This window comes from Sphingobium sp. 22B (assembly GCF_001580035.1).
GTDB lineage: Bacteria > Pseudomonadota > Alphaproteobacteria > Sphingomonadales > Sphingomonadaceae > Sphingobium > Sphingobium fuliginis.
This window is the reverse complement of sequence record NZ_LTAB01000011.1, coordinates 75,172-132,842: the sequence shown is the minus strand read 5'-3', so window position 1 is coordinate 132,842 and position 57,671 is coordinate 75,172. Positions and strand designations below refer to the sequence as shown.

Annotated in this window: 47 protein-coding genes and 1 pseudogene (2 of these 48 only partly in view); 23 read left to right on the top strand and 25 right to left on the bottom strand. The window is 66.1% G+C overall.

All coding sequences use genetic code 11. The annotated features are described in order from the left end of the window. On the top strand, positions 1-20 hold the final stretch of the coding sequence (locus A0J57_RS12170) for a multidrug efflux SMR transporter (RefSeq protein ID WP_025547692.1). The gene continues 391 nt to the left of window position 1, outside the view; only the last 20 of its 411 coding nucleotides appear in the window; its start codon lies beyond the left edge, outside the window; it ends in the stop codon at positions 18-20. A gap of 1 nt (position 21) precedes the next feature. Then, positions 22-1,317, top strand: a complete 1,296-nt coding sequence (locus A0J57_RS12165) for a hypothetical protein (RefSeq protein WP_061936006.1) — start codon at positions 22-24, stop codon at positions 1,315-1,317. A 1-nt stretch (position 1,318) separates the two neighbouring features. Here the strand turns inward: A0J57_RS12165 and A0J57_RS12160 are convergent, their stop codons facing one another. Genes A0J57_RS12160 through A0J57_RS12140 form a run of 5 tightly spaced genes read right to left on the bottom strand, consistent with a single transcriptional unit; the run spans position 1,319 to position 6,965 of the window. Further along, complete coding sequence (locus A0J57_RS12160; protein WP_061936003.1) at positions 1,319-2,362, bottom strand: acyltransferase family protein; 1,044 nt, start codon at positions 2,360-2,362, stop codon at positions 1,319-1,321. Positions 2,363-2,382: 20 nt separating this feature from the next. Beyond that, positions 2,383-3,462, bottom strand: coding sequence for an acyltransferase (locus A0J57_RS12155; RefSeq protein ID WP_061936000.1), 1,080 nt, complete (start codon positions 3,460-3,462; stop codon positions 2,383-2,385). Beyond that, the gene (locus A0J57_RS12150) at positions 3,459-4,715 is read right to left on the bottom strand and encodes a polysaccharide biosynthesis protein GumE (protein WP_235600860.1); all 1,257 of its coding nucleotides are present in this window, start codon (positions 4,713-4,715) and stop codon (positions 3,459-3,461) included. Before A0J57_RS12150 ends, A0J57_RS12155 begins: the two co-directional genes overlap by 4 nt. Continuing rightward, the gene (locus A0J57_RS12145; RefSeq protein WP_037481683.1) at positions 4,708-5,832 is read right to left on the bottom strand and encodes a polysaccharide biosynthesis protein GumK; all 1,125 of its coding nucleotides are present in this window, start codon (positions 5,830-5,832) and stop codon (positions 4,708-4,710) included. Before A0J57_RS12145 ends, A0J57_RS12150 begins: the two co-directional genes overlap by 8 nt. Next, positions 5,829-6,965: a glycosyltransferase gene (locus tag A0J57_RS12140; RefSeq protein WP_173664334.1), complete on the bottom strand. Its 1,137-nt coding sequence runs from the start codon at positions 6,963-6,965 to the stop codon at positions 5,829-5,831. Before A0J57_RS12140 ends, A0J57_RS12145 begins: the two co-directional genes overlap by 4 nt. A 133-nt stretch (positions 6,966-7,098) precedes the next feature. On the opposite strand from A0J57_RS12140, the gene A0J57_RS12135 reads away from it, so the two are divergent. Then, positions 7,099-8,067: a glycosyltransferase family 2 protein gene (locus A0J57_RS12135; RefSeq protein WP_235600859.1), complete on the top strand. Its 969-nt coding sequence runs from the start codon at positions 7,099-7,101 to the stop codon at positions 8,065-8,067. Between the two features lie 33 nt (positions 8,068-8,100). Here A0J57_RS12135 and A0J57_RS12130 read toward each other — a convergent pair whose 3' ends face one another. From A0J57_RS12130 to A0J57_RS12090, 9 genes are read right to left on the bottom strand one after another with little or no spacing between them, the layout of a single operon-like run. Next, on the bottom strand, positions 8,101-9,117 hold the full coding sequence (locus tag A0J57_RS12130; RefSeq protein ID WP_061935991.1) for a polysaccharide pyruvyl transferase family protein: 1,017 nt from the start codon (positions 9,115-9,117) through the stop codon (positions 8,101-8,103). After that, positions 9,114-10,151: a glycosyltransferase family A protein gene (locus A0J57_RS12125; protein WP_082718665.1), complete on the bottom strand. Its 1,038-nt coding sequence runs from the start codon at positions 10,149-10,151 to the stop codon at positions 9,114-9,116. The genes A0J57_RS12130 and A0J57_RS12125 overlap by 4 nt, the downstream gene beginning before the upstream one ends. Before the next feature lie 7 nt (positions 10,152-10,158). Then, complete coding sequence (locus A0J57_RS12120; RefSeq protein WP_061935985.1) at positions 10,159-12,045, bottom strand: WecB/TagA/CpsF family glycosyltransferase; 1,887 nt, start codon at positions 12,043-12,045, stop codon at positions 10,159-10,161. Positions 12,046-12,067: 22 nt separating this feature from the next. Then, positions 12,068-12,736 carry a tyrosine-protein kinase family protein gene (locus tag A0J57_RS12115; RefSeq protein ID WP_037481691.1) on the bottom strand — a complete coding sequence of 223 codons (669 nt, stop codon included), beginning with the start codon at positions 12,734-12,736 and terminating at the stop codon, positions 12,068-12,070. Beyond that, the gene (locus tag A0J57_RS12110) at positions 12,733-14,103 is read right to left on the bottom strand and encodes an exopolysaccharide biosynthesis protein (RefSeq protein WP_025547675.1); all 1,371 of its coding nucleotides are present in this window, start codon (positions 14,101-14,103) and stop codon (positions 12,733-12,735) included. The genes A0J57_RS12115 and A0J57_RS12110 overlap by 4 nt, the downstream gene beginning before the upstream one ends. A 30-nt stretch (positions 14,104-14,133) precedes the next feature. After that, positions 14,134-15,399, bottom strand: coding sequence for an ATP-binding protein (locus A0J57_RS12105; protein ID WP_061935982.1), 1,266 nt, complete (start codon positions 15,397-15,399; stop codon positions 14,134-14,136). A 22-nt stretch (positions 15,400-15,421) separates the two neighbouring features. Next, entirely contained in the window at positions 15,422-16,219 is a 798-nt protein-coding gene (locus A0J57_RS12100; protein ID WP_061935979.1) for an SLBB domain-containing protein, read from the bottom strand. Positions 16,220-16,229: 10 nt separating this feature from the next. Continuing rightward, the gene (locus tag A0J57_RS12095; RefSeq protein WP_235600858.1) at positions 16,230-17,411 is read right to left on the bottom strand and encodes an outer membrane beta-barrel protein; all 1,182 of its coding nucleotides are present in this window, start codon (positions 17,409-17,411) and stop codon (positions 16,230-16,232) included. Positions 17,412-17,428: 17 nt separating this feature from the next. Then, on the bottom strand, positions 17,429-18,454 hold the full coding sequence (locus A0J57_RS12090) for a glycoside hydrolase family 5 protein (RefSeq protein ID WP_064232615.1): 1,026 nt from the start codon (positions 18,452-18,454) through the stop codon (positions 17,429-17,431). Between the two features lie 68 nt (positions 18,455-18,522). Here A0J57_RS12090 and A0J57_RS12085 point away from each other — a divergent pair, with 68 nt between their 5' ends. Next, entirely contained in the window at positions 18,523-19,095 is a 573-nt protein-coding gene (locus A0J57_RS12085; RefSeq protein WP_061935973.1) for a hypothetical protein, read from the top strand. Positions 19,096-19,100: 5 nt separating this feature from the next. On the opposite strand, the gene A0J57_RS12080 is transcribed toward A0J57_RS12085, so the two are convergent. Genes A0J57_RS12080 through A0J57_RS12070 form a run of 3 tightly spaced genes read right to left on the bottom strand, consistent with a single transcriptional unit; the run spans position 19,101 to position 22,542 of the window. Further along, positions 19,101-20,096 carry an NAD(P)-dependent oxidoreductase gene (locus A0J57_RS12080; protein ID WP_025547668.1) on the bottom strand — a complete coding sequence of 332 codons (996 nt, stop codon included), beginning with the start codon at positions 20,094-20,096 and terminating at the stop codon, positions 19,101-19,103. Then, complete coding sequence (locus tag A0J57_RS12075; RefSeq protein ID WP_025547667.1) at positions 20,093-20,821, bottom strand: methyltransferase domain-containing protein; 729 nt, start codon at positions 20,819-20,821, stop codon at positions 20,093-20,095. Before A0J57_RS12075 ends, A0J57_RS12080 begins: the two co-directional genes overlap by 4 nt. Further along, entirely contained in the window at positions 20,818-22,542 is a 1,725-nt protein-coding gene (locus A0J57_RS12070) for a glycosyltransferase family 39 protein (protein ID WP_061935968.1), read from the bottom strand. Before A0J57_RS12070 ends, A0J57_RS12075 begins: the two co-directional genes overlap by 4 nt. Before the next feature lie 243 nt (positions 22,543-22,785). On the opposite strand from A0J57_RS12070, the gene A0J57_RS12065 reads away from it, so the two are divergent. From A0J57_RS12065 to A0J57_RS12005, 13 genes are all read left to right on the top strand, one after another. After that, positions 22,786-23,721, top strand: coding sequence for a glycosyltransferase family 2 protein (locus tag A0J57_RS12065; protein WP_061935965.1), 936 nt, complete (start codon positions 22,786-22,788; stop codon positions 23,719-23,721). A gap of 3 nt (positions 23,722-23,724) precedes the next feature. Beyond that, positions 23,725-24,702, top strand: a complete 978-nt coding sequence (locus A0J57_RS12060; RefSeq protein ID WP_025547663.1) for a glycosyltransferase — start codon at positions 23,725-23,727, stop codon at positions 24,700-24,702. After that, positions 24,695-25,858 carry an FAD-dependent oxidoreductase gene (locus tag A0J57_RS12055; RefSeq protein WP_061936197.1) on the top strand — a complete coding sequence of 388 codons (1,164 nt, stop codon included), beginning with the start codon at positions 24,695-24,697 and terminating at the stop codon, positions 25,856-25,858. Before A0J57_RS12060 ends, A0J57_RS12055 begins: the two co-directional genes overlap by 8 nt. Further along, positions 25,851-26,582: a hypothetical protein gene (locus A0J57_RS12050; RefSeq protein ID WP_061935962.1), complete on the top strand. Its 732-nt coding sequence runs from the start codon at positions 25,851-25,853 to the stop codon at positions 26,580-26,582. Before A0J57_RS12055 ends, A0J57_RS12050 begins: the two co-directional genes overlap by 8 nt. After that, complete coding sequence (locus A0J57_RS12045) at positions 26,579-27,769, top strand: glycosyltransferase family 4 protein (protein WP_061935959.1); 1,191 nt, start codon at positions 26,579-26,581, stop codon at positions 27,767-27,769. Before A0J57_RS12050 ends, A0J57_RS12045 begins: the two co-directional genes overlap by 4 nt. Then, positions 27,766-28,983, top strand: coding sequence for a polysaccharide biosynthesis protein (locus tag A0J57_RS12040; protein WP_061935956.1), 1,218 nt, complete (start codon positions 27,766-27,768; stop codon positions 28,981-28,983). Before A0J57_RS12045 ends, A0J57_RS12040 begins: the two co-directional genes overlap by 4 nt. 3 nt (positions 28,984-28,986) lie before the next feature. Next, positions 28,987-30,783, top strand: coding sequence for an HAD family hydrolase (locus tag A0J57_RS12035; protein ID WP_061935953.1), 1,797 nt, complete (start codon positions 28,987-28,989; stop codon positions 30,781-30,783). Continuing rightward, on the top strand, positions 30,783-31,013 hold the full coding sequence (locus A0J57_RS12030) for an acyl carrier protein (RefSeq protein ID WP_025547655.1): 231 nt from the start codon (positions 30,783-30,785) through the stop codon (positions 31,011-31,013). Before A0J57_RS12035 ends, A0J57_RS12030 begins: the two co-directional genes overlap by 1 nt. Positions 31,014-31,017: 4 nt before the next feature. After that, a complete protein-coding gene (locus A0J57_RS12025) occupies positions 31,018-31,548 on the top strand; it encodes a DapH/DapD/GlmU-related protein (protein WP_025547653.1) in 531 nt (176 codons plus the stop codon). Then, on the top strand, positions 31,545-32,102 hold the full coding sequence (locus A0J57_RS12020) for a DapH/DapD/GlmU-related protein (protein ID WP_025547651.1): 558 nt from the start codon (positions 31,545-31,547) through the stop codon (positions 32,100-32,102). Before A0J57_RS12025 ends, A0J57_RS12020 begins: the two co-directional genes overlap by 4 nt. Positions 32,103-32,112: 10 nt before the next feature. Next, complete coding sequence (locus A0J57_RS12015; protein ID WP_082718664.1) at positions 32,113-33,573, top strand: lipopolysaccharide biosynthesis protein; 1,461 nt, start codon at positions 32,113-32,115, stop codon at positions 33,571-33,573. Between the two features lie 309 nt (positions 33,574-33,882). Beyond that, positions 33,883-35,772 (top strand): PAS domain S-box protein, encoded by a 1,890-nt coding sequence (locus A0J57_RS12010; protein ID WP_235600857.1) that lies wholly within the window; start codon positions 33,883-33,885, stop codon positions 35,770-35,772. Then, a complete protein-coding gene (locus A0J57_RS12005) occupies positions 35,759-36,385 on the top strand; it encodes a response regulator transcription factor (protein WP_226869583.1) in 627 nt (208 codons plus the stop codon). Before A0J57_RS12010 ends, A0J57_RS12005 begins: the two co-directional genes overlap by 14 nt. Before the next feature lie 216 nt (positions 36,386-36,601). Here A0J57_RS12005 and A0J57_RS26375 read toward each other — a convergent pair whose 3' ends face one another. After that, positions 36,602-36,754 carry a hypothetical protein gene (locus tag A0J57_RS26375; protein WP_157846842.1) on the bottom strand — a complete coding sequence of 51 codons (153 nt, stop codon included), beginning with the start codon at positions 36,752-36,754 and terminating at the stop codon, positions 36,602-36,604. A 555-nt stretch (positions 36,755-37,309) separates the two neighbouring features. On the opposite strand from A0J57_RS26375, the gene A0J57_RS26900 reads away from it, so the two are divergent. Next, positions 37,310-38,701, top strand: coding sequence for a sugar transferase (locus tag A0J57_RS26900; RefSeq protein WP_044661119.1), 1,392 nt, complete (start codon positions 37,310-37,312; stop codon positions 38,699-38,701). Positions 38,702-38,840: 139 nt separating this feature from the next. Further along, positions 38,841-40,628: an FAD-dependent oxidoreductase gene (locus tag A0J57_RS11990; protein WP_235600856.1), complete on the top strand. Its 1,788-nt coding sequence runs from the start codon at positions 38,841-38,843 to the stop codon at positions 40,626-40,628. A gap of 52 nt (positions 40,629-40,680) precedes the next feature. Here A0J57_RS11990 and A0J57_RS11985 read toward each other — a convergent pair whose 3' ends face one another. The 6 genes and pseudogenes from A0J57_RS11985 to A0J57_RS11960 all read right to left on the bottom strand — a co-directional run bounded on the left by A0J57_RS11985 (position 40,681) and on the right by A0J57_RS11960 (position 51,711). Then, on the bottom strand, positions 40,681-41,652 hold the full coding sequence (locus A0J57_RS11985; RefSeq protein WP_061935947.1) for an alpha/beta hydrolase: 972 nt from the start codon (positions 41,650-41,652) through the stop codon (positions 40,681-40,683). Positions 41,653-41,677: 25 nt separating this feature from the next. Continuing rightward, a pseudogene (locus tag A0J57_RS11980) lies at positions 41,678-43,218 on the bottom strand (alpha-N-arabinofuranosidase). A gap of 40 nt (positions 43,219-43,258) precedes the next feature. Further along, on the bottom strand, positions 43,259-45,883 hold the full coding sequence (locus A0J57_RS11975; protein ID WP_061935941.1) for a glycoside hydrolase family 3 C-terminal domain-containing protein: 2,625 nt from the start codon (positions 45,881-45,883) through the stop codon (positions 43,259-43,261). A 100-nt stretch (positions 45,884-45,983) separates the two neighbouring features. Then, positions 45,984-47,114 (bottom strand): glycoside hydrolase family 43 protein, encoded by a 1,131-nt coding sequence (locus A0J57_RS11970; protein ID WP_025772339.1) that lies wholly within the window; start codon positions 47,112-47,114, stop codon positions 45,984-45,986. 80 nt (positions 47,115-47,194) lie between these two features. Then, positions 47,195-48,739, bottom strand: a complete 1,545-nt coding sequence (locus A0J57_RS11965) for a tryptophan halogenase family protein (protein ID WP_044661124.1) — start codon at positions 48,737-48,739, stop codon at positions 47,195-47,197. A gap of 83 nt (positions 48,740-48,822) precedes the next feature. Beyond that, positions 48,823-51,711 (bottom strand): TonB-dependent receptor, encoded by a 2,889-nt coding sequence (locus A0J57_RS11960; protein WP_061935938.1) that lies wholly within the window; start codon positions 51,709-51,711, stop codon positions 48,823-48,825. A gap of 234 nt (positions 51,712-51,945) precedes the next feature. Here A0J57_RS11960 and A0J57_RS11955 point away from each other — a divergent pair, with 234 nt between their 5' ends. The 4 genes from A0J57_RS11955 (at position 51,946) to A0J57_RS11940 (ending at position 56,910) form a co-directional block, all read left to right on the top strand. After that, complete coding sequence (locus A0J57_RS11955; protein WP_235600855.1) at positions 51,946-52,689, top strand: SapC family protein; 744 nt, start codon at positions 51,946-51,948, stop codon at positions 52,687-52,689. A gap of 2 nt (positions 52,690-52,691) precedes the next feature. Next, positions 52,692-53,711 (top strand): cupin-like domain-containing protein, encoded by a 1,020-nt coding sequence (locus A0J57_RS11950; protein WP_061935935.1) that lies wholly within the window; start codon positions 52,692-52,694, stop codon positions 53,709-53,711. A gap of 62 nt (positions 53,712-53,773) precedes the next feature. Further along, positions 53,774-54,835 (top strand): alpha/beta hydrolase family protein, encoded by a 1,062-nt coding sequence (locus tag A0J57_RS11945; RefSeq protein WP_025551694.1) that lies wholly within the window; start codon positions 53,774-53,776, stop codon positions 54,833-54,835. A gap of 113 nt (positions 54,836-54,948) precedes the next feature. Next, entirely contained in the window at positions 54,949-56,910 is a 1,962-nt protein-coding gene (locus tag A0J57_RS11940; RefSeq protein ID WP_061935932.1) for a sialate O-acetylesterase, read from the top strand. Between the two features lie 15 nt (positions 56,911-56,925). On the opposite strand, the gene A0J57_RS11935 is transcribed toward A0J57_RS11940, so the two are convergent. Further along, positions 56,926-57,671: the end of an NPCBM/NEW2 domain-containing protein gene (locus A0J57_RS11935; protein ID WP_061935929.1), read on the bottom strand. Its footprint extends 1,162 nt past the window's final position; only the last 746 of its 1,908 coding nucleotides appear in the window; its start codon lies beyond the right edge, outside the window; the stop codon is at positions 56,926-56,928.

Genomic DNA, 57,671 nt, shown 5'->3' with positions numbered 1-57,671 from the left:
TCGTGACGGGGCTGAGCTGAGATGGCCGCGACCGCCCTTGGCGCGCCCGCCCGCCGCATCTGGCCGATCGGCGTCGGCCGCGTCGACCTGGTGCTGGTCATCCTGCTCAGCATGACGGCCATGGCGATCTGCCTGTTCAACGGCAAGGCGCTGTCGCCGCAGGTCTATGACACGTTCAACATCTATTTCCAGGCCGATCCGCCCCGCGTCATCTCCAACATGACGGAGCGCTGGAGCCCGTACCAGAACCGCACCGTCGCCCATCCGCTCTTTTCCATAACCGCATTGTCATCGGTCAAGGCGCTGGCCTTGCTGGGCCTGCCGCCGATGCAGGCGATCGGCCTGCTGCTGATGCTCGCCGCCGCGGTCAGCGCGGGGGGCTTCCATGTGGCGATGCGGCTGATGGGCCTTGCCCCCGCGGCGGCCGCCGGCTTCACCCTCGCATTGATCGCCAGCGCCGGTTTCCTCCACTGGTATGCCTTTATCGAAACCTATGCATTCAGCGCGACCGGCATCGTGCTGATGCTGATCTTCACCTGTTCGATGCGGAGCCTGCCCCGCTCCGGCTGGATCGTCGCTTCGGCGGCAAGCGTCGCGATGCTGATCACCAATTGGGGCCTGGGGCTGGCGGCCGCTTTCTTCCGCCTGCCGTTCCGCCAGTTCCTGCTGGTCAGCGGGGGCGCCTTCCTGCTGGTGTCGGCGGTATCGGCGGTCCAGATGAAGCTGTTGCACCGCGCCGCCTTCTGGCTCGACCCGCGCATCATCGTCAAGGAAAAGACCTATGCCGGACCGAAGATGCACGCCGCCGGCATGGCATGGCACCCGTCCATCAGCGCGCGCAACGCCCTGCTGATGCCGGGCGTCGTGCCATCGCCGCAGCGGGCCGACATGCAGACGGAGATCGGCTCCTCGACGGTCGTGACCAACCAGTTCGCGCCGCTCGGCCAGTGGGGCGTCGCGGGCGGCATCGCCGCCGCCGCCTGGCTGGTCCTGCTGGCCGGGGGCGTTGCGGGAACGCTGGCCGACCGGCAGAGGCGGCCCATCGGCCTGGCGCTGGGCCTGTTCCTGGCTTCGAAGATCCTCTTCCACAGCGTCTATGGGGAAATCACCTTCCTCTACGCGGCGGACATCGCGGTGGCCGCGCTGGCTTTTGCGGCGCTGGGATGGTTCTCCCCCTATCGCAAGGCAGTCGTCGGCGCGCTGATCCTCTTCATCGCCGTCGGTTCCATCCATAATGAGCGGCAGTTTCTGACCGCGGCGAAGCTTTCCAACCAGATTGCCCTGGACAAGCAGCATGGCCGCGCATCCGGCATCTGAGTCAGATGCTGAACCGCTTCGGCAAGGACTGCCGCATGCCCTCGTCGCTATAGAGCCACATCCGGCCCAGACTTCCCACCCGGTCGTGAAGGACCAGCGATCCGAACAGGGAGAACAGCATCAGGAAGGGCGTGACCCATAGAAAGGCATGATCCCCCAGCGGCAGGACGGACAGCGGCATGGACAGCGCGGCGATGACCAGCCCATGGCCGAGATAGATGCTGAGCGTTCGCCGCCCGAAGAAGATCAGCGGCCCCTTCAGCCACGAAATCCGGCTGAGCAACAGGGCGAGGCCGACCGCCGCCATCAGACCCGCCATGGACAGGCCGATCTGCGCGCCGGGGTGGCGCGTCAGCATCGAAAGGGCCGCAAAGCCTGCCGTTCCTCCCACGATCAGCGTCGCGGCATGGCGCGGCGCCCGCTCCGCCAGCGCCCGGCCATACCATGCCCCGCCGATGAAGAAGGGCGCATAGAGCAGGCCGTTGCGCCACGGATAATGGGGCAGTTCCGCCACCGGCCCGGCCGACAGGGCGCAAAGCAGGAAGATCGCCGACAGATGGACGGGACTTCGGAAGCGGGCAATCGCCTTGGCAAGGACCAGATAGATCGCCATCAGCCACAGGAACCATTGTCCGCTGGGCGGGATGATCCACATATAGATGAGCTGCCATTTGGAAAGGCCCAGCGGCTTCAGTCCGTCGGTCGGGTCGAAATAGCGGAAGAACAGCCAGTAGATCACGGTCCACAGGCTGTAGAGCCAGACGAGATTGGCCACCCGGCCGGTCAGCAGCCGGCCCCAGGACCGGCTGAGCGCCCCGGCGGCGAACAGCCCCGCTATGGCGAAGAACAGCGGCATGCGGACCGGCTTCGCCAGCGCATCGAGCGTGGAAAAGACCGCCCAGCCATGGCCGATGGAAGCACCCGTCAGCGCGGCATGATGGAAGACGACCAGCAGGATCGACAGGCCCTTGGCCACGTCCAGCCAGTCTATACGTCCCTCATCCTCCTTCACCGACCCGTGCGCGACCCTGTTTTCCTTGCGCATCTGGCTTTATCCTTATCGTCTCACCTTCGAACCTCCGCCCGGCTGAGATCGGGCAATAGGATGACCTTGGGCTGCCGGTCGAACAGCCTTGCAAGCAGGCGGCGCAAACAATGGTTGGCCGGCCCTTCGACGAAGCGATGGGACAGCGCCGCGATGCCGACCGCCAGCAGCAGCGATGCCACGGCGCGCGGCGCCGGCGGCACCGGCAGATATCCCGCCAGATAGAAAGCGGGCATGTGCAGCAGATAGAGCGAGAAGCTCCACGCCCCCAGCCGCCGCATCGCGCCATTGCCCCACAGCCAGTCGTTCAGCCGATGGTCGATGGTCGCGCTGTGGATGACGCAGGCGCAGAGCAGGACCTTCGCCAGATCGCCATAATAGCCGATATGCTTGGGGTCGCCGCGTGTCGACGGGAAGAGGAAGGGTTCGGCCCATGCCGGCGAGAGCAGGATGGCGGCCAGGAAGGCCAGGGCGCTTCCCAGCACGAGCATGGCGAGCGGCGGGCGCGGCGGCGCCGCCTTCATCAGCAACGCCGTGCCGATCCCGGCGATGAAGATGTGCAGCTTTGCGAAGACGGAGAAGCCGGGCGTCCAACTGCTGATCGCATAGCTCAGGCAGATCGCGGTCGCCAGCGCCAGGAAGGCGACCGGCCTGTTCGGGCGGCTGCTGTGGAACGCCATCCAGACCAGCGGAAAGAGGAAATAGAACTGGAATTCCGGGCCGATGGACCAGAAGATCGGCTGCGCGCTGGTGAAGCTGAGCAACCGCAGGAGCTGCTGGCCGTCTATGCGATAGATGAAGGCCGGATCGGCATAGCTGAAGAGGAAGAAGGACAGCAGCGATACCGCCAGATAAAGCGGCAGGATTCGTCCCGCCCGCGCCGCGCCATAGCGCAGCAGCGCCGCGACGTCGGGCTTCTGCCCCAGATAGAGATGGCCCATCAGGAAACCGCTCAGCACGAAGAACAGCATCACGCCATAATCGCCCAGGCGGTGATTGACCCAGGGCGGCAGCCCGACATCGGGAAAATGCGACAGCATCACGATCAGCGCGGCAAAGCCGCGCAACCCGTCCAGCGCTGGAATATGCCGCCCGCTCATGCCGGGGGCGTGCTGTCCGCTGCCCTCCGCCCGCGTGCGAAGCAGAAGCCGTAGAGCGCCCACATTAACGCCGCCGTCTTGATCGAGAGCAGCGAATTGCTGATCGGCAGGCACAGGATGAGGAACAGCATGGTGCCATGTTTCGCCATGCGGTCGCCCGGCGCCCTGCCGAACCCGGTGAGCGACAGCGCCAGCCAGAGGCCGAGCGCGATGAGCACGGATTGGGACTGGATGAAATCGGCCCATCCCGCATCGTCCAGCCGCGCGAATTCGGGGCTGACCCCCAGCAATGCGGCGGCATCCATCGTCCCCAGCGCATGCAGGCCGATGCCCAGCCGCCCGGCGAAATTGTCGCCATTGGGCATCAGCAGGCCGAACGCGTCCCCCAGCCAAAGCAGGCCCAGCATGACAGGCAGGTAGATCGCGCTCCAGCGGTCGGGCAGATAGCGGCAGAGCGGCAGATAGAGGCAGAAGAGCAGGATGACCGTCATCGCGAGCCGTCCGTCGCAGATCACCAGCAGCGCGAAGGTGGACGCCACCATGAAGGCCCGGCCCCAGCGTGACAGTTCGCGCCAGCAGGCCGCCGTGAAGATGGTGACGACGACCGCCCAGTTGCCGAGCGACACCGGCTCCAGGAACAGCGACGACCCGCGATGGAAACCGAAGCCGTTGAGCAACAGCCGCCCGCCCGGCCGTTCCGAACTCAGGAACAGCGATCCGCCCGCCCAGAAGGCGTCGGCGTCATATCCGCGCGTGTTCACATAATAATCGACCACGTTGAAGAAGGCGCCATATTGGTCCGGCCGCGCCAGTTCCCACATGCCCACCAGCAGGATGCACGCCTGCATGACGAGGACCGACCGGCGGAACAGGTCGGCGCGCAACGCCGTGCCCAGCAGGATGAAGGCCGGGATCAGCAGCACGTCGCCCAATATCTTGGGATTGAACTGCGCCCGGATCGCGCTGGTCAGCAGCACGGCCATCACCAGCAGCGCGGCCAGCGTCCACCATCGCGCCGCCAGCGCGACCGGCTGGAACAGGCCCAGCAGCAATGCAGAGATGACGATGCCGCCCTGCATCACGGACACGATCGACCCGCTCATCGGCGCGACATGGCTGTTCACCCAGGCGAGGAACGGGTTGAACAGGACCGTCGCCGCCAGCAGCGCCATGGCCGCCACCGGCACGACCGCGTGCAGCATGTCCCCGGCGCCTTGCATCCGGACGTCTCTTTGCAGGACAAGCTCAGCCAAGGGCGACCTCCACCAGCCGGTCGGCCACATCGCCCCAATCCTGCGTCGGCGCTGGCCGCCGGCGCGTCTGGGCGGCCCTGGCGAAGGCCTGCACCATCCCATCGGCGTCGCCCGGCCGATAGCCGAAACGCAGCCCATGCTCGCCCACCGCGAAATCCGGGCAGATGGCGGGCAGGCCGATGGCGCCATATTGCATCAGCTTCAGGCTGGAATCCGCCAGATAGGCCGATGCTTCCGCCGGCAGATAGGCCGCGATCCCGACATCGGCATGCTGGATATAGGGCAGCGTCCGTTCGAAGGGCATCTCATCGTGCAGCACCACATTGGACGGGAAGGCGTGCCTGGGCGTTCCGATCATGTGGAAGGTGAAATGGGGAACCGCCTGCGCCAGCGTGCGGATCGCGCCCTCGTCGAACAGCATCGATCCGACCGCCACCGCATTATGCGGCCGGTCATAGGGGCTGACGGTCGGCCGGCGCAGGTTTCGCAGGTCGACGCCATGGGGAATGAAGATGCGCGGACAGTCGAAGCTGTCGAAATGCGGCAGCATGCTGCGGGCGACGACCACGACCATGTCGATGTCGCGCGCCTGCCTTTGCAGCGTCGTTTCGATGCATGGCGGCACGCCGGCGGTCGCCAGCAGGTCGGTCGCGCGATAGACGATCCGCGCATGCGGGGCGATGGCCCGCACCCGCCGGATCAGCGCGGGGGCGATGCCGGATTCGATGAGGATGAGGTCCGCCGTCGCCGCCGCCTCGTCCAGGGCGGGGCAGGCCATGCCCGCCCAGCGGTGGAACAGCCAGCCGGTCAGCGCATCGGGCACCGGCATCTTGACCGGATGCCAGCGGGTCCGCCACAGATAGGCGCGCAGGCCGTCTACCGTTTCCCAGCGGTTGGCGCGCGGGTCCAGCCCCGCCCGGCTGTCGCCGCGCAGCCGCGACAGCCAGCTGTAGCCGATGGACAGGAAGGCGACGTCATGACCCCGTTCGGCCAGTTTCTGGGCGATGAAATGCACGCTGGCGCGGCGCGCCGTGCGATAATCGTGGCGCGACAGGATGAGGATGCGGGCGTTGGTGACGCCATGGGGTGCGAGGGCGGCCGAAATGGGGATGTTCAATGGCGTCTCTCCCTGCGGCCGATGATTTCGTCGTAATAATCTTCCAGTTCCGCCATGTTGGACCGGATGTGGAAACTGTTGTTGACCCATTCCCGTCCTGCCCGGCCGAAGCTTTCGCACAGGTCCGCCGACAGCAGCAGCCGTTCCAGATGCGCGGCATAGCTGCCGGTGTCGCGCCGCTCCGCCAGCAGGCCGCTCTGCCCCGGCCGGATGGCTTCGCGCATCGGCCCGTCGTCGAAGGCGATCACAGCCATGCCCAGGGCCTGCGCCTCCATCAGCACGATGGGCAGCCCTTCGCTGTCGCCATTCGCGGCGCGGATGCTGGGCATGGCGAAGATCCTGTGCCGGGCCATGGCGGCGAACACCGCCTCTCGCGGCTGCGGGCCGGCAAATACCGGCTGTATGCCCAGTTTTCGTGCCTGATCCATCAGCGCCGGCTTCATCGGGCCGTCCCCGATGATGGTCAGCGGCTCCTCGCGCAGGCGGGGCGGCAGCTTCGCCCAGGCGTCGAGCAGGAAGTTGACGCCCTTCTTCTCGACCAGCCTGCCCACGAACAGCGCGCCCCGGCGCAGCGAGGGGGAATCCACCTGCGGCAATGCGGCGGGGTCGATGCCCAGGCGGATGACCCGCAGCTTGCCTTCGGGATAGCCGGCCTCCAGCAGGCACTGCCTGATCCAGTTCGACACGCAGATGATGCCGTCGACATAGCGCATCAGGACGGGCTTCAGCATCAGGTACCAGAGCCCCTCTGTCCGCCGCGCATGTTCGCGGGCGGTGACGGTCGCGTCATAGCCATGGGCCGTCACCACCAGCGGCATGCGCCGCCGCAGGGCGAGCGGCAGAATGCCCGCGCCGTCCTGAAGGAAATGCGCGTGGATCAGGCCGGCGGAGCGTGAGGACAGTTGTCCGTCCAGATGGTCGTAATGTCCGGTCAGCCGACTGCTGATCCTTTTCCACTTTCCGGCGCCGGGTTCATGAAGCAGATGCAGTTGCTGTCCGTCCCGATAATGGCCGCCGACAATGTCGTCGGCCATGACGAAGGGGCGGTATCGGCGCAGCGACCGGATATGGTCCGCAATGAAGGTCTCCGACAAGGGCAGGAAACCGCGTCTGTAAATGGCGACCATCGGCATGTTGTCTGTCCGCACTGGGAAGATCGGGTTCGGACCCTTGGGACATATCCTAGGGGTATTCCCTCAATTCGCTGCTGCTTGTGCGGCTGTTATATCCAAAGCCCACCCCTGTTTCGAGTAAGGCATAACACCTATGCAGCGGAACCTAACCCCTTGTGTCTCGGTGATAATTGCCGCCTATAATGCGCAGGATACGCTGGTTCGCGCGGTCAATTCGGCGCTGGCGCAGCAGGTGCCGGTCGAAGTGCTGATCATCGACGATGCGTCGAGCGACGACACGCTGCGGGTGGCGCGGGGCCTGACGCGCGTACACGACAATGTCCGCCTGATCGTCAGCGCGGAAAATGGCGGACCTTCGGTCGCGCGCAACAGGGGGCTGGCCGCGGCGCAGGGCGAGTGGATCGCGATACTCGACGCCGACGATGCGTTCCTGCCGGGGCGGCTGCAACGCATGACCGGGTTGGCGAGGCGGCATGAGGCCGATCTGGTGGCCGACAATCTGCTGTTCTTCGACTGGCAGGCACAGGCCGTGGCGGGCCGGGCGCTCAGGCTGGCGGACGATCATGTGCAGCAGGTCGGCGCGGCGGATTTCGTCGGCCAGTGCATGACCGGCCGTTCCCCCTTCGATTATGGCCAGCTAAAGCCGATCTTCCGCCGCCGTTTCCTCCATGCGCGCGGACTGCACTATCCGCCTCACCTCCGCCATGGCGAGGATTTCGCCTTCGTTCTGGACTGGCTGCTGGCCGGCGCGCGCTTCATGCTGATGGGGGAGGGGCTTTACCTCTTCACCCAGCGCATCGGTTCGATCTCCTCGGACAGTTCGGGCCAGTCGCGCACCATCCTCAACCTCCAGGCCATGCGGGACCATACGCTGGGCCTGCTCGCCCGCCCGCGCATCCGGGCGGACAGGGCATTGGCGGGGCTGTTGTCGAAACGGGCGGACGCGATCCGCGACCAGGCGATCTGGAACCGCGCCTATCCGCACCTGCGCGCCCGCCGGCCGGGGGCGCTGCTGATGGAAATGCTGCGCGACCGGCGCAGTTGGCCGATGCTGGCCCGTCATCTGGTCCGGCGGCACAGGGCGCGGACGCTGGCGCGTTAAGGGAGGAGGCTAGCCACAGGCAATATTCAGCCTTCACGACCCCCAGCAACCATCCAGCGCACGGCTCAACTGTTCGACCCTCTGCGTGAAAATCGCATCGCCGCTCAGGAAAGCGGGCGCGCCGACCAGCCGATGCAAAACCGTCGCCATGCTCTCCGTCCGCGGCCTGTCCCACCGCGCCATCGCGCCCCGCGCGGCACGCTGCGCCGGCAGGCGCCCCGGCAGCGCGCGCAGGTGATGCTTCACCTTGGGGCGCACCGATTGCCATAGCGCATTGCCCTCCCGCCGCATCATCCGCCGATAATGCGCCATGGCGCTATCCCTGTCCGGCCGCGGCAGGCGGAAATCCTGTCCGATGCAGCGCTGCACCTGCCCCTCATAATAGGCCCGCAGGCTGATCGAGGGCAGCGCCACCGGCTCATAGGGCAGGTCCAGCGACAGGGTCCAGTCCAGCCATTTGAAGCTGTTGATCCGCCGGGACGATGCAACGGGCACCCAGGGCACGCGCATCGTATCCGCGATGATCGCGGCATGCATGGAATCCGCGATCACCAGCCGCGCCGATCGGATGCGCTCTATCACCCGATGCGCGCATTGCCGGGGATCGACCAGTTCCACGCCCGCCAGCCCGCACGCCCTTTCCCAGGGGCCTTCGTCCATCGCCTCATAATGGGGAATGAAGATCGTCCCGTGCCGTTCTTCCTCGGCCAGTGGCTTCAGCCGCGGCAGGGTCGACAGCAGCAGCGCACCGTCCGCGACCGCCCGTTCCGGCCGCCCGACCACCTGCGCCGTCAGCGGCCCGCGCAGCGCCGTCACCTTCCACCGCCCGCTGTCGAAATCGGCAGGCACGGGACGATAGCCGATGCCGCTGGAAAACACCCTGATCCGTTTCGCCTGCGGCATGTCGTTGCCGATGATCGTGCCGATGCCGCAGAACAGCTCGCCATCATCCTCGTCCGACCAGCGGCCCGGCGCGAGTTCTTCCCAGAGCCAGCCGTTCAGGTCGTCGCCGAAATTCCCCTGCGGCGCCCGGTAATAATAAAGCTTCACGCAGGCATCTCCCGCAGGGCCGCCGGGCGCAGCTTGCGGCGCAGGATTTCCGTCCAACAGCCGGGCAGGTCACGCCACAGGTGCCGGTAGGCCCTTGCGATCATCGCCCGCTGGAGCCGGTCCATCAGACCCAGATAAAGCCGCGGATGCATCAGGATCGCCGCCAGTTCCATCTGGAAGCTGCGTCGCCGCTGCTGCGTCAGCATCAGGCTTTGCGCATCGATGCCGTCGATCGCCCCCATCAGCTCGTTCGCCCGGATCATGGAAAGGATGCGCCGCAGGTTGCGCCCGCCCAGCCGCTCATGCGCGTCGCGATACAGGTTGATGCCTTCGCCGCGCAGGCTGTTGGCGGAAAGCGAGAAGCAGATGCCCCGCGCCCGATGCGCGATCCGCGCCCACATCAGCCAGTCTTCCCCGGCATAGCGCAGGCTCTCCTCGAACCGGAGCGATCCGACCGCCGACCTGCGCAGGATCACGGACGATGTCTGGCACAGATAGTCGCGCACCATCGACGATCCGCCGCTCGTCCCGACGAAACGATAGGTGCCGCGCGTCCCGTCGAGCAGTTCGACCCCCTGCTGCGCGGGCAGCGCCTGGAAAAACGCCATGGCCGCGAACATGGTCGTCGGCGGCATGGCGCTGTCGCAGAAGTAGAAATCATGCGCCGTGCCCAAAGTGTCGATCCCCCAGGCCAGATGGTGCGTCGACCATTGATCGTCGGAATCCAGAAAGGCGATATAGCCGGAATCCGGCGATAGGGCGTCCAGGCCATGGTTGCGCGCCGCCGCCGGGCCGGCATTGGCCTGGCGAAGGATGCGCAGCCTGATCCAGTCGGGCAAGGCGAGATTATCGACATCCAGGTCGGCCGCGACCGGCGAACCGTCGTCGACGACGATCAGTTCGACTTCGGCGGGCCAGGGAAGATATTGGCAGGCGACCGACCGCACAGCTTCGCGCAGCAGCCCGCGCTTGCGCTGGAAGAACGGGATGACGACCGAAATGCGCTTCGGCATGGTCGTCCGGCGCGGGGTCATGCTGGGGTCAGGCCGCATCGGCCCCCCGCAGGGCTGTGGTCGGGGCTGGCGGGGGCGTATCCTCCCAATCCTGCCCGCGCCAGGCATCCTTCAGCGCATGGACGATGAAGCTCAGATTGCCGCGCAGATAGCGGTCCGCGAGCCGGGTGGGCTCCTGAAACAGCCGCCATGCCCATTCGAACCGCGCCCGCTGCACCCAGGCCGGGGCGCGCCGCACCCGTCCGGCGAGGAAGTCGAGCAAAGCGCCGCCGCACAGCACGGGCCGTCCGAACTCCGGCGCCCAGCGCGCCGCCCAGATCTCCTGCCGGGGATTGCCCATGCAGGCGAGCACCAGATCGGCCTTGCTCGCCCCTATGCGGTCGCTCAGGCCCGCTTCCTCCTGCGGGTCGAAGAAACCATGCTGCATTCCCACGATCGAGAGCCGCGGGCACAGGCGGCGCAGCGTCACCGCCGCGCGCTCCGCCACGCCCGGCGCCGCGCCGACCAGGAACAGCCGGAGCCCTTCGGGATGGTCCTTCAGCAGCGCGGGGATGAAGTCCGTGCCGTTGAGGTTGACGGGAAAGGAGCGGCCATAGCGCAACCGGCTCGCCAGATCGACGCCGATGCCGTCGTTCAGCACCAGCGCATTGCTCAGCGCCCCGGCCAGCCGGTCGTCCTTCCGCGCCAGATTGGCCATATGGGCGTTGCAGAAGGCGATGACCTTCGGCCTTTGCGCGCGGACATGGGACCGGATTTCCGCCAGCGCCTCCGTCTGGGAGAGAACGGCGACCTTCACCGGACCGATGGCCCGCTGGCGATGGCCCAATATCTGGTCGTAGATATGCACGATGCGCGCCGAGACCTCCGGCCAGCTATAGCCGCGCAGCGGTTCGGCCGCGTCCTTCAGGGCTCCCCTGACCCTGGCGGTGCGGAAATCCTTGAGCAGCCGCGCGGCGGACAGGGGATCGTCGAAATGCAGGAGCGTGCCGACGCCCAGCTTCTCGCAGGACCGGCGATGCGCCGGAATGTCGCTGGCGGCGGGATAGAGGCCGGCGGAAACCGCCTCGATCAACGATATGCCGAACCCTTCATAGGCGCTGGCGGACGCGAAGATGCTGCTGCGCCCGATCAGCGCGCGAAGCGCCTCGTCGCTGGGGCTGTCGTGGAATTCCACCTTTTGGGATACGCCCTGTTCGACGGCGATCCGGCGCAGGTCGGACAGGGCGACGCCCATCGGCTTGCCCGCGACGATCAGCGACCAGACCGGGTCCAGCGCATTCAACGCGGCGAACCAGCGGATCAGCCGGTCGATCCGCTTGTTGGGGGCGATGCGGCCGAAATAGAGGATCGCCCGCGCATCCGGGTCGGCGGCGGCCGCGAACTTGTCGATGTCGACGCCATTTTCCACCAGCGTCAGCCTCTGGCGGCAAATGCGCGCGAAACTGTCCTGATCCGCCTCGCTACAGGCGATCGTTGCGTGGAAGCGGCTCAGCGACAGGCGGGATATGCTGTGGAAATAGACCTGCTTCAGCCGCTGCGCATAATCCGTGTGGAAGAAGCCGCCATGGGTGCTGAGCACCATCGGCTTCTGGTGCAGAAAGCGCGTGAGGGCCAGGAAATCGACGAAGAAATCCATGGCGTGGACGTGGATCAGGTCGCAATCGCGCACATGGCGCAGCACCGCCGGCGCAATGGGATAGCGCCGTCCGCCGCGGAAGGGCAGGCGGACGACCTCCACCCCGCCGATCGTCTCCCGCGCGGGCAGTTCCGCGCCATCGCCGTCGAAGATGCGGTTCAGCGTGACCATGCGCACGTCATGGCCCGCCCGCGCCTGCTCCTCGCAGAGGTTGCGGGTGAAATTCTCCAGCCCGCCGATGCCCGGATGATATTGGCGGGAGATATGGACGATCTTCATGCCTGTTCCACGCTTCATGCCGTCACACGATCATGACCGTGCCGATCAACGGCATGCCCAGCATCGACAGCTTGTTGATCGTGGACTTGAGGTCCGCCGTGGTGGTGGCGTCGCGGCTGACGGCCAGTATCGCCACCTCCGCGCCGGCCGCTGCCAGGGCGAGGTCCTCGACATGGCTGGCGTCGACCAGGCACAGATCGAAATCGGCCATCATATCGGCCAGGTCCCGGCTGTCGGATGCGGCCGCCAGCAGGGACAGTCTGGGGATCGAGGCAGGCCGGACGAAGGCGTGGAGGTCATCCTCCGGATCGGTGGGCGTGACCGGCGTCTGGCCGAGCAGCCGGTGCTGGACGAAGTCCGACTGCTTCATGTCGACGAGCAGCGTCCGCAAGCCGCTCAGCGCCGCCGACACCGCGACATTGGCGGTCAGGATCGCCGCCTCGTCGACCGCGCCGACCGTGAGGACCGCGATGGAGGAGGGCGCCCGCCCGTCCGCCAGGCGGAGCGCGGCCAGCGTCGACTGTATGTCGCGCGCCTGCACCGCCAGCCGGTCTTCCGGGTCGCTGATCGCCACGACCAGCGGATCGACCTGGATCGGCCCCACGGCATTCATCTCGGGCTTTTCGCCCGGGCCGGCGGCGATGAAGATCGCGCCGGGCTGCTCGCTTCTCTCTGTGGATCGGAGTCTCATGACCATTTGGCTCCTTCAAGGCGGAGTTGCTGTCCGATGTGACGGAGGTCGGCCTGTCCCAGCACGGGCACGCCGGTCAGATATGTCATCGCATCGCGGCTGCGGACGCGGGGTTGTAGCCATTCCAGCAGGACCGCCGTGCCGATGGCGAGCATCAGCCCCAATATCGTCATCATCAGCAGCCGCACGGGAATGTTCGGCGCGTTCGGCAGCAAGGGCGCCTCGGCGGCGTTCAGATGCAGCACGTTCAGCGAAGGGATGCTGCTCTTCGCGCGCAGTTCGGCCATTTGCTGCGTCTCGGTCTCATATTGCTTCTTGGCCGATTCCACATTGCTTTCCAGCACGTTGAGCTTGCCCCGGTCGCCCGCCAGCGACAGCATGCGGGCGCGGTGCTGGTTCAGCAGCGACTGCATGGCGCCCCGGTTGGCCGCGGCGGCGGAACTGGCCGCGGACAGGCTGCCCGAAGTCTTGGCCGTTTCCTGCGCCAGTGCCGCCCGCAACTGGGCGAGCTGGGAATTGGCCGCCCGCATCAACTCATGGCTGGGGCCCAGTTCCGCCGACATCTGGCGGATTTCGGCCGACTTGGTCGCGATCTGCGCACGCAATCCCTGGACCACCCCGCTCGACTGCACTTCGGGCATGCTCGCCCCCGCGGCGGCGCGGGCGCCCGCATCGGCGGCGGACGCTTCGGCGGTGGACAATTTGGACGACAATTCGCTCAGCCGCGTGCTTTCCGCATCGATCGCCCCGGTGGAGACAATGCCGTGCTCGCGCTGGAACTTCGCCAGTTCGCTCTGTGCGCTTTCCATCCGCGCCTCGGATTCGCTGAGGCGGGTCTTGAACCAGTCGGCGTAGCGCTTGGCGAAATCATTGCTCATCGACAGGCGGGTCTTGTTGAACGCATCGGCAAAGGCATTCGCCATCTCCGCCGATCTGGCCGCATCGGTGCTGCGATAGGCGATGTCGATGGTGCTGCCCGCCGGGCTGGGCGTGACCTCCAGCCCGCTCTGGACCCGCCGGTTCAGCCAGCCCTGGAAGGTCTGGGTTCCGTTGGTCTGGTCGAACCACTGCCTGCGCAGTTCGGGTTCCTTGTCGAGGCCCAGGGCGCGCGTGACATGGCCGGTGATCGCCTCCCCGCGCAATATCTGCGCCTCGGTCGCCAGCATGGCGGCGGGTTCGCCGGCCGCGCGCGTCTCGCCCGGCAGCGGGTCGGGCGCGCGCGTGTCGAACAGCAGCGTGGCCGACGCCACATATTCGCGCGGCGTCATCAATATCCAGATCGCGGTCAGCAGCATCACGCTGCAGAATATCCCCGCCACCAGCCGCCAGCGCTGCAATATCGCGCGGAATATGTCCAATATCAGCATAGTCACTATCCTATTCGATGGCGATCCGGCCTATTCGGCGGCGATCGGGCGATGAAGATCGTTCATGCTGATGATGTTCTCATCGATCTTCTCGCTGTTCTGCGCGGCGAACAGCATGGCCAGCATGAATTGCGGCGCCAGACTGTCCTGGAAGGCGATGCGATCCTCTGCCGCATCGATGATCAGCGCGTCCCGCAACTGGGACAGGATGCGCTCGCCCCGTTCATCCGCCAGCGCGTGCCGGGTGATGAAGCCGTGAGCGGCGGCGGTGCGGGCGATGGTTTCGATCATGCTCCAGTGCGGGCTGTTCGTCGCGATCACCTTGCGGAACAGCGCGGCGTCCTCCGCATTGGTGAGCGCCCAGTCATTGACGGCCCGCGCCACACCGGCCAGCGTCGCGGGCAGGTCGACCTTCCGTTCCTTCCGCTTGATCACCTCGAAACAGGCGAGGGCGCAGAACAGCCGGACATGATAGGGCGATCCGCAGGCGAGATGGGCGATGGTTTCCCGGCTGGCATCGGTAAAGCCCATGCCGATCGACCCCGCGCCCTTGGCGATGATGTCGAACACCGCCTGGGATTCGATCCGCGAGATCGGGATCACCGACATGTGCCGCCGCAGGGACGCATGGCCCGCGATCAGGGCATCGACCCCCGCGGCGATGCCCACCGCGACGATATGAACCGGCATGGCCGCGTCGGACAGCATCTTCATCAGCCTTGCGACGTCATGTTGCACGGCGCCGTCGGTGATGCGGTCGAATTCGTCCAGGATCAGGATGAAGCGGCGACGGGCGCGCGGCGCGATCTGCTCGACCACGTCCCGCGGATTGACCGGACGGTCCACGGGCCAGTCGACCGGCGCCCCGGCTAGGGCATCGACATAGGGCCTGATGAGCGCCCCGAAATCCTGATCGGGTTCGCACGCCGAATAGAGCACGACGAAGCCCCGGTCGTCGGCCATATTGGCGAAGACCCGCGCCAGCGACGTCTTGCCGGACCCCCGCGCGCCGTAGATCAGGGCGTGATTTCCCCGATCCAGAACGCCCTCGACCAGCAGTTCCAACTGTTCCCGCCGGCCGTGAAGATGGCTGGAACTGGTGACGGGCTGGGTCGAGTTGAACCCCTTGCGGATGGCCGACCGCAACATGTCGGCCGTCGGGGGCGCCGGCGTGGCGGGCTCGGCAGCGGCGGCGGCGGCGCGGATGGCCGCCATGCGGCGCGCCAGCTCCTTGCTCTGGGGCTTGGGCTGGGGCTTTGGCCTCAGCCACCGCGCTATCCAGGAAAACAGGGACATTTCGGGTTCCTTCCCAGCCTGATCAGAAGATGCGTTCCTGGACGGTGAAGACGTCGCCCGGCTTCACCAGCATGTCCAGGTCGGCGCGCTTGATCCTCTGGTTGCCGCGGTTGAGGCTGATCTTCTTTTCGGACCCGCCCAATGTCGGCCCGCCCGCCTGCGCCAGCATCTGGCGCAGCGTCATGCCGCTTTCATAGGTGATCTTGCCCGGCTTGTTGACCTGGCCGTAGATGAAGACGTCCTCCGCCTTGGGCACGAACAGCGAATCCCCGGGGCGCAGCATCTGCCCGGTTCCCGTCGCGCTGTTCAGGTCTTCCAGCGGGATGCGGCGGTCTTCCTCGCCCTGGCGCTGCAATATGGCGTAATCGGCGGCATCGGTCCTCGCGCCGCCGGTGCGGGCCAGCATCATCGCGATCGTCTGCGGCCGGTCCAGCGGATAGACGCCGGGATTCTGGAGATTGCCGAAGACGGTCACCGCCCGGCTGACATAGCTCACCACCTCCACATTGACGATCGGATTGACGAAATATCCGCCCGCCTTCAACTGATCGCGCACCTTGGTCGCCAGCGCATTGGCGGTCACGCCCTGCGCCACGACTTCCCCGACGCTGGGCAGGGTCACGCTGCCGTCCTCCTTGATCCGGGTTTTGACGTCGAACGGATAGGCGCCGAAGACGGAAACCCTTATCTCGTCATTGGCCCCCAATATGTAGCTGGACGCCAGCGCCGCGCCCGGCGAGGCATCGGCCGCCACCGCCGGAACGGCTGCGGAAAGGGACGCAAGGATCAGGACGGAAAGGGCAGGGAAGATCGGTTTCATGGCCAGTACCTCATAGATCCAGTCCGACGAACAGCAGTCCCGACGTACTTTTGTACCGGAACTGGTCGACGGCCGTTGTTCGCCACTCATGGCGTATCTCCGCCCCGGCATTGAGGCGGCTGCGCAACTGGTAACGATAGCCGGCAAAGACCGCGCGGGTGCGGTCCGACCGGCGCAGCAGCGGTGTGTCGAGCTGCAATTCGCCCTTGAACGATCGGCGGCTGTAGCTTCCGCCGGCCGACAGGCCGGACCGCGCCCCCAGCTTCAGATTGCCGCGCAGGGTGAAGTCGGTCTGCACGATATAGGTCGCGCCCGTATTGCTCTGATTGCGGGAGCTGCGGTCGACATCCAACAGGATCGACAGCCGGTTGGAGGGGGTATAGACCGCCTGCGCCTCCACCCCCAGGCCGGAGAAGTCCGCAATGCCGGGCGCGCGCGGCTTGGTCTTGAAATAATTGGCGCCCAATTGCCAGCTCAGGCGCGGCGCCACGGCCCGGCGGAAGAGGATGCCCGCGCGGTAATTTTCCGCGCCGTCGCGCAGGCCGGGTATCGCCTCGTCGGCATTGGGGCGGCGGAAACGCTCATATTGGAACGTCGCGCGGATTTCGCCCAGGCTTGCCTTGGAATAGCCGATGCCCGCCATCGCCGTGGACGTGTCGATGTCGAATATCCGCCGCGAAGATGCGCTGTTGCTGGTATTCAGATAGCCCACGGCGGCCACGGGGAAGAAACCATAGGGCTTCTCGCAGTCGATCGCGACCCTGTAATCCTGCGTCCGCTGCGTATTGCCGACGACCACGCCCTGATCGGAAAGGTTCGATTGCGCGAAATTCAGCCGCGCCCTGGGCTGCACATGGCAGTAACCCGATACGGACAGATCGGCATCGGCCTGAAGACTGATCCTCTCCCGATCGAGAAATTCGAAACGCTGGTGGAAATCATAGCCCGCCGACCCGATCACCGTCAGCCGGTGAAGACCGAATTGCCGGCGGTAGGTCACGTCGACGCTGGGCGTGATGCGCAGGTCGTCCTGCTCTCCGGCGACCAGGTCGTCATTCTGCCGCAGGATGTTGCTGTCGTAGAGCAGGCGCACGGTCGGCCGGACCCGCAATCCGTCGGGCGGAACCTCCACCTCGGTCTGGGACAGGGCCGCCTGCGGGATCATGAGGGCCGCCGTGGCGGCTGCGCTCATGACGGAAAACTGCTTCATCATGGCTCCCTTGCAACGATATATTTGCTGAGCACCGCGGCCTGCGGCCGGGGGCCGCCGCTCGGCTGAACGCTCATCGGATAGCGGGCGCCCCACCAGGCGCCGCCCGCCCAATAGGTCCATCCCATCCAGACGTCGCCATTGGCGCGCAAATGGGCGAGCAGAACCTCCAGCCCGCGCAGGCAATTGTCGTCCGGCGGCGCGCCGAATTCGCCCAGGAAGCCGCGATGGCCATTGGTCCGCAGCCATGTCGTCGCACCCGCCAGCCGCGCGTCGATCAGGTCCGGACTGACGCAGCTCGTCGCCGTGCCGGAACTGTCGGTATCCAGATATTGATGCATCTCGAACGCATAATTGCCGCCGGGATCGCGAAAATCGGCGAAGGCGAGCGCGTTGGAGTTCGATCCGCCCGTGGTCCAGCTATGCGCGCCGCTATATTTGGAACCCGGCACGAGGATGAGATTGGCCGCCCCCGTCCGCCGGATCGCCGCGACGCTGCCGTCCGCCAGCGACCGCCAGGCGGCGGGCGTCATGCCATAGGGCTCGTTCATCAGGCCGAAGGCGACGGCGCCATTGCCCTTGTAATGCTCCGCCAGCCGCTGCCACAGATCGGCCAGCATCGCCGACCCATTGGAAATCTGGTCCAGCCGCTGGCCGTCGTACCGGCCGTAATTATGCACATCCAGCACGATGGTCCGGAACGGCGCCAGACTGGCGAACGACTTGTCGATCAGGGCCATCTCTGTCGTGGAAAGCGGCTTCAGCGGCTCCGGCTGCACCCGTTCCCAGAGGATCGGCACGCGGACGATCTGCATCCCCATGTCGATGAAGGGCTGGGCCGTCCTTGCGTCGGGATAGACATAATCCTTGCCGAAGACGCCGGGCTTGCGCGCGGAATTGAATTCCCCGCCTGCTATGTTGACGCCCGACAGGGGCGGTTGCCCGGCGGCGGGCTGCTCGGCGGTCAGCGGCAGGGCCAGCAGCATCAGCAGCGGCGCCATGGCGAGGCGAGTCGCCACACTCATCGGATGAAGCCCCTTTGTCGCCATGGCGATGCGCCTGCTTCCCCGCTAGGTGCTGAAGGGAAGGAGACATGATGAGCGCGAAAGGCGACCTGCTCGCAAAGGCCCCAGCCGGCGACGCCCCCGACAGGACGGCGGCGGACGCCCTGCCCTGGTTTCAGGGCGCCGACAGCGTGCCGACCCATTTCGGTATGGTGGGACTGCTCCAGGAAAAGGGGATGGTCGTGGATCTCGGCGCGCCCCAGCCGGGCGGCACGCGGCCGATCCATTACCGGCGGTCTTCCGGCGCGCTGCTGTCGATTTCCGTCCCGCTCTCCATGGCGATCGCGGCGGGCGATTTCCTGCTCGTGAAGTCGCTGACCTGCCCCGACGGCGCGGTGCGGCCGGTCGCGGTGCGCCCGCCGGCCAGCCCGGACTGGATCGCCATAGCCGATCTGGAGGGCATATTGCGACACTATGGCGCGGGCGCATCCCGCTTCGTCCGATGGAGCGCCGGGGCAGGCGCGGCCTGCGGCATTGCCGCGCTGTGCGGGGTTGCGGCGCCCGTCACGGCGCTGGCGGGCATGGTCGCGGGCGTCGCGGCGCTTGGCCTCCATCGCCGGGACCGGCGCGACCGGGGCCGCGTCAGGCGCCTGATCGGCTGAAGCGCTCATACCAGCAGCCCTTCATTGCGATACCAGGCGACGGTGCGGCGGAAGCCCTCCTCCAGCCCCACGGCGGGCCGGAAGCCCAGCGCCTGTTCCGCCCGCGCAATGGAAAAGGCGCGGTTATGCTTGAAGAAGGTCAGGCGGCGGCGGTGCAATGGCGGCTGCACCCCCAGCGGCGCGCAGAGCAGTTCGCAGCCATGCGCGGCCAGGTTGACCAGCCCATAGGGCACGGTGCGCCGGGGCGCGGGCACGTTCAGCACATTGGCGGCGGTCGCGACATAGTCGCGCAACGGCAGATAAGTCTTGCCGCCGATGATGAAGGTGCCGCCCGGCGCCGCGTCGCTCGTCATCGCCAGCAGGAATCCGTCGACCAGATCGTCGATATAGACCGGGTGGAAATTCGGCCGCCGCGATCCGATGAACAGGAAACGGCCCTGCTGCACCATGCGGAACATCTTCAGCATGCGCGTGTCGCCCGGCCCGTAAATGGCGCAGGGGCGGATGATGACGACGTCCATGCCCGGCTGCATCATCGCGTCGCGGCACAGGTCCTCCGCCAGCAGCTTGCTTTCCTGATAGGGGTCGCGCGGGTCGAAGGGCGCGTTTTCGTCCGCCGGCGTCTCCGCCACATCGCCATGCACGCCGATGGACGAGCAATAGACGAAGCGCGCCACTCCCGCCCTGCGCGATTCCGCCAGCAACGCTGCCGTGCTGTCGCGATTGGCGCTCAGGAACTCCTCCCGCGCGCCTTCCGACCGGTACATGGCGGCTATGTGGAAACAGGCTGTCGCACCCTCCACCAGCCGGGCGAAGGCATCGGTGTCGGTCAGCGATCCGCCGATCCATTCGATGCCGCTCTCCCTTTCGGCGGCGCTGGGCGGACGGCGTGTCATGGACCGGACATGATAGCCCATGCCGATCAGCCGCCGCGCCAGCGCGCCGCCGGTGAAGCCGGTCGCGCCGGTGACGGCGACGATGGGGCGTCCGTCCGCGCTCATGCCTTCCTCTCCCGGTCGAAGCGCTGGAGCACCGGATTGCCGATCAGGCTGGTGACGCCGATGCGGCGCAATCCTTCCTCCACCATGCGGACCGGCTTCCCCGCCAGGCGGTGGAGGCCCATGGGCGCGCTGAACTGCTTGAAGCGGCGTCGGGGCGCGAAGCCGTTGCGGCGGAAGGCCTGCTCGATCCGGGCGGGCCAGAAGCTGCGATAGGTGCGCGTGTCCTTCTCGATCAGCCGCTTGATCGGGAAGGTCGCCGCCGACAGCGCATTGGCGCCCATCAATGTCGGATAATCGACGATGACGCTGTAGCGGGCGACGCGACAAAGTTCGTCGATCAGCCTGTCCGGATCGTCGATATGCGCCAGCAGCCTGATGCTGGTGACAAGGTCGAAACGGCCGTCCGGGAAGGGCAGGGCCAGCAGGTCGCCGGTCACATAATCCACCCGGCCGGCATCGGCGCCCTGCAACAATTGTTCGGCGCAATCGGCCGTCGAGCCCAGCACCGTCGTCTGAATTCCCATGTCCAGCAGTCCGCCGACAAGCTGCCCATGGCCGCCGCCGACATCCAGCGCGCTCTGGTGGAGGGGCGGCCCATCGTCGACCAGATCGCGCAGGCCGCGTTCCTGGATGTTAAGCAGATAGGCGCCCGAAGGCCCCGCAAACCGGCGGGCATATTGGACCGACCCCGTTTCCAGATCGGGGGGAGGAAGCAAACCAGTCATGCCGCACCCGCGGTTGCTGCAATGCCAAAGAACGCAGGCGGACATGACTGGCCTGACGGCACGCACCGCCCGCGGGGCGGCAGGGGCCTGACCACGGACGCACCTTTCGTGCCGGGAAGGGCCTGCTTCCCGACATGGGGGCAGGCACGCCGCACGGTTGGGTGCCGCCAGCTGTAGACGTGGAAGCTGCTGTGCGTGGGGACTGGGGTCAGGCGTCGCTCGATCTCACGGGCGATTTCGGGGCGCACGCCCATGGGATTGCGCCACTGATAATCGGACACGATGACGACGCCGTTATCGGTGCAGTCGATGACTTCGGACAGGGCCGCCGGGCTGTCGATCAGCGGACGGCCGGTGCGGAAATCGCTGTTGAAGTCGGTCGGCGGCTTGAGCTCGCCCAGCCGGCTGTGGCTGATAAACAGGTCGAACGGCCCGATATGCGCCAGGGTGCGCAGGTCGTCGCCGGTGACGAGCAGGCTGCTGCCTTGCGCGATCCGCCGCAATTCGGGCGCCGCCCTGTCCCATTCGCCGTCGGGCACCGGCGCGGCAAGGGCGGCGGGCCCTTGCGCAAGGGTCGACGCCATCAGCCGGGCGGAATGGCGGTAGGCGACGTCGCCGCCCATCAGCAGCAGCATCGCCGCGCCCGCCAGCAGGGCTGGACGCAGCGTTCCGCCGCCGCCGAACCGTTCGACCAGCGCGCCGATTCCCAGGCCATAGGCCATGCAGATGAAGGGAAAGACATAATAGCTGTAGCGCCACGCCTTCATCCCCGCGAAACTGTGGAGCGCCAGGCACAGCATCGCCATGATCGCGCACAGGCTGGCCAGCGAGGGATTGCGCCGCCACGCCGCCGCCAGCGCAACGGGCCAGAGCAGCAGCATGGCGGGCATCTGCGCCCGGAATTCGCGCAGATAATAGAAGGCGTCGTCCTGCGATCCGGTCGCCCAGCGCTCGGCATGGCGATAGCCTTCCAGCGCTGGCCCGGCCTGCGACAGGGCGATGGTTGCGCAGGCCAGCGCGATTGCGCCCAGCACGATCAGGTGCAGCGGGCGCATCGCGGCTATCGTCGCGCGCTGGTCGAACAGCAGCCAGCAGCCCAGGGCCAGCGCGGCAATCGCCGTCACCGGTTGCAGATGGGCCGCTATGGCCAGGCAGAGCGCCGTGGCGGCCAGCCAGCCGGGCCTGAACCGGCCCGCAGGCCGCGTGGCGAGGAAAAGGCTTCCCGCCGCGGCCAGTATCATCAGCGCGTGCAGGGCGTAGAAGCGGGCGAAATGCGCGATGTCGAGCGTGTAGCCGGCAAGGCCGAACAGCGCGGCGCCGGCCACCGCGCTCCATATGCCGCCGCTCTGCCGCAGCCACTGGAAGACCAGTCCGACGCTGATGCCCGAAAAGAGCAGCGAGGGAATGCGCGCCACCCAGAGGTCGGATCGCCCGAACAGATCGAAACTGCCGCCGACGATGGCGGTGAACAGCCGCGCCCGTTCGTAACGGCCGTCCAGGATCGCGAAGCTGCCGTCCGCGGCCCAGCTGCGCCCCGCCAGCAGATGGTAGAATTCGTCGATATGGGCGGGGCGCGTCTGAATGGTCAGCCCATAGACCAGGCACGCCAGCAACCCCGCGGCCAGGGCAGGGGCCGCTCCCGGCAGGGCCATGGACGCGCGCCGGCCATCCTGCGACGGCAGGGCGGCGTGCGATCCCAGATGCTCCGATGTGGTGGCCATGAATATGATCTCATATCCGGCAAAAGCCGACAGGATGTTCGATGGCGCAAGAATTCGATCTAACCGAATTTAAGTCAATATAGGGGAGAACGCCTAGCCGTAGGTATGACTACATAATGGTATGTTTCTGAAATTTATGTGAATGTGTTTCCAAGGTCGCTGAATCGATTGGCGTTGAACCCGATTGTGGAAATCATAAGGGGCATCGCCGGCAATATTATATAATATTGTAGGAATGGACGCATGGTCGATGTTTCGATTGTCGTTCCTCTTTATAATGAAGAGGACAATGTACGGCTTTTGCATGAAGCGATCAGCAATGCATTGACCGACTTCCGGCCCAGCTATGAAGTCGTGCTGGTCGATGACGGCAGCAGGGACGCGACCTTTATCCGCGCGGCGGAAGTCGCTGAACGGGACGTGCGCGTGCGCATCGTCAAGTTCCGGGGCAATTACGGCCAGACCGCCGCGATGGCGGCCGGCATCCAGAATGCCCGCGGCGACATCATCGTCACCATGGACGGCGATCTGCAGAACGATCCGCTGGACATACCCCGCATGGTCGAACTGATCGACGCCGGGCACGACATCGTCGTCGGCTGGCGCAGGAAGCGGCAGGATGGCGGGCTGCGCGTCTTCGTGTCGAAATGCGCCAACCGCATCATGGCCCGGCTGATGGGCGTGGCGGTGCGGGACAGCGGCTGTTCGCTGAAGGCCTTCCGCAGCATCCTCATCAAGCAATTGCCCATGTATGGAGAAATGCACCGCTTCATTCCGGCCCTCTCCCGCCTGGCCGGGGCGCGTCTGGCGCAGATCGAGGTGCGGCACCATCCGCGCCAGTTCGGCGTCTCCAAATATGGCTTTTCGCGCATCTACAAGGTGATGCTGGACATCGTGTCGATCCGCATCCTGCTCAGCTTCGTGCGGCGGCCCATGGCATGGCCGCGCCATATGATCGTCGGCATCACCCTGCTTGGCCTGCTGTCCGTCGCGGCGGCGGTCTGGGGCGGGGGGCTGGCGCTGCCGATGCTGGCCATCGGCGTGCTCTGGCTGTCGCTGGCGCTGTTCCTGCTGGGATGGGCGGTGATCGGGCAGATGCTCGCCAGCCTGACCGGCAATGTTTCGGGTTTCGCGTCGCTGGGCGCGAAACTGTCGGCCCAAATCAAATTGGGGGATTGAACAATGGTTGCCACGGCAAAGCTGGACCTGGTCGAAGTCATGGACATTTCCGTCATCGTCCCGGTCCTCAAGCGTTTCGACGATGTCGCCCGCGTCTATGCCGAATATCGGGACAGGGTTGCATCCTCGGGGAAAAGTTACGAGTTCATCTTCGTCATCGACGGACAGCCGGACTATCCGGTCGCCACGCTGGAACAACTGCAACGCGACGGCGAACCCATAGAGATCATCCGCTTCGGCCGGGAGTTCGGGGAATCCGCCTGCCTGCGCGAAGGCATCCGCCAGTCGAGCGGACGGCACCTGCTGTTCCTGCCCGCTTATTTCCAGATCGGCGGCGCGGCGATCTCCGAACTTCTCGACCATCTCGATGAAGCCGACGTCGTCGCCGCCCGCCGCGACAGGCGGGCGGACGCCATGTTCAACCGGCTGCGCGGCTGGGGCTTCCAGAAGATGGCGCGCTTCGCCGGGGCCAAATATGACGACCCCGGATGCCTCGTCCGCGCCGTCCACCGCAGCGTCTTCGACGAAATCCCGATCCAGGATGAGAAGCAGCGCTTCCTGCCCCTGCTGGCGGAGGTGCATGGCTTCAAGGTCGTCCAGCTCACCCTGCCGCAGGCCGAAAGCGATGCTGGCCGGCCGCAACACAAGCCGGGCGTCTATTTCGACGTGATGATGGACCTGATGGCGGTCGGCTTCCTCGTCCGCTTCATGCAGCGTCCCTTCCGCTTCTTCGGCACGGTGGGCGCGGCGTCGATCCTGAGCAGCCTGGTCCTGATGGCTTTCCTGCTGTTCCAGCGGGAGGTCAGCAATATCCCGCTGGGCGACCGCCCGCTGCTGGTGCTGGTCGTGCTGCTGCTGGTGCTGGGCATCCAGATCGCGGCGATCGGCCTGATCGCGGAGATCGTCATCTTCACCCGCGGCGACGGCAAGCAGCATTATCGGATCGAGAAGATCGTGGAGCATGTGTCCGCCGATGCCTGAAACCGTCATCATAGGGGCGGGCATCCAGGGCGCCACGCTGGCGCTCGCCGCGCTCGAACGGGGCGTATGCCCGATCCTCGTCGATCGGGACGACCAGCCCTCCGGCGCGTCCGTCAACAGCTATGGCATCGTCCATGGCGGGCTGCGCTACCTCCAGTCGATGAACATCCCCCGCTGGGTGCGCAGCCGCCGCGCGCAGAACTGGTATATCGACCGCTACCCCCATCAGGTGCGGCCGCTGCGCTGCGTGATGCCGCTCTATGCCGGCGCCCCCCGCTCGCCCCGGCTGTTCGCCCTTGCGCGAGGCTTCGACCGGCTGCTGCGAACGGCGCTTGGCCAGCATGTGCCGCTTCCCGAAGATGGCGCCTGTTCGCGGCAGGAGGTCCTGCAGGCCTATGACGTCGCATCCCATGGCCTGCTGGGCGGCGCGGTCTGGTACGATGCGCAGTTGCTGAACCCGCCCGCGCTGCTGAGGGAAATGCTGGCCGAAGTGGAGCAGCGCGGCGGCGTCGTGCTGCGCTCCACCGAAGTCACCGGCCTGATCGAGCAGGGCGGCCGCCTCCAGGCCGTCCAGTTGCGCAACGCAAGGGACGGGCGCGAACAGAGGATCGCCGCCGACCGGCTGTTCGATTGCGGCGGCGCGCAGGCGGGGCGCTGCATGGGGCCGGCGCGCCGGGTGCCGAGCGCGGCGGTCCTCGCCTTCAACCTGCTGATGGACATTCCCGCGCCTCCCGCCAGCGACGCCTACGCCCTGTCGCCCACGCCGGGGCGCGGACGCAGCTTCTTCTTTCGCCGCTATGGCGCCGCGACGCTCGTCGGCACTTTCTACCGTCCCGCGCCCGGCAGCCTTTCGCCCGAACCCACGGCGGAGGATGTCCGGTCCGCCCTCTCATCCATCCGCCAATGCCTGCCCAATGTCGAACTGGACGAAGGATCGGTGCTGGCCACCTATGCCGGCCTGCTGCCGGACCGCGACGGCAGCGGCCGGGCGCTTCATCCGGGCGACCGGCATCTGCGTCCGGGGCCGGAGGGCTATCACATGCTGGTCAGCGGCAAGCTGACCACCGCGCCGCTGCTGAGCGAACAGGTGGCGCGCCGCCTGTGGCCCGCCGCGCCCTTGCCGCGAACCGGCGGATGGCGGCCGCGCCATGCCTGAGCTGATGATCGACGCGCACGTCCATCTGCATCCCGGCGACGATCCGCGGGACCGGCTGATGCAGGCGCATGGGCGCATGAAGGCGGCCGCCGGGAAGGACTGCCTGCCCGTCTTCATGCTGGCGGAGCAGCAGGGCTGCGACGCGTTCGGAATGCTGAAGGCATCGGGGCGGTCGACCGCGGAACCGGAAAGCCTGTGGCTGGAAACCGGTTCCGCCGACATATTGGTGCTGGCCGGCCGGCAGGTCGTCAGCGCCGAACGGCTGGAGATACTGGCGCTGGCCACCGCCGCCGGTTTCGCCGACGGCGCGCCGGCCGAACAATTGGTCGCGGCGATGGGCGCGGCGGACGCGCTGACCATCCTTCCCTGGGGCGTCGGCAAATGGGCCGGCGCGCGAGGACGGCTGGTCGACAGGCTGCTGGCCGGCGATCCGGAAGGCCGGTTGCTGTTGGGCGACAATGGCGGGCGCCCCGCCTTCTGGCCGGAACGCCGCTTCCACCACCGGACGGTGCTGCGCGGATCGGACCCCCTGCCATTGCGCGGCGATGCGCGGCGGATCGGGACTTTCGGAACCATCCTGCATGGCGGGCTTTCGGCCGACCGGCCCGGACGCGACCTGCGCGCGCTCATCCGTTCGGCCGGGCGGCAGGCGCGGCATTATGGCGCTCCCGCAAGCCCGCTGGATTTCCTCGGCAACCAGCTTCGCCTGAGGATGGCCTCATGAAGATATTGATGCTGGCGCCCCAGCCCTTTTACGAGGAACGCGGCACGCCCATTGCCGTGCGCATGGCGGCCGAAGCTCTGGCGGCGCAGGGGCATGAGGTCGCGCTGCTGAGCTTCCATGAAGGACGCGACGTGCCGATGCCTGGCGTGCGGCATCACCGCATCGCTGCCCCGCCGGGCGTCCGCAATGTCCCCATCGGTTTTTCGCTCGGGAAGCTGGTCTGCGACCTCTGGATGCTCTTTGCCGCGATCGGCCTGCTTCGGCGTTATCGCCCTGACGTCATCCATGCCGTCGAGGAAGCGGCCTTCTTCGCGCTACCCTTGTCCCGGCTGTTCGGAACGCGCCTCGTCTATGACGCGGACTCGATCCTGAGCGAGCAGATCGTCGAAAAATGGCCCCGGGCCCGCGCCATCGCCTGGATCGTCGAACGGTGCGAGCAATTCGCCTTCCGCCGCAGCGACCTGGTGATCGCCGTCTGCCCCGCCATCCAGCAGAGCGCCAGCCGCTCCGCAGCCGCCGATCGCATCCACCTGCTGCCCGACGTGGCGATGGAAGGGCCCGCCACGGCGGCGCCGGTCGAAGACCTGCGCCCGAACGCAAAGGATCGCCCGCTCGCGCTTTATGTCGGCAACCTCGAATCCTATCAGGGCGTCCACCTGCTGATCCAGGCGATGGCGGCGCTTGCGCCTGCCGAGCGTCCCGCGCTGGTCGTGATCGGCGGCAAGGCGGATCATGTCGCGCAGCATCGGCAACTCGCCCTGCAATGCGGGCTGGAAGACGATGTGCGCCTGCTTGGCCCGCGCCCGCTCGATGGCCTCGGCCGCTATCTGGCGCAGGCCGACATCCTCTGTTCGCCGCGGCTGAAGGGCCGGAACACGCCGATGAAGATCTTCTCCTATATGGCGTCGGGCAAGGCGCTGCTGGCGACCGACATCGAAAGCCATTCCCAGGTTCTGGACGCGCGTTGCGCCATGCTGACGCCCGCGACGGCGCAGGACCTGGCGCAAGGGTTGCGGCGGCTCTGCGCCGACGACGCGCTGAGGGCGAGGCTGGGGGAGGCCGCCGCCGCAAGGGCGCGGCTCGACTATGGCCATGCCGCCTTCGTCGACCGGCTGCGGCGCGCCTATGCCGTGCTTTCGCCGGATGCGGGCACGCCCCCTTCGCCCACCGCGCTGGAGGCCGCATGACGGCGGTCGGCGCCAGCGCGCGGGCGACCAACAAGGCCGCCTCCAGCCTGTTCGCCGCGCTGGGCTTCGGCCTGTCGGGCGCGGCCTTCACCCTGGGCATGCTGCTGCTGGCGCGGGAACTGCCGGTGGAAGCTTATGGCCGCTTCACCCTGGCCGTCGCCCTGTTCAATATCTTCGGCCTGCTGACGCCGCTGGGCGTCGACCAGCTGTTCCTGCGCGGACCGATGCGCGCGGGCAAAGGATTGCTGGCTTTCCTGATCCTCTCCGGCCTTGTGGTGGGCGGACTGGTGGGCATGGCCGCAGGCCTGCTGGGCGGACTGCATCCGGCGGAGGCATGGCTGACCGCGCTGGCGATTGCAGGCGGCGGGCTGGTCGCGGCGACCAGCACCGGCCTTCGCGCGCGGGCCGTGCCCGGCGCCTCCATGCTGCTTGCGATTTCGGCCAGTTTCGTCCTGTTGCTGGCCGGGACCGCGGCCGTCGCCTTCGGCCTGAAGGACGGGACGGCGCCTCTTGCCATATTCGCCGCCGGAAACATCGTCTTCGGCGCGATCGGCTGGGGCCTTCTGCGCCGCAGGGCGAAGGACGGCGATGCCGTCCACCCCGCCCGCCGCTGGCGCGAGGCGGGATCGATGCTGGGCCTCGTCGCCCTCGGCACGGTGTCGCTTCAGGTCGAACGGATCATCATCCCGATTCCGCTGGACCTGAAGGAACTGGCGCTGTTCGGCGTGCTGGCGTCGGTCGCGATCTTCCCCTTCCGCCTGCTCGCGTCCGGCGTCGGCTTCACCCTCGCCCCGCGCCTGATCGGTGCGCAGCGGGCGCGCCGGCAGGCTGTCGTGCTGGCGGAGGCCAAGCCGCTGCTGGCGGTGATCGTCGTGGCGACGGCGGGCCTTGTCGCCTGCGGCCCGTGGATCGCCGCCATGGTGACAGGCGGCCTCTATGCCATCGGCCCGGCGCTGATCCTCGCCGCCTGTGCGAACGGCGTGGGGAAGGTCGCCATGGCCTTCCCCCGGGCGATGCTCACGGCGGCGGGATCGCCCGCCGATCTGGTGCTGCTCAACGGATGGGGGGTGGTGGGTCTGGCGCTGACGGTCTGCGGCGCGCTGGCCGGGGCCGCCTGCGGAATCACCGGGCTGCTATGGGGGGCGACGCTGGGCGGCGCGATCCCGACGCTGTTCACGCTGCACCTCGCCTGGCGTCGGCTTGGAAAGGATTGAGAAATGACCACCCAGATGGGCTTTGCTGAGATGATGCAGTCGCTGCACGCCGGATCGGCGGCGCTCGACTACCGCAAGACCGGCCGGCTGCTGCGCGAGATGGAGGCGCAGGCCGGCGTGCACGTGGCGTTGATGGGCAATGTCACGCTGGACCTTCTCACTCCCTTCCTGCGCGTGGAGGCGGCGAAGGTCGGCCAGATGTCCGCATTCCATGTCAGCCCCTTCGGCCAATATATGCAGGACCTGCATGGCGAGGCGCTCCAGCGCTTCGACCCCCATGTCATCGTCCTGCTGCTGTCGGCGCAGGCGATGCGGCCCGACGCCTTCGAACGGTTCCACCAGCTCTCCGTCGAGGACCGTCATCGCCTGCGCGACGACATGATGGCGGAGGTGGAGGGCTGGATCGACAGCGCGGTCATGCGCACTGCGGCGACGCTGATGGTCGCCAACTTCCCCTGTCCTTCCAGTGCGCTGGGCGTCGCGGACCTCAGCAGCGATTATGGCGAACGCGAATTCTTCCTGGACCTGAACCTGGCGCTGCTCCGCGCCGTGCGGGCGCGCCCCAGGGCGATGATGCTCGACGTGGTCGAGGCGATGGGCCGGGTCGGCACGCGCCAGGCGGTGGACCGGCGGATGCACTATATCGCCGGATTGGGCTGGACGGATGCGATGATGCGGGAATTCGGCGCGGTCTTCGCCCATGCGCTGGTCGGCGCGCTCGGCGCCGCGCGCAAATGCCTGGTGCTGGACCTCGACAACAGCCTGTGGGGCGGGGTGGTGGGCGAGGACGGCCCCCATGGCATCCGCGTCGGCCGCGGCGACATGGTGGGGGAGGCGTTCCGCGCCTTCCAGCTCAGGATCAAGGCGCTGAAGGAACGCGGCATCCTGCTCGCCTTGTGCAGCAAGAACAATCCGGAAGATGTCGAGGAAGTGTTTCGCCTGCGTGACGACATGCCGCTGCAATTGTCGGATATGGCGGCGACGGCGATAGGCTGGGACAGCAAATATACGGGGATCGGGAAGATTGCGAAGCAGCTCAACATCGGTCTGGACGCGCTGGTGTTCCTCGACGACAACGCGGCGGAGATTGCGGCCGTGCGGCAATATTGCCCGGATGTCCATGCCGTGCTGCTGCCGCCCGATCCATCCGACTATGTCGACATATTGGACGCGCTGCCCTGGTTCGAGAAAAGCCGCCTGACGGCGGAGGACAGGGCCAGGACCGAACATTATGCGCTGGCCGCCGGGCGGGATGCGCTGTGCGCGTCCTGCGACCCGATGGACTATCTGCGCGGGCTCGACATGCGCGCGGCGATCCGCGACGCCGGGCCGGCCGACCTGTTGAGGGTGCATCAGCTCTTCAACAAGACCAACCAGTTCAACCTGACCACCGGCCGCCCCACCATGGGGGAGGTGGAGGCGATGATGACCGACCCGGCATGGCAGCTCATCGTGGCGGATCTGCGCGACCGCTTCGGGCAATTGGGCACGGTGGCGATCTGCGCCCTGAGGCGGGAGGGCGCGGCGCTCCATATCGGGCATTTCCTGATGAGCTGCCGCGCCATGGGCCGGGGCCTGGAACATGCCGTGATGAACGATGTCAAGCGCCGCTTTCTGGAAAGCGACGCCGCATCCCTGCACGGCAGCCATGTTCCGACGGCCAAGAATGGCCCCGTGCGCGGCTTTTTCGACGATCAGGGCTTTGCCGCCGCCGATGGCGGCGACCGCACCGACTATGCGCTTTGCCGGGCGGATGTCGCGTTCAGGGATTGCGACTGGATCATGCTGGAGACGAAATAATGGCTGTGAACATGGACGACCTGCTGAACCTTGTCGGCGACATCATCGAAGTCGATCCGTCCCGGATCGACCTGCGCCTCGACCGGGACGACGTGCCCGGCTGGGATTCGCTGGCCCATCTGCGGATCATCACCGCGTTCGAGGCGCAATATGGCGTGCGCCTCAGCATGGACCAGATCGCCGAGATCCGCACGGTGGAACAATTGTCGCGGACATTGGGCGAGGCGTGACGCCATGCGCATGGGTGTCGCCATACGCCGCTTCGCCATCCCGGGCTTCGTGCACAGCCTCTACCATCTGTTCGCCGGGCGCGCGATCGTCAGCCCGCGCGCGGAACTGGAATGGAGCAGGCTGCTGAAGATCGGCCGCAGGTCCCAGATCAGCTCCTTCGTGAAGATCAAGGCGAGCGAAGGGCCGGTGCGGATCGGGGAGCGGACCGACATAGGTTGCGGCGTGTTCATCGCCGGGCACAGCCATGGCATCGTCATCGGCGACGACTGCCTGATCAGCCCGAACGTCTCCATCATCGGCGTCAATTACCGCTATGACCGCGCCGACCGGCTGATCCGCGAACAGGGGTTGCAGTCGGGCGGCCCGACCAGCATCGGCAACAATGTCTGGATCGGCGCGGGCGCGGTGATCCTGGACAACAGCCAGATAGAGGATGGCGCGATCATCGCGCCCAATGCGGTGGTGTCGGGCCGGGTGCCGGCCATGTCGGTCATGTCGGGCAATCCCGCCAAACTGGTGTTCACGCGCCGATGAGACTGTTCGTCACCGCCCGGCTCGACGACCTCTATGCGCGATGGACCCGCTGGCGCCTGCGGGCGGCGGGCGGCAAGGCGGGCCGGGCCTTGCGGGTGCGCGGCGGCGTCCCCTATCTCGCCGGGCAGCTTATCCTGGGGGAGGCTGTGCGCCTGCGCAACGAGCCTGCCCGCATCAGGCTGAAGACCGCCGGAAGCGGCCGGATCGTCCTGGGCGATCAGGTATCGCTCAACAGCGGCGTCACCATCTTCAGCGCCGCCAGTGTGGAGATCGGCGCCTTCAGCCGGATCGGGGATCATGCCAGCCTGTTCGACACCAGCTTCCATGCCGTGCATGAAGGGCATGCCGCCCGGCCCCGGCCGATCCGCATCGGCCGCAATGTCTGGATCGGGCGCAACGCCACGATCCTGCCGGGCGTGTCGATCGGGGATCACAGCGTCATCGCCGCGGGCGCCGTGGTGTTCCAGGATGTTCCCCCCCGCCAGCTCTGGCGCGGCAATCCGGCCAGTTTCGTCAAGCATGTCCGCGCGGGCGACGATTTCATAAGACAATAAGGGAAGCATCATGTCCGCAACCACGGGCGGCATAGCCGGGAAAATCCGATCGGGCATGGCCTGGTCGCTGGTCGAAAGCTGGAGCGTGCAGGCGCTTCAGTTCCTCGCCTTCATGATCGTCGCCCGCTATGTCGACGCCGCGGCGCTGGGCGTGGTCGCCATGGCGCTGCTGGCGGGGCAGTTCTTCCAGATGACGGTGCTGTCGGGCATCAGCGCCCCGATGGTCAGCGCCGGGCGCGACGATCCCGACCTGGACGATACCGCCTTCTGGATCGCCTTCGCCCTGGGCGCGCTGATGCTGCTGCTCACCCTGGCCTGCGCCGGCGTCGCGGAACGGGCGCTGGACCAGCCGGGCCTGGCATGGGTGCTGCGCTGGCTCAGCATCGCCAATTTCCTTTCCGCGCTGAACGTCGTGCCGCAGGCCTGGCTGACGCGGGCGCTGATGATGCGGCCGCTGGCGGTGCGATCCACCCTGTCGACCATGGCGGGCGCGCTGGTCGGCATTCCCATGGCGATGGCTGGCTATGGGCTGACGGCGCTGGTGATGCAGAATCTGGCGACCGCCCTGATCGGCGCGGCGATCCTCTGGGCGGCGTGCCCCCGGCGGCCGCGCTTCCGCTTCGCGCGGCAGAAGGGACGGGAAATCTTCTTCTACAGCCGTCATGTGACGCTGACGGGCATCGCCAATTTCTTCAATTCCAACTCCGACGTGCTGATCGTGGGCGTCGTGCTGGGCGCGGCGGCGGCGGGCGTCTACACGGTCGGCAAGCGCGCGCTGCTGGCCGCCAACCTGCTGCTGGCGCGGGCCCTCTCCCGCGTGGCCTTCCCGGCCTTCTCCCAGCTCAAGCACGATCCGCCGCGACTGGCGGCCGCCTTCCTCAAGCTCGTATCCGCGACATCGCTGATCACCACCCCGGCCTTTGTCGGCATGGCGCTGGTGGCCGATCCCTTCATCCATCTCGTCTTCGGACCGCGCTGGGCGGGGGCGGTGCCGGTGATGCAATATCTCAGCCTCTTCGGCGCGCTCCAGGCGGTCGGCATCTATAACCAGTCGCTCATGCTCGCCCTTGGCAAGCCGCAATGGCAGACATGGCTCGCCGCCCTCTATGCCGTGGTGAACTGCACCCTCTTCTTCGCGACGGCGGATCAGGGGCCGGGCGCGATCGCCGCCGCCTTCACCCTGCGCGCCTGGCTGCTCTACCCGCTCTCCGTCCTGGGCGTGGTCCTGCTGCTGCCGATCGGCTGGGCCGATTACTGGCGCGCCGTTCGGCTGGGGCTGTTCGCTTCCGCGGCCATGGCGGGATGCGTTCTGGGCGCGCGGCCCTTTCTGGTCCAGATGGCCCCGGCCGAAGCGCTGACCGTCACCATCCTCACCGGAGCGCTGGCCTATGGCGTTGCGCTCCTGTTGCTCGGGCGAAACGCGCTGGTTCAGCTCCTGATGTTCGCCAGGGGCCGCTACGGCACGGCATAACCTATGTTAATATATTGCTCTTGCGCGATTTTATTGCCGTAAAGATGTAAAATTCCGTAGCAATACCTACTAGGCAATCCGTGACCATGCTGTTACCACTATTGCAACGCAGCAATTCCCCTTAAGCTATTTCCCTTAGGAAGGGCTGGCTTATGGGGATGACGCATGAGCGGAGTCGGGCCGATCCCGGCCTGCTCCAATAAAAGCCAAGGTCGCAAGAAATAGTTCTGGGCTATAAGCGCGGAGTCAAAGACTATGCTTGCAACCGGTGCCGGGGAGCGCCTTCAGCGGCGTTTCTCGCTGGCATTCATGCGTAATGCGTCGCGACGGTTCGTCCCCGCCGCGTGGGCCGCGTGGATTGCCGAAGTGCGCTGGAGCGGCCTCGGCAAATATATCGCGTCGCTGGTCATCGTCTTCCTCGCGTCCTCGTGGATTTTCCGCAACGGCGTCGCGTCGCTGACCGCCGGGGACTATGCCGTCCTCACCCTGATCGTGATTTCCGTCGCCACCCTGATGGGGATCGGCCCGGGCGCGGTCACCACCGCCGGCCTGCTGACGGTCATCTACGCCATTGTCGACGTGAAGATCAGGGGCGGAACCGGCGAGGACGGCCTGGCCTTCCTGCTGGTCATGGTGGCGGCCAATGGGGTGGCGCTGAAATCCACCTTCTGGCGTGCGCGGGCGGAACGGCAGGGCGCCTATGTCAACCGCCTGACAGAGCAGTTGAAGCTGCTGACCGACGGATCGGTCAACTACGCCCTCTACATGACCGATGTGGAGGGGCGGGTCGTCCACTGGAACCGCGGCGCCGAACGCTTCACCGGCTGGGACAGCCGCGACATCGTGAACCGCCCGGTATCGCTGCTCTATTCCCATCATCCCGGCATGGAAGACAATATGGCCGAAGCCTTCGCCCTGGCCAAGGAGCATGGCAGCTGCGAATTCGACTGCCATTTCATCAGGAACGACCGCAGCAGCTTCATGCAGAACTGCGTGGTGACGGCGCTGCGCGACAACAAGGGACGGCTTCAGGGCTTCGCCAAGCTGGTGCGCGACGTGACGGCGGAACGGGCGCAGGAAGTCGCCCTTCAGGAACGCGAAGCGGAATTGCGGTCCATCCTGGAAACCGCGCCCGACGCAGTGTTCGTCGTCGATATTTCAGGGCGGATCGATTATATGAACAGCACCGCCTGCCGCATGTTCGGCTATAATCTGTGCGAGCTGGAAGGCGCGGAGTTCGACCATCTGCTGACCGGAGCGCAGCCGCCGCGAGAGGTCCGCGACGAGCCTCTCCATGTGGAGAGCGACGGGCCGCTATCCTATCCGCGCAGGCTGATCGGGCGCCGTCGCAACGGCTCCAACTTTCCCATCGAGATGAGCTTCGTGAAGATGGAGGGCGCGCATGAGACGCACTATACCGCCTTTATCCGCGACCTCACCGAACAGGATGCGACCAAGGCGCGGCTGGAACTCCTCCAGACGGAGATGCTGCACGGCACCCGCTACAGCGCGATGGGCGCGATGGCCTCCATGCTGGCGCATGAGCTGAACCAGCCGCTGACCGCGCTCGCCGCCTATATGGAGGGCAGTTCGATCCTGCTGATGCGCGGGCAGGAGGCGGACCGGCCGAAGCTGAACCGCATCTTCCGCTCCGCCGCGCAGGAGGCGGTGCGCGCCGGCGCGATCATGCGCCGCCTGCGCGATTTCGCCAGCGACGGAGAGGCGCTGCTGGAAATCCACGACGCGCAGGATGTGGCGCGCAGCAGCCTGGCGCTGATCGCCGCCATGGCGGAGGCGGCGGACGTCACCGTCGAAATGGACGTCGCGCCGGGCACCGGATCGATCTTTGCCGATCCGATCCAGATCCAGCAGGTGATCGGCAATCTCTGCCGCAATGCCATCGACGCCATGCGCGAGGAGCCGGAACGGCGGCTGACCGTGCGGGTCGCGGCGGCGGACGAACTCACCACGCATTTTCTGGTTTCCGATACCGGCTCGGGCATTCCGCCCGCGATCAAGGACCGGATTTTCGATGCCTTTGTCAGCAGCAAGGAAGAGGGGACCGGCGTCGGCCTGTCCATCTGCCGCACCATTGTCGAAGCCCATGGCGGACGGATCTGGCTGGAGCCGAGCGTCACGGGAAGCTGCTTCGGTTTCAGTCTCAGACGCAAGAAGGGAAACGCCATTGGAACCCACTAAGCTGATCCACATCGTGGATGACGAGGATTCGGTCCGCGCCGCGACCGCCTTCCTGCTGGAGCTGGAGGGCTATACGGTCCGCACCTGGCAGCGCGGCACGCATTTTCTGGCGGCCGCCGCGAACGAGCCGCTGGGTTGCGTGATCATGGACCTGCGCATGCCGGAAATGGACGGGATAGAGGTGCAGCGGCGACTGAACGAGGCGGAACTCTATTTCCCCATCATCATGCTGACCGGCCATGGCGACATCGCCTCCACCGTGACGGCGATGAAGATGGGCGCGGTCGATTTCCTGGTGAAGCCGTTCGAGCGGGAGACGCTGCTGCGCGCGGTCGAAAATTGCTGGACGCTGTTCCAGGATACCGGCGCGCGCCGTCAGCGGGCGGTGCGCGCAGGGGCCATGGTGGAGAAGCTCACCCCCAGGGAGCGCGACGTGCTGTCGGGGCTGACCATGGGCCTGCCGAACAAGCATATCGCGCTGCAATTGGGCATCAGCCCGCGCACCGTGGAAATCCACCGCGCCAATCTGATGTCCAAGCTGGAGACGCGCAGCCTGTCCGATGCCTTGCGCGTGGCGTTCGCCGCCGGGATCGGCAGGCAACTGGATTGCTGAGGAACACGGGCCGGCGATCGGCGGGCCGTTGTTTCCGGCCCGGATCGGGCCATCTCCCGAAATGGACCGCCCTCCGCCGCATTTCGCGGCCGGATGAGCGATAGGAGCGGTTCGACCGGCCATAATCCGATCGAACCGCTCCACCGCGCCCGGATGCGGAGCCTTCGTCCTCCGATCCCCGGCGCGTCGCTGCCTTCTCCTCTCTCTCCTGAAACTTCAGCGCCGCCGTCCCGCCGGCGATCTGATCGTGAACAGGGCATCGTCGGGCGCCGCCCTGCTCTTGACGACCTGCAATGGCGATCCGCCATAGGGGGGGTGCGGCAGGCCCGATTGCCTGTCCTGGCCCTCCACCCGGGCGGATGATTTCACCAGCCGCAGCGATGCCCGTTTCGCGCCCTGCGCCGACCGGCGCCATGTGCGTCCTCTCCGCTTCCGCCTGATAAGGTCCCAGGTGAGATAGGGCAGTGAAATGACCAGAAGATAAAGCGATGCCGGCAACCACAGGAGCGCGAAGAGCCGATCCCGCCACCCAATCCTTACAATGTTCCGCGACTTGTTCTGCAATCGCCAGAGATTACAGGACCCAAGCATCCATATCCCGGAGACGACCGCCATCGCGATAATCATTGCCATCCTGTTCCATCATCCAATCGCAGCTCTTTCGGCTGCTTCGCGAAGCTGTCCTGTATGAACTATAGATGAAAGGCGTCATCTGTCATCTACGCAGGAATACGCACCGGCTGATATTTCGGACCGTCGATCAACCCTCTGTATTCTCCCGGATTGCACCTGAAGCGACATTATGTCTGATTTAGCGCTGATAAGGATCAGGTCGCCGGAACAGATATTCTGCATCAACTGCGTTTCGATCGAATGCGTGCCACGGGCACGGAGAATCCTCCAGGCGCGCAAAATGAGGTGTGCATGTCGAGAATTGACCTGGCGATGGCGACCCGTCCTGCCGGCGGACGGGGCCCTGCCGCGGCGCATCGCGCCTTGCGAATCTGGCTTTGCCTTGCCCTGGCGCTGTGGGACATGGTGGCGTTGACATGCGGGCTGAGCGTCGGACTGGCGCTCGCGCCCGTGGCCGGGGGGCTTCGCGACAGCGGCGCCTCCGTCGCGGCGCTGCTCATGGCCTATCTCATCATCGCCTTTCACAATCAGGCCTATGATCCCCGCGGCCTGACCAATGCGACGACCAGTTGCCGCAATGCCGCGCGGGCCTTTGCCGGCACGGTGCTGATCTTCTTCCTCGTGCTGTTCGCGGTGAAATCGACCTCGACCTTCTCCCGCGCCGCCGTGCTGGCGGGGCTGGGCTGCGCGGGCGGGCTGCTGCTGGCGCAACGGCTGCTGCTGAGCCGCCTTCTCGAACGCCATTTCGGGGACCGGCTGTTTGCCGAACTGCTGATCGTGGACGACTGCCCGATTCCGGAAAATCCGGGCCAGATGGCCCTGGTGGACGCGCAGGCCATCGGCCTTCGCGCCGATCTGGACGACCCCTATATGCTGCACCGGCTGGGCATGTTGCTGCGCGATCACGACAGGGTGGTCGTCGCATGCCCCGCCGACCGCCGCGTGACCTGGGCGCAGATGCTGAAGGGCGGCAATATATTGGGCGAGATCGTCTCTCCCGAAGTCGAATCCATGGCGCCGCTGACGGTCGGGCGCTGGCAGGACATGGCCACGCTGGTGGTGGCGCGAGGGCCGCTGAACCTGGCGAACCGGGCGACGAAGCGGCTTCTGGACCTGTTCGTCACCGTGCCCCTGCTGATCGGGCTGATGCCGCTGATGATCGCCGTTGCCGTTGCGATCAAGCTGGATTCGCCCGGCCCCGTCTTCTTCCGCCAGCAACGGATCGGGCGGGGCAACACCCTGTTCAGCATCCTCAAATTCCGCAGCATGAAGGTGGAGCGATGCGATATGGACGGCGTCCGCTCGGCCAGCCGGACGGACGACAGGATCACGCGCGTCGGCCGCTTCATCCGCCGGACCAGCATCGATGAATTGCCGCAGCTCATCAATGTCCTTCTGGGGGAGATGAGCCTTGTCGGACCAAGACCTCATGCCATCGGATCGACGGCGGAGGACATATTGTTCTGGCGCGTCGACCGCCAATATTGGAAAAGACATGCGCTGAAACCGGGAATAACCGGTCTCGCGCAGATTCGCGGCTTCAGGGGCGCCACCGAAACCAGGGCGGATATTTTGCAGCGGGTGGAAGCCGATCTTGAATATATGAATGGCTGGAGCCTGATGCGCGACATCGTGATCCTGTTCGGCACCGTTCAGATTCTGGTGCACAGAAACGCCTTCTGATCCCCGGCAAGACTGCATTTCCGATCGATACCCTCCCCGGAACCACCGAATGCGCATTTCCCCGCAATGGGTAAGTGATCACACCGAATGGATCATCGCCGCCGCGCATGAAATAAATCTTCCATTATTGGGGAGCATCATGGATCGACGGACTTTCCTCGCCGGCGGGCTGGCCGGCACGGCATTGGCGGCCTGTCAGCGCGACAATGAACCGCGCATCGTCCAATCCTCGCGCAGGCCGATGGTCGGGCGCCGGACCTTGCGCGCCGATGTCGTCGTCTATGGCGCGACGCCGGCAGGCATCGTCGCCGCCGTCAGCGCCGCGCAGATGGGCGCGTCCGCGATCATCGTCGGCGGATGGCGGGAACGGCAGCCGGGCGGCATGCTGTCCGGCGGGTTGAGCTGGACCGATTATCGCGACATCGACGCTTTTGGCGGCCTGGCCCGTGCCGTGATCGAACGGCTCGCCGCGGCGGGCGGCATGCCGCGCAACCGCTATGCCTTCGATCCCGCCCTTGCCGTGCCCCTGTTCGAGCGCATGACGACCAGTGCGGGCGTGCCGATAGTCTGGTCCGACGGCGTGGAGGACGTCAAGCTCGTCGATCGCCGCATAAGCGAATTCTTCCTGCAATCGGGCAGGATCGTGCGCGGGCGCATGTTCATCGACGCCAGCTATGAAGGCGATCTCATGGCGCGTGCCGGCGTCGCGTTCAGGGTGGGGCGGGAGGCGGCCGACGCCGCCAATCCGCTCAACGGCTATCGCGGCGCGAAAAACGGCCATCTGGTGCGCGGCGGCCGTCCCGATGAGGATAGCATCGCGCCGATCAGCCCTTTCTGGAATGGCGAGGGCGGCGCGCTGCTGCCGCATGTCGCGGCGGCGCCCGATCTTCCCCTGGGCGCGGCGGACAAGGCGGTGCAGGCCTATTGTTTCCGCCTGACCATGACCAACCGTCCCGACCTGCGGCAGGACCTGCCCGCCCGCGCGCCGGATGGCTATGACGAATCTCGCTACGAACTGCTGTTCCGCGACCTGGACGCCCGCCAGCGCAAGGGGCGGATATATGGACGCGACTGGACCTTCGCCCGCGATCTGGTGAAGGCGGATGAGGTCGCGCCGGGCATTTACGACGTCAACAACCGCGCGCTGATGTCCATCGATGCCGTGGGCCTCAGCCACGACTATCCCCAGGCCGACTATGCGACGCGGGAAAAGATCTGGAAGGCGCATGAAGCCTATCTGCGGGGCTGGTTCCACGCCATGGCCTATGGCCGCGACCCGCGCATTCCGCCGGGCCTGCAACGCGAGGTGCGCGAATGGGGCCTGGTTCGGGGCCGGCACATCCATCCGCATCCCAACGACCTGCAGGGCTGGTCGCCGCAACTCTATGTCCGCGAGGCGCGCCGGCTCGACAATGGGCTGAACTGGTCGGGCAGGGACCTGTCGGACGTCGACGGCGCGGAGCCGCGCCGCAAGGGCATCGTCGCCATGGGCTCTTATTGGCAGGACAGCCATTCCACCCGGCGCATCGCGGTGCAGGACGGGGCGGGGCGATGGGGCATCTGCAATGAAGGCTCGATCATGTTGCGGACCGGCGGGAAATATGAACGCTCGCCCCTGCCGATGGACCTGATGCTGCCGCACCGGGACCAGTGCACCAATCTCATCGTCCCCTTCTGCGTGGCGGCGACGCATCAGGCCTTTGCCACGATCCGCATGGAACTGACGTCCATGGCGCTGGGCGAAGCGGCGGGCAGGGCGGCCGCCATGGCGCTGGGCGAAGATAATGTGCGCGACGTGCAGGACGTGCCGATGCCGGAACTCCAGGCCGCGCTGGTCGCCAATAAGGGCGTCATCCACGGCGTTTCCGCCTTCGAGGATTATCGGCGGCGGCTGAAGTTCCGGCTGAACCGGATGCTGGGAGGCTAAGGACAGAGGGGCCGATCCGACGGCATGGGATCAACCCCTCCCTTCCACCATGTTACCGCGCCCGCTTGAGCATGCCGTGCATGTCGATCCACCGCACGAAGGCGTCGAACCAGCCGGTGCTGGTGGTCGCCTTCGGATACATGCCGAAGCCGTGGCCGCCCTGTTCGTAAAGGTGGAATTCCACCGGGCGATGCGCCGCGCGCCAGTCGTCGATCAGCTTGAAGTCGCGATAGCCGAACAGCGGATCGTCGGCGGCGATGGCGGCGAACATCGGCGGCGCGTCCTGCGGCACGGTCATGCTGCCCAGCGGACCGTAGATATTGCCGATGAAGGCCGGCTTCGCTTCCGTGGCCGACAGCGTCGTCGCCATGGTCAGCATCGCCCCGGCGGAAAAGCCGATCATGCCGATCCGGTCCGGGTCGAGATGCCATTGCGCCGCCCGTGCGCGGATCAGGCGGAAGGCGGCGGTCGAATCCGCCAGTTGCGGAGCAAGGTCGGTTGCTGCCGAGGCGGGAGCGGGCAGCGGTGTCCTGGCCACGCCGGAGAACATCTCCTGCATCGACCGTTCGAAACCCGCCATGTCGGCTGGCGTCTGGCGCAGCCGATATTTCAGCACGAAGGCGGCAACCCCCTTCGCCGCCAGCGCCCGCGCGACGTCATAGCCCTCATTGTCCATGGAAAGCGTGCGGAAACCGCCGCCCGGCGCGACGACGACCGCCGCGCCGGAAGCCTTGGCCGGATCGGGCAGGAAGGGCGTCAGCGTCGCAACGGTGACGTTGCGGGCAAAGCGGCTGCCATATTGGCGGTGCCAGCTTTCCTTCGCCGTGGCGCCGGGAAGTGCGCCGGTGCCCAGTTCGATCGCGTCGGGCTGGGCCGGGGCGGCAATGGGCGTCATCCTGTCGTCCTGCGCCTGACCCAGCGCCGGAGCAGTCAAGGCGCAGGCGGCGATGCCGATGGCGAAAGCGCGGGCCGCCGGGAAGCGGAAGGGGCGCGGCAATGCCTTCCGGGCAGATAGATGCTTCATCTCATCCTCCTGTGATTATCGATCCTTATTGCAGGTCGAGCACGACCACCGACTTGGGCGGCAGCGCCACCGTCAGGGTGCCGCCGCTCACCTGCGCGCCGGTGAAGGCGGCGGGCTTCACCACCTCCGGCGCGTCGAAGCTGTTGTGCGAATTGATCGCCGGGGCGGTCAGGATGCGGCCCGACACATTGGCGGCGTTCAGCCCGTCCAGCTTCACCGTCACCATATTGGTCTGGCTGGGATCGAGGTTGGAAAGGCCGACATGGACCTTGCCGTCCCTGGCCCGCACCGCCGATCCGCTGACCGCCGGCATGACGAACCTGTCCTTGTTGTACCAGGGCGTGTCGATGTCGATCTGTACATTTCGAAGACATGATAGGTGGGGGTGAGCACCATCTTCCTGCCTTCGGTCAGGATCATCGCCTGCAACACATTCACCATCTGCGCGATGGCGCTCATGCGCACCCGGTCGGCATGTTTGGCGAAGATGTCGAGATTGACGGAGGCGACCAGCGCGTCGCGCAGCGTGTTCTGCTGCCGCAGGAAGCCGGGATTGGTGCCGGGGTCGGGCGCATACCATGTGCCCCATTCGTCCACAGCCAGGAATATCCGCTTCTGCGGATCATATTTGTCCATCACCTTGCTATGGCCGGTGATAAGCTCGTCCATCTTCCATGTGGCGGCCAGCGTGTCGGCCCATGCGGTCTCGTCGAAATTGACCGGATCGGCCTTGGGCGGCCAGCCGCCCTGGGGCAGGGTGTAATAATGGAGCGACAGCGCATCCAGTTGCTTGGCCGCGTCGCGCATCATCACTTCGGTCCAGTTATAGTCGCCGCCGTTCGCGCCCGACGCGATCCGCACCAGCGTCTTGCCGGCGGGAACCTTCAGGAAGGTCGAATAGCGCTTCGTCACGTCGGCGGCATATTCGGCGCGCATGTTGCCGCCGCAGCCCCACAGCTCATTGCCGATGCCGAAGGCGGGCAGCGCCCAGGGTTCCTTGTGCCCGTTCTTCGCGCGCTCATCGGCCAGGCTGCCGGCGGGCGCGGTGATATATTCGACCCATTCCGCCATTTCCTGCGGCGTGCCGTTGCCGACATTGCCGGAAATATAGGCTTCCGCGCCGACCTGCCGCAGCAGTTCGAAATATTCATGCGTGCCGACGCTGTTGGGTTCGGTCACGCCGCCCCAATTGGTGTTGACCTTGATCGGGCGCTTGCCCTTCGGGCCGACGCCCTCCCGCCAGTGATATTCGTCCGCGAAGCAGCCGCCCGGCCAGCGGATCACCGGGACGGAGAGGTTGCGCAGCGCCGCCACCACATCGTTGCGGAAACCATTGGTGTTGGGGATCGACCGATCATTGCCGACCCACAGGCCGCCATAGATGCCATGGCCCAGATGTTCGGCGAATTGCGTGAAGATGCGGCGGTCATAGACCGGGCCGGGCCGGTCGGCATGGATGGTGGCGGTGGTCGGCTTGCCGGCGGTGTCGGCGCTGGCGGTCGTCGCCGCCAATGCGCTGGCGCAGAGAAGCAAGGCGGCGGTCGTGCGGCGCAGGGTCTTGATCATGGTCGTCCTTTTCGGAAAATGGCGGCGGAATGGGCGAAACCTATTTGGGCAGCGGGATCATCCGGGCGATGCTGTAGCGGGCCTGCTGGACCTGCACGCCGTCGTCCGGCTGGCCGCTGCCGACGCTCAGGCCATAATCGCCCGGTATCAGCCTGCGCTCGCCCGTCATGGTGACGAAGCTGAGGTCGCGGGGGCTCAAGGTGAATTCCACCTTCCGGGTCTCGCCGGGCTTCAGCGTCACCCGCTGGAAGCCGCGCAGGGCAAGGCGAGGCGCGCCCTCGAACCGTGGCGGCGTGATGTAGAGCTGCGCGACATCGTCGCCCGCCCTTGCACCCGTGTTCGTGATGGCGGTGCGCACCTTCAGGCCATTCTCGACCGAACCGTTCACCGGCTCGACCGTCAGCGGGGCGTAGCGGAAGCTGGTGTAGCTGAGGCCGTGGCCGAAGGGATAGACGGGCTTGCCCCTGAAATAGCGATAGGTGCGCCCCTCCATCCCATAGTCGGTAAAGGGCGGCAGGTCAGTGACGCTCCTGTAGAAGGTGACGGGCAGTCGGCCGCCCGGATCGGCCTTGCCCGAAAGGACATTGCCGACCGCCAGCCCGCCGGATTGGCCCGGATACCAGGCTTCGACGATGGCGGCGGCATTCTCCTTCGCCCAGGACAGGTCGATGGCGCTGCCATTCATGGCGACGACGACCAGCGGCTTGCCCAGCGCCCTGGCCTTTTCCAGGAAGGCGCGCTGGTCGGCGGGCAGGTCCAGCGTCGTCTTGTCGCCGCCGTCGAAACCCTCCACCTTGACGGGCATCTCCTCGCCCTCCAGGTCGGAGGTCAGGCCGACCACGGCGACGACGACATCGGCATCCTTCGCGCCCGCTGTCAGATCACGGTCGAGATCGTCGGTAACGCGGTTCCAGAAGATCGCCGGGCTGGCGGCGACGCCGCTCTCGCCCTGCAGGCGGATGGCGTAGCGCTCGCCCCTGGTCATGCGCACCTCGACCAGCTTCAGCGGTTCCGCCCAGCGCGAATATTCGCTGGCGGAGACGACGGGCTTGCCGTTCAGCGAGACGTCGCCCTTCACTCCGGTCAGCGCCAGCCGATAGAGGCCAGTTTGCGGCGCGACCAGATAGCCGCTCCAGCGCACCCGATGCTGGTCCGACACCTGTTTGAACTCGGCCGCCCGCGATACGATGCTGGTTTCGGTCCGCGTCAGCACCGGCCGGGTTGCAAACTGGTCCTTGCCCGTGGCGTTGAAATATTCGGCCTTGATCCCCGGCTTGCCGTCCGGCGTCAACAGCGCGGTGCCGGGGACGAGGTCGCCGTCTGTGATCGACGGGCTGAAGGGGATCACCGTCACGCTGTCCGCGCCCATGACCTGTTTCAGGCCCTCCGCAACCGAAATGGGTGGAGCGCTCTTGGCCGAGGAATAATTGCCGCGCAGTACGCGGGTCGCATCCGCCAAAGGCCCAGCCAGCGCGATTCTCGTCCCGGGCTTCAGCGGCAGGACGCCGTCATTCTTGAGCAGAACAAGGCTCTTTTCCGCGGTGCTCAGCGCCAGCGCCTGATGATCCGGCGTACCGATCGCGCTTGGCGGGATCGCGTTGGGCTTGCGGGAAGAAAGGCCCGGCAGGTCGCCATTGCGGTATCGCGCGGAAAAGAGCCGGACGAGGGCGGTGTCGATGTCGCCCATGCCGATATGGCCCCGCGCCAGCGATTCCTTGTATCGATCGCCAAGGTCGGTACGTCCGCCCAGCGTCGCATTGTTGCATTCGCTGTCGACCCCGTAGCGCAGCGCGACGGCAACGCCGGTAGCGGCGTCGGGCGCATATTTGTGATGTTCGTAAATGTCGACCACGGCGTCGCAGTCGGACACGACATAGCCCTTGAAGCCCCATGCGCCGCGTAGATAGTCCTGCAACAGCATATGACTGCCGCAGGCCGGTTGCCCGTCGACGCGGTTATAGGCGCACATGATCGACCCGGCCTTGCCCTCGACAATGGCGGCGCGGAAGGCGGGGAGGTAGGTGTCCTCCAGATCGTGCGGCGTGGCGAAGATATTGTCGGTGTGGCGGCTGGGTTCGGGGCCGCTATGGACCGCGAAATGCTTGGGCGTGGCGACCACCAGAGGCAGGTCCGGATTGTCCCCCTGCATGCCCTGGACGAAGGCGACGCCGATCCGCGCCGTCAGATAGGGGTCTTCGCCATAGGTTTCCTGCCCCCGGCCCCAGCGCGGATCGCGGAAGATGTTGATGTTGGGCGACCATGTGTCGAGGCCCGTGCCGATCCGGCCGAGATGCCCGGTCTGCCGCCCCAGCCTATGCAGCGCCCGGACCTCCGTGCCGATGGTGGCGGCGACCTGCCTGATCAACGGCGCGTCGAATGTGGCGGCAAGGCCGATGGGTTCGGGAAAATTGGTCGTGGGCACCGCCCCGATCGCGCCATGAAGGGATTCGGTCCACCAGTTATAGGCCGGGATGCCGAGGCGCGGGATCGCGGGAGCGACGTTCAGAAGCTGCCCGACCTTCTCGTCCAGCGTCAGCCTGTCGACGATCTCCCGCGCCTTGCCGTCGGCCTCCGCCCATATGTCCGTGGCCTGCGCATGGACAGTTGCCGGGGTCGCGAGGCACAATATCGCGCCGGCCGCGCGCAAGGCGAAAGCGGTCTTCATGATTATCTCCCCAAGAAGCGCGCTGTTTTCAGCGTCGCTCGATATGTCTCGTCCGGTCGGTGGGGCGCGGGGGATGGCACTTCCCCCGCGCCCGGCGCGCTCAATGGGCCGCGCCGTCCTTCGTCCCCTTGGCGACGAAGGGATTGATGGTCCGGATCGTGCCGTCGGGATTATAATGCAGTTCGGTCACCTTCACGTTGCGCAGGCGGGTCTGGCCCGACAACTGGCTGTCGGCATAGAACAACCACCATTTCCCGTTCCATTCGACGATGGAATGATGGGTCGTCCATCCTTCCACAGGCTCCAGGATGCGGCCCTTGTAGGTGAAGGGACCATAGGGTGAATCGCCGATGGCATAGACCAGATAATGGGTATCCCCGGTCGAATAGCTGAAATAATATTTGCCCTTATATTTGTGCATCCACGACGCCTCGAAGAAACGGCGGTCATGGTCGCCGCCCAGCAGCGGCTTGCCCTTGTCGTCCAGGATCTGGATCGCGCGGGGCGCTTCGCTGAATTCCAGCATGTCGCCGGTCAGCTTCGCGACGCGCGGCGCCAGCGCGGGCTTGTCGTCCTGTCCCAGATCGGTCTTCGACCCATCGGGATCATATTTGCCGTCGACATTGCGCTGAAGCTGTCCGCCCCAGATGCCGCCGAAATACATATAGCTCGATCCGTCATCATCGGTGAAGACGGCGGGATCGATCGAATAGCTGCCCTTGATCGGCTGCGGCTGCGCCTTGAACGGACCCATCGGGTCCTTCGACGTGGCGACGCCGATGCGAAAGGCGCCCGCCTTGTCCTTGGCCGGGAAGTAGAGATAGTAGGTGCCGTTCCTGTACGCGGCGTCCGGCGCCCACATCTGCTTGTCGGCCCAGGGCACGTCCTTCACATCCAGCGCCACCGGGCCGACCGTCACGGGGCCGCCGATCCTGTCCATCGACAGGATGCGATAGTCCCGCATCTCGAAATGGCTGCCCAGATCGTCCTCCGGCGTCGGCCCGTCGATGTCGTGGCTGGGATAGACGTAGATCTTCCCGTTCCACACATGGGCGGACGGGTCGGCGGTGTAGATGTCCGTGACCAGCGGCTGCGACAGATATTCGGATGCGTCGCGCTTCGCTTCGGCCTTCGGCTGGGCTTCGTTCGCCGGCTGCGATTGCTGGCATCCGGCGGCGAGCAACAGGGCGGCGAGCGGCAGGGCTTCCAATGCGCGCAACTTCATGGGCATGCTGATCCTCTCTGGTTATTCCCGCAACGATAGCGCTACCATTTTGCGAAGGCAATCTTGTACGACAAATTATATGGCCGTCAGACCGGTTGCAGTCCATGGGCCACGATCTTGTCGATCAGGTCGCGATGGCGCGGCAGGCCGGCGCGCAGCTTCGCCGTCATGGCGGTATTTTCCCGCCGGGCGCGGTCCGCCAGATGGGCGTCGCGCGCCAGGGCGGGCCGGTCGACCTCTGTCCGGAATCCCATGCCGTAGAGCACATATTGGTAGCTCGCCGCCGGGAAGACCTCCTCCACCCGGTCGAACTCGTCGAGGAACCAGGGCGATTGGTAACGCCAGAGCAGCATCAGTTCCTTCAGACGATCGGGAATGGTCTCCTCCCGGACATTGTCGCGCCAGAAATCGCTGTCGGTGCGCTTCGTCAGCACATAATGCAGCTTCAGGAAATCGATGATCCGCCCCCAGCGATAATGGGTCGTGGCGTTGAAGCGCGAAGCGATGATGTCCATCACCTCGCGGCAGGCGGGCATCTGCTCGGCGATGATCTTGGCCGACAGTTCGATGAGGACGATGGCCGACGCCTCCAGCGGTTCGAGGAAGCCCGCAGCCAGGCCCACGGCGACGCAATTGCCCTTCCAGAAGGTTTCGCGATGGCCCGAACGGATTGCGATTTTCCGCGCGCCCAGCCCTTCGGCCAGCGGACCGATATAGGCGCGCAGTTCCCGTTCCGCCTCTTCGTCGGAAATATGGTTGCTGGAATAGACATGGCCGATGCCGCGCCGGGTCGGCAGGCCGATGTCCCAGATCCAGCCCGCGCTCTGCGCGGTGGAGATGGTGTGCGACGCCATCGGGCTGTCGGGCCGCTCATAGGGCACCTGCATGGCGAGCGCGGTGTCGCAGAACAGCACGTCGTTGCAGTCCCTGAACGGCACCTTCATCGCGCCTTCGATCAGCAGCGCCTTGAATCCGGTGCAGTCGACGAACAGGTCGCCCTCGATCTCGCCGGCCTGGGTGGTGCGGATGGCGCGTATGTCGCCATCCTCCTTCATCAGCACCTGTTCCACATCGGCCAGGACATGACGCACGCCCAGCTTTTCGCAGCAATGGCGTTGCAGGAAGGGCGCGAACTTGCCCGCGTCCAGATGATAGGCATAGTTGGCCAGCGCGTCATATTCGGCGGTCGCGATGGTCTTGGGCGCCAGGCCGTCGTCGCAGATGCGGCCCTGCGAACAGACGCTGTCGCAGAAACTTTCATCCCCCTCGCTCGCCAGCCAATGGGGGGCAAGGTTCACCTGCCCGAAATTCTGGGGCAGCATCAGGGGGTGGTAATAGCCGTCGTCAGGCGTTCCCGTCGTCCAGCGGGCGAAGCGCGCCCCTTGCTTGAAGGCGGCGTCGCATTCGCGGAACAGGTCGGTTTCGGAAATGCCCATGCGCGACAGGGTGGTGCGCAGCGTCGGCCATGTCCCTTCGCCCACGCCGATGATCGGCGTGTTGGGGGATTCGACCAGCGTCACGGTGAAGCCGTTGCCGATGCGGCTGCGATGGCGGGCGGCGATCACGCCGGCGGTCAGCCATCCGGCGGTCCCGCCGCCGACGATCACGATGTTGCGGACGGGATGAACCATGGCGACAGCCTTGATAGGGAAAGCGGGAAGGAACGCCAAAAAGGGAGGGGATGTCAACCGACATCCCCCCAGGGCGAGACAGGTTAGAAGCGGTAACGAACGCCTGCGGTGTACCGCCGGCCATAGGCATAGACGTCAAGCAACTGGTTGCTGAACCGGCCATGGGTGCTGACCGTTTCGTTGGTGAGGTTCAGCGCCTCGCCGAAGATGGTCAGTTGCTTCGTGATGTCGAAGCTGGTGCTGAGGTCGACCTGCAACGCCTCGTTCACGAAGGTCGGTTCGGCGCCGAAGGCCGAATTGTTCTGCGCCTGGCCGAAGGCCTGCAGATATTTGTCGCGCCAGTTGACGGCGGCACGGATCTGGAAGCCGTTCTTGTCGTAGAAGCCGACGAAGTTCGCGCTGTTGGCAAGGCCGGTCACCGCGAAACCGCTCTGCGACAGGTCGGTCCTGTCATAGGGCTTGTTCGTATCGACGAAGGTGGCGTTGGCATTGAAGCCGAAGCCGCTGTCGCCGAAGACATGCTGCCATGCCAGTTCCACGCCCTTGATCGTGGCGGACGGGCCGTTGACCCGCTGCGACACGGTGAAGACGGCCGGCTGGCCCGTCGTCGGATCGACCACGCCGTTGATGGTCTGGCGCTGCGTGCCGGCAACGATGAAGTTCGACACATCCTTGATGAAGAAGTTCACCGCCGCATAGGAGTTGCGCTGATAATACCATTCCGCCGCGAAGTCGAAATTGTCCGCGAGGAAAGGCTGCAATCTTGGATTGCCCCCGGTCGCGGTCAGCGCGCCGACGCGCTGGCCCACACCGACGTTCAGAACGGGCGTCAGAGTGTTGAGCGAAGGACGGGTCAATGTCCGCGATGCGTCGAAGCGGAGGTGGAAGTTGTCCGTGACCTCCAGCTTCATATCCAGACTGGGAAGCAGATAGGAATAGCTGCTCTTCGTCGAGATCGGCTGACTTTCGGAGAAGGTGACGTTGAGGAGCGTCGGGTCGGCGGCGCTGCCCGTAAGGGCAATGGGCAGGCGACCGACGCCGCTGGACGTCAGGTTGGTGATCTCCTCGCGAACCCCCGCATTGAAGCGGAAGGGCATCCCCGCAATCTCATGTTCGAAATTCACGCTGACATAGGCGGACCAGGTTCGTTCCTTGATGTCCTGGACGCTGCCGGGATCGAGCGCGAGGTCGAAGGCTCCCGTGAAATTCGGCCCGACCGTGGGATCGGCATAGTTGAAGCCCGGGATGTTCGTCGTCTGCGGATTGCCCAACCCTTCCAGATATTCCTGATAGGCGCGCGGGTCATAGGCCAGCAGTTCCGGCGGCAGATTGCCGGAGAAGCCCGGAATCCAGTTGTTCAGGCTGATCGGACGGCCATAAAGGCTGGTCGGGATCGGCACGCCCGTATTCCGGCCCGAAGGTGTGCCGTAGCCCGCATAGGCCTGCCAGAAATTATTGGCGAAGGTGTTGCGGTTCTCCAGCCGGAAGCGGTCCTCCATATAGCGGCCGCCGAACTTCACGCGGAAGCTGTCGTCCTCCCAGGTGCCGCCGAGGCGGAATTGCTTGATCTCATCGGAGTTCTTCTGGACCGACCGCACGGTGACGTGCGAACCGATGATGGTGGGATCGCTCCAGCGCGACTGATCGCCGGCCGGGCCATAGGTCGTCAGTTCGGGGAAGCTGTTCTTGCTGTCGCCGGTCACGCGGACGCCCAGCGCCGTGCCGAGCAGGCCGCCATAGCCGATGTCGCCATTCTCGCTGCCGATCCGGTTTCCGGGGTTCTGCCGGCTCTTGGCGTAGGAGGCGTCCGCTTCGAACTTCAGATTGTCGGTCGCATCCCATTTCAGGTTGACGCCGACCTGATTGGTTTCCAGCAGACGGCTGTCGCGGCCGGCCGTGAAGTCGGTCGGCGTGCCCGCCTGGATGAAATTGATCGTCGTGCCGTTCTCGTCCTGCTCCACATTGCGCAGGTCGCCCTGGTTGAACCACATGCCGAAACCGGAAATGTCGGTCACGATCTTCTGGCGCGAATAATTGTCGTCGATGGTCAGCAGCACGTTGTCCGAAGGCTGCCACTGGAAGGCGATGCGGCCGTCGATGCGTTCATCCTTGGTATAGCGCTGGTCGGCGCCATATTGCTGCTGATACCAGCCGACGACATTCTGCCGGTTGGTCGGGGTCGCCCAGGCGGCGGATTCAGGATTCGACGTCGGGGAACAGCTTGCGGCGGTGCTGCCTGCAAGCTGGCACGGCGCGAACCGGCCGCCCTGCCAACCCGAAACATAGACGCGGTTCACCTGGGTATCGCGACGGGTATAGACCGCGTCGACAAGGATGCCCATTGTGTCGTCGGCAAAGGTGGTGCTGAACAGGCCGCCGATCGTCGGCACGATCTTGCCGGCATCGTCCTGGACCGATCCGGCTGCGCTCATCGCGACGCGGGTGCCGGGGTGATCGAAGGGCTTGGGGTAGGAGATATTGACGGTCGCGCCGATCGAACTGCTCGACAAGGAAACGTCGGGCGTCTTGAGGACTGCCAGCTGGCCCACGAAGTCCGATCCGACGGTGGTGAAGTCGACCGATCGTCCACCGGTCGCCGTCGAAATCCTGCGACCGTCGATCAGCGTTTCGTTGAAGTCTCCGGCGAAACCGCGAACGGTGATGCCGTCCGGCTCGCCACGCGAACCGGCGCGATTGATCGATACGCCCGGCAGGCGCTGGAGCGACGCCGCGACGTTCGAATCCGGGAACTTGCCGATGTCTTCCGCAGAAATGACGTCGACGACGCCGGAAGAATCGCGCTTGATGTCGAGATTGCGCTGCAATGAGCCGCGAATACCGGTGACGATGATGTCGGCATCGCTGGCCGGCGCGGCGTCCTGGGCCGTGGCCGGAACGGCGATGGCCAGGACCAGCAGGCTTGCCGTCGCCGCAAGCGCGGCACGGCCGCGCGCCGGTTCGGCCTTGGTCATTCTATACGTCATGATCCTCCCCTTGTTCAGACAATATCTCGCCCGAACGCCGCGGCACTATTGCTGCGGCGATCATGTTTTCTTGATCAGGGTGATTTGTTCCGCTTTTCTAAGCGGATTTGATCATCCTCACCCAGGTCTTCTTTTTTTCTGCTGAAAATGGTAGCGCTATCTAAACGCGCGATCAAGCGGAATTGTAGGCGTAATCATTATCCGCCAGGATGCAGCCTCCGCATGGGGAAAAAGCCGGCCGAAGCGGCAAGCCGAGCGGCCGTCAATAAGGTGGGAGAGGATATGGAAGAGGTGGAACTGCTGAACAGCGAACTGCACGCAACCTTGCGGATGCGGCCCGCGAACGAGGGACGCGATCCCTTCGTCCGCATCGTGGTCGGCGAATTTGCGGCTGCGGCCGCTGCCTGTCCCCTGTTGTTTTCCAAACATGCGGAGACCGGCGCTTTCTATCCCGGGGCGCTGATGGGCTTTAAAAGAGGGGAATGCCTGATCGATTCGCCCGACCGCCGACCGGCCTTCCGGCCGCTGGAGGCAGATCGCGAGGGCTTCTTCGCTCTGGGGGAGAGCATCGCCTTCGATCCCGGCCATGACCGTTTTGCCGGGCGGGAGGGCGAATCGCTGTTCGATGCGCAGGGCGCGCCCACGGCATCGCTGAAGGCCGTGCAGAATGCCTTGGGCCGCCTGATGGCAGGGGCCGCGGATACCGATGCCTTCATCGCGGAGATGCTGGCCCATCGCCTGATCGAGCCGATCGACATCTCTCTCAACTTCGATGATGGGGAAAGGCTGCGACTCGACGGGCTCTACACGATCAGCCTGGATGCGCTTGGCGATCTGGACGATGCGACGGTGCTCAAGCTGTTCCGTGCGGGGCATATGCAAAGCGCCTATGCCATGATCGGCTCGCTCCGGCACATCGCGCTGATGGCGCGCCGCCGCAATGAACGGCTGGCGGTGCCGGCCTGAACATGGGCGACGCCAGCCCCGTGATCGAGGCGTTCGCGGCGGCCGATATGACGGCGGCTGACGATCTGCGCGCATTCGCCGCCCTGTGCCGACCCGCGGTGATCCGCGGGCGGTTCAACGACTGGCCGGCAGTGGCGGCCGGCGGGCAGGGCGGGACGGCGGCGCTGCACTATGTCGCCCGATTCGCCGCCAGTTCGAGCGCCGAATATTTTACCGCGGGCGCCGAGCTTGGCGGACGTTATCATTATGGCGACGGCCCCGGCGGCTTCAACTTCACGCGGGAAACGGCCAGTATCGGCGATGCGCTGGGCCGGATCGCCGCCAATGCCGAAAGCGGGAGCGAAACCGCCTATCTGGGATCGCTGCCCGCCGATTCCCATTTTCCCGGTTTCGCCGAGGAGAATCCCTGCAATCTGGTGGGCGCTGGCGTTCATCCGCGCCTCTGGATCGGCAACCGGTCGACGGTCGCCTGTCATTATGACAGTTACGACAATCTCGCCTGCGTGGTGGCGGGACGGCGGCGCTTCACCCTTTATCCGCCGGACGCCATCGGGGATCTTTATGTCGGACCGGTGGACCATACCCTGTCCGGCCAGCCCGTTTCCATGGCGGCGGGCGCACCCGATGGAGCGGCGACCTATCCCCGTTTCGCGGCCGCGCGGGCAAGGGCCCTCGTCGTCGATCTCGCTCCGGGCGACGCGCTCTATCTGCCCAAGCTCTGGTGGCATCAGGTAGAGGCGCTCGACGACGTCAACATCCTCGTGAATTATTGGTGGGACGGGTTCGCGGCGGGCCCCGATTCGCCCTATGCGGCGATGCTGCTGGCGATGATCGCCCTGGCCGAGCGGCCCGAGCGTGAGCGCGCCGCGTGGCGCGCCTATTTCGATCATTACGTCTTCCGGCCGAACGGCCATCCGCTGGCGCATCTGCCGGAGGAGCGGCATGGCGTCCTGGGGCCGCTGGCGAAGGGCAATTATGGCCGCATCCGGACATTGGTCATGCGGATGCTGCGGGGCGCCTGAGCCTGGAAGACAGGAGCTTGAAGACAAATGACACGCGATGGAAAGGGGATGATGTGAAGAAGATGATCATGGCCGCGATGGTCGGATCGGCATTGGCGATGAGCGCCGCGCCCGGCGGGACGCAGGTGGCGACGGGCGGACCGCCGGCGGTGGCAGGCGCGAAGGCCGTGACCGTGGAGCGGATCAAGGTGCATGCGCCGTCCATCGAAGGCAATCTGGAGGGGGAGGCGGCCGACCGCGACGTCCTGGTCCTGTTGCCGCCCAGCTATGGCCGCGAACCGGGCCGGCGCTATCCCGTCATCTATGCGCTGCACGGTTATTCCATCGGGGCGGAACAATGGACGAAGGAAATCCATGTCCCGACGACTGTGCAGAATGCCTTTGCGAAGGGCTCGCGGGAGATGATCCTGGTGCTGCCCGATTCGAAGACTGTCCATAATGGGTCGATGTATTCGGGATCGATGACGACGGGAGACTTCGAAACCTTCATAGCGCGTGATCTGGTCCACTATATCGACACCCATTACCGCACCATCCCCCGCCGCGAAAGTCGCGGCCTGGCGGGGCACAGCATGGGCGGTTACGGCACCAGCCGCATCGGCATGAAGCATGCCGACATGTTCGGCGCCCTTTACATGATGAGCCCCTGTTGCCTGTCCCCGCGCAGCGCCGGGCAGATGGACGCGGCAGCGTTGAAGGCGCTGGAGGCGGTGAAGACTCCTGCCGATTCGGCTGCCTTGCCTTTCTTCCTCAGGGCGCAGCTTGCGACCGCCGCGGCCTGGTCCCCCAATCCCGGGAACCCGCCGCTCTATCTGGACCTGCCGGTCAAGGACGGCCAGGTGCAGCCGCAGGTTCTCGCCCGCTGGGCGGCCAATGCGCCCCTGGCCTTTGTCGACCAATATATCGGCAATCTGCGCCGCTACAGGGCGATTGCCATCGATGTGGGCGACAAGGACGGGCTGAAGGACGACGCACGGGCGCTTCACGAAGCACTCGACCGCTATGGCATCGCCAACAGCTTCGAAATCTACGACGGCGATCATACGAACCGGGTCGCATGGCGCTTTCAGGACAAGCTGATCCCGTTCTTCGCCAGCCATCTCGATTTCGGAACGGCGAAATAGGCGCCTTTCGGTGGTAGCGATAACAAATCCGGTTGCCGCCGGAGGAAAATGGATTATCCCTGCGCGTGACGGCCCGGGACAGGGCCGACAGGACAGGGAGGAGCGAACGGCCTATGTTTTCCCGCAACATCATCTGGCACTTGGGTTTGACCGTCAGTCTGGTCGCGCTGAGCGCGGCTCCGGCGTTGGCCGCGCCGCGCTTCGACCCCATGTTCGGCGATCATGCCGTCATCCAGCGCGATCATCCGGTGACGGTGACAGGCAGGGCCGATCCCGGCGAAGCCGTCTCGGTCACGCTGGCGGGTGAGGTCCGGCAGGTCCGCGCCGACGGCGAAGGCCGTTTCGCGGCGCAGTTCGGCCCGCTCGCCACCGCAGGAGCGGTGACGCTGGAGGCCCGCGCTCCCTCGGGCAGCGCGGTCGCGCAGGATGTCGCGGTGGGCGATGTCTTCCTCTGTTCGGGCCAGTCGAACATGGAGCTGGAGGTCCGCAATGCGCAGGATGCGGTGGGCCAGATCCGCGCTTCGGCCGATGACCGATTGCGCCTGATGCTGGTGCCGCGCGCTGTGGCGGACGATCCGTTGCGCGACTTCCGGCAGGCGCCGTCCTGGCGCCCGGCCGGACCGGACAGTGTGGCCGATTTCTCAGCCGCCTGCTATTATATGGCGCGGGAATTGCGGAAGACGGCCGGCGTGCCGATCGGCGCCATCGCCAGCAGTTGGGGCGGATCGCGGATCAGCCCGTGGATGGGCGCGCGGGCGCAGGCGGCGGTCGGACAGGCGGCGCAATCGGCGCTCGTATCGCTGCATGGGCGCGATCCCTTTGCGGCGGAGCGGGCGGCCAGCGCCGAATGGGAAAAATGGTGGCGCAAGGAAACCGGGGATGCCGCCGGCAAGGAACCCTGGCAGCCGGACAGCAGCATCGTATGGCAGGACGTGCCCGGCATAGGCCCTTGGGAACAATGGGGCGTTCCCGCGCTGGCCGACTATAATGGCATGGTCTGGTTCCGCAGGGAGATCGAACTGACGGCGGCGCAGGCGAAGCAGGCGGCCACCCTCTCCCTCGGACTGCTGGACGATGTCGGCCGGGTGTGGATCAATGGCAAGCCGGTGGCGATGAGCGCCCGAAGCTGGCAGCCGAGCATGTTCGACGTGCCCCCCGGCGTGCTGAAGCCGGGACGCAATGTGCTGATCGTCAATGTGCAGGACAACTATGCCAATGGCGGCTTGTCCGGCCCGGCGGACGTCATGAAACTGGGGCTTGGGCAGGGGCAGGGCGGGGACCTGCCGCTGGGCGACGGCTGGCGCTATGCGGTGCCGGCCAGGTCGCCGGCGGGCGCGCCGCGCGTGCCGTGGGGCGACACGACCGGTTCGGGCACGCTCTACAACGGCATGATCGCGCCGCTGGGGTCGATAGGGTTGAAAGGCGTCGCCTGGTATCAGGGCGAATCGGACGTCGACCTGCCCGGCTATGCCGACCGCATGAAGGCGATGATGGAGGATTGGCGGCGGCAGTTCGGTTCGCCCGACCTCGCTTTCGTCGCGGTCCAGCTTGCCGCTTACGGCGCGCCGGTGACGCAGCCGGGGGAAAGCGGCTGGGCGGCGATGCGCCAGGTGCAATATCAGGCGATGGCGCGGGATGCGCATGGCGGCCTCGCCACGGCCATCGACCTGGGCGACCCGTTCGACATCCATCCGGGCGAAAAGCAGGAGGTCGGCCGCCGCCTGGCACGGGCGATGCGCTCCGTCGCCTATGGCGATCCGGTGTCGCGCACCGGCCCGCAGGCGGCGCGGGCGGTGGCGACGACGGACGGCGGCGCGGCGGTCGAGTTCACCGGGCTGACCGGCGGGCTGCATATGCGCAGCGCGAGTCAGGCCATCGGCTTCGAACTGTGCGGAGCAGCGGCCGGAAGCTGCCGTTTCGTACCCGGCCGGGTGGAAGGCACGCGCATCGTGCTGGCGGGCGATGGCCTGCCGGCGACGCGCGTGCGCTATGCCTGGGCGGAATCGCCGGTCGTCAACCTCTATGACGAAGCGCCGCTGCCGGTCGGATCGTTCGAACTGCCGATCACGCGGTAACGGATGGAGGGGGGATCAGCGCAGCAACGCTGCGTCCCCCCAGCTCACCGGAACGGCATTGCCCTTCGCGCCGTCGGCGCGGGCGACCAGTTCCAGCAGCTTGATCCCCTTCACATCCGCGGCGATCGCCTGAGCCGGCGCGCCCCGGCGCATCGGCGGCGTGCTGGCGAGCGGCTTGCCGTCGCCATAGAGGAAGAAGCGCACCGCCTGATCCCCGTCGAGCGCGCTGTCGTCCACACCGACTTGCGCCGCAAAGCGGGCGAAGCCGGCGTTGCGCACTTCAAGCCGGCTGTTGGCCCGAATGCCTATGCCCGAGCCATAGGTTCTGCCCGCGATGACCAGCGGCTGGTTATAGGGGGTGAAGTCCGCCATCGCGCCGCCCCAGCCGGCATACATCGGCCGCTCCCCGATCCCGCGCGTGCCGCGCCAGTTGGGGATCGAGCGATAGATGGTGGGATCGGGTTCGGGCTGCACCACGCCGTCCGCCGCCGGATTCACCATGCCGGGCTGTTCGGACAGGTAGAGGCCGCCGGCCAGCGTCCGGTCGCCCCTTGCGCGGAACACGACCGTTTCGCGGGGAGCGACGCGCAGCTTCATGTCATGCGTGAAGCTGCTCTTCTCCCCCGTCCAGAGATTGGCGAGCACGATCGGGCGGTCGGCGCGGAACTTCAGGTGATCGGCGGTCAGGATCGCGTCCACCGGCGCAAGGCCGCGATTGAAGAGGGCGACCGCCTTGTCCCCGTTGGCCAGCGTCTTGACGA

Coding starts and splice junctions, on each gene's coding strand:
- A0J57_RS12105 (WP_061935982.1), bottom strand. CDS start 15,399: ATGTCCCTGTTTTCCTGGATAGCGCGGTGGCTGAGGCCAAAGCCCCAG.
- A0J57_RS12165 (WP_061936006.1), top strand. CDS start 22: ATGGCCGCGACCGCCCTTGGCGCGCCCGCCCGCCGCATCTGGCCGATC.
- A0J57_RS12020 (WP_025547651.1), top strand. CDS start 31,545: ATGAGACTGTTCGTCACCGCCCGGCTCGACGACCTCTATGCGCGATGG.
- A0J57_RS12140 (WP_173664334.1), bottom strand. CDS start 6,965: ATGCCGATGGTCGCCATTTACAGACGCGGTTTCCTGCCCTTGTCGGAG.
- A0J57_RS12085 (WP_061935973.1), top strand. CDS start 18,523: ATGATGAGCGCGAAAGGCGACCTGCTCGCAAAGGCCCCAGCCGGCGAC.
- A0J57_RS11985 (WP_061935947.1), bottom strand. CDS start 41,652: ATGAAGCATCTATCTGCCCGGAAGGCATTGCCGCGCCCCTTCCGCTTC.
- A0J57_RS26900 (WP_044661119.1), top strand. CDS start 37,310: ATGTCGAGAATTGACCTGGCGATGGCGACCCGTCCTGCCGGCGGACGG.
- A0J57_RS12010 (WP_235600857.1), top strand. CDS start 33,883: ATGCGTAATGCGTCGCGACGGTTCGTCCCCGCCGCGTGGGCCGCGTGG.
- A0J57_RS11960 (WP_061935938.1), bottom strand. CDS start 51,711: ATGACCAAGGCCGAACCGGCGCGCGGCCGTGCCGCGCTTGCGGCGACG.
- A0J57_RS11955 (WP_235600855.1), top strand. CDS start 51,946: ATGGGGAAAAAGCCGGCCGAAGCGGCAAGCCGAGCGGCCGTCAATAAG.
- A0J57_RS11970 (WP_025772339.1), bottom strand. CDS start 47,114: ATGCCCATGAAGTTGCGCGCATTGGAAGCCCTGCCGCTCGCCGCCCTG.
- A0J57_RS12040 (WP_061935956.1), top strand. CDS start 27,766: ATGACGGCGGTCGGCGCCAGCGCGCGGGCGACCAACAAGGCCGCCTCC.
- A0J57_RS12090 (WP_064232615.1), bottom strand. CDS start 18,454: ATGAGTGTGGCGACTCGCCTCGCCATGGCGCCGCTGCTGATGCTGCTG.
- A0J57_RS11990 (WP_235600856.1), top strand. CDS start 38,841: ATGGATCGACGGACTTTCCTCGCCGGCGGGCTGGCCGGCACGGCATTG.
- A0J57_RS11950 (WP_061935935.1), top strand. CDS start 52,692: ATGGGCGACGCCAGCCCCGTGATCGAGGCGTTCGCGGCGGCCGATATG.
- A0J57_RS12060 (WP_025547663.1), top strand. CDS start 23,725: ATGGTTGCCACGGCAAAGCTGGACCTGGTCGAAGTCATGGACATTTCC.
- A0J57_RS12050 (WP_061935962.1), top strand. CDS start 25,851: ATGCCTGAGCTGATGATCGACGCGCACGTCCATCTGCATCCCGGCGAC.
- A0J57_RS12155 (WP_061936000.1), bottom strand. CDS start 3,462: ATGAGCGGGCGGCATATTCCAGCGCTGGACGGGTTGCGCGGCTTTGCC.
- A0J57_RS12110 (WP_025547675.1), bottom strand. CDS start 14,103: ATGCTGATATTGGACATATTCCGCGCGATATTGCAGCGCTGGCGGCTG.
- A0J57_RS12065 (WP_061935965.1), top strand. CDS start 22,786: ATGGTCGATGTTTCGATTGTCGTTCCTCTTTATAATGAAGAGGACAAT.
- A0J57_RS12125 (WP_082718665.1), bottom strand. CDS start 10,151: ATGACCCCGCGCCGGACGACCATGCCGAAGCGCATTTCGGTCGTCATC.
- A0J57_RS12115 (WP_037481691.1), bottom strand. CDS start 12,736: ATGAGACTCCGATCCACAGAGAGAAGCGAGCAGCCCGGCGCGATCTTC.
- A0J57_RS12030 (WP_025547655.1), top strand. CDS start 30,783: ATGGCTGTGAACATGGACGACCTGCTGAACCTTGTCGGCGACATCATC.
- A0J57_RS11945 (WP_025551694.1), top strand. CDS start 53,774: ATGATCATGGCCGCGATGGTCGGATCGGCATTGGCGATGAGCGCCGCG.
- A0J57_RS12100 (WP_061935979.1), bottom strand. CDS start 16,219: ATGAAACCGATCTTCCCTGCCCTTTCCGTCCTGATCCTTGCGTCCCTT.
- A0J57_RS12045 (WP_061935959.1), top strand. CDS start 26,579: ATGAAGATATTGATGCTGGCGCCCCAGCCCTTTTACGAGGAACGCGGC.
- A0J57_RS11975 (WP_061935941.1), bottom strand. CDS start 45,883: ATGAAGACCGCTTTCGCCTTGCGCGCGGCCGGCGCGATATTGTGCCTC.
- A0J57_RS12075 (WP_025547667.1), bottom strand. CDS start 20,821: ATGACTGGTTTGCTTCCTCCCCCCGATCTGGAAACGGGGTCGGTCCAA.
- A0J57_RS11965 (WP_044661124.1), bottom strand. CDS start 48,739: ATGGTTCATCCCGTCCGCAACATCGTGATCGTCGGCGGCGGGACCGCC.
- A0J57_RS12135 (WP_235600859.1), top strand. CDS start 7,099: ATGCAGCGGAACCTAACCCCTTGTGTCTCGGTGATAATTGCCGCCTAT.
- A0J57_RS12035 (WP_061935953.1), top strand. CDS start 28,987: ATGACCACCCAGATGGGCTTTGCTGAGATGATGCAGTCGCTGCACGCC.
- A0J57_RS12055 (WP_061936197.1), top strand. CDS start 24,695: ATGCCTGAAACCGTCATCATAGGGGCGGGCATCCAGGGCGCCACGCTG.
- A0J57_RS12120 (WP_061935985.1), bottom strand. CDS start 12,045: ATGAAGATCGTCCATATCTCCCGCCAATATCATCCGGGCATCGGCGGG.
- A0J57_RS12080 (WP_025547668.1), bottom strand. CDS start 20,096: ATGAGCGCGGACGGACGCCCCATCGTCGCCGTCACCGGCGCGACCGGC.
- A0J57_RS12095 (WP_235600858.1), bottom strand. CDS start 17,411: ATGAGCGCAGCCGCCACGGCGGCCCTCATGATCCCGCAGGCGGCCCTG.
- A0J57_RS12015 (WP_082718664.1), top strand. CDS start 32,113: ATGTCCGCAACCACGGGCGGCATAGCCGGGAAAATCCGATCGGGCATG.
- A0J57_RS11940 (WP_061935932.1), top strand. CDS start 54,949: ATGTTTTCCCGCAACATCATCTGGCACTTGGGTTTGACCGTCAGTCTG.
- A0J57_RS12025 (WP_025547653.1), top strand. CDS start 31,018: ATGCGCATGGGTGTCGCCATACGCCGCTTCGCCATCCCGGGCTTCGTG.
- A0J57_RS12070 (WP_061935968.1), bottom strand. CDS start 22,542: ATGGCCACCACATCGGAGCATCTGGGATCGCACGCCGCCCTGCCGTCG.
- A0J57_RS12160 (WP_061936003.1), bottom strand. CDS start 2,362: ATGCGCAAGGAAAACAGGGTCGCGCACGGGTCGGTGAAGGAGGATGAG.